Source organism: Bradyrhizobium sp. AS23.2 (genome assembly GCF_001908185.1).
Classification (GTDB): domain Bacteria; phylum Pseudomonadota; class Alphaproteobacteria; order Rhizobiales; family Xanthobacteraceae; genus Bradyrhizobium.
Map to the genome: position 1 here is coordinate 1 of NZ_LGHM01000089.1, position 43,666 is coordinate 43,666.

General features: G+C 64.3%; 41 protein-coding genes and 1 pseudogene. 5 read left to right on the top strand and 37 right to left on the bottom strand.

Going from position 1 to position 43,666, the window contains the following annotated elements:
• From AC630_RS19700 to AC630_RS19795, 20 genes are all read right to left on the bottom strand, one after another.
• On the bottom strand, positions 1–811 hold an 811-nt coding region (locus AC630_RS19700; protein ID WP_074120139.1), incomplete at its 3' end, for an ATP-binding cassette domain-containing protein.
• The gene (locus AC630_RS19705; RefSeq protein WP_074120171.1) at positions 808–1,818 is read right to left on the bottom strand and encodes an ABC transporter ATP-binding protein; all 1,011 of its coding nucleotides are present in this window, start codon (positions 1,816–1,818) and stop codon (positions 808–810) included. The genes AC630_RS19705 and AC630_RS19700, both read right to left, overlap by 4 nt.
• A gap of 2 nt (positions 1,819–1,820) precedes the next feature.
• Entirely contained in the window at positions 1,821–2,708 is an 888-nt protein-coding gene (locus AC630_RS19710) for an ABC transporter permease (RefSeq protein WP_074120140.1), read from the bottom strand.
• Positions 2,705–3,655 (bottom strand): ABC transporter permease, encoded by a 951-nt coding sequence (locus tag AC630_RS19715; protein WP_074120141.1) that lies wholly within the window; start codon positions 3,653–3,655, stop codon positions 2,705–2,707. The genes AC630_RS19710 and AC630_RS19715 overlap by 4 nt, the downstream gene beginning before the upstream one ends.
• A gap of 86 nt (positions 3,656–3,741) precedes the next feature.
• Positions 3,742–5,163, bottom strand: a complete 1,422-nt coding sequence (locus AC630_RS19720) for an amidase (protein ID WP_074120142.1) — start codon at positions 5,161–5,163, stop codon at positions 3,742–3,744.
• 123 nt (positions 5,164–5,286) lie between these two features.
• Complete coding sequence (locus AC630_RS19725; RefSeq protein ID WP_074120172.1) at positions 5,287–6,222, bottom strand: carbohydrate kinase family protein; 936 nt, start codon at positions 6,220–6,222, stop codon at positions 5,287–5,289.
• A 5-nt stretch (positions 6,223–6,227) separates the two neighbouring features.
• On the bottom strand, positions 6,228–7,868 hold the full coding sequence (locus tag AC630_RS19730; RefSeq protein ID WP_074120143.1) for an FGGY-family carbohydrate kinase: 1,641 nt from the start codon (positions 7,866–7,868) through the stop codon (positions 6,228–6,230).
• Positions 7,869–7,905: 37 nt separating this feature from the next.
• On the bottom strand, positions 7,906–8,679 hold the full coding sequence (locus AC630_RS19735; protein WP_074120144.1) for an SDR family NAD(P)-dependent oxidoreductase: 774 nt from the start codon (positions 8,677–8,679) through the stop codon (positions 7,906–7,908).
• 20 nt (positions 8,680–8,699) lie between these two features.
• Entirely contained in the window at positions 8,700–9,707 is a 1,008-nt protein-coding gene (locus AC630_RS19740) for an ABC transporter ATP-binding protein (RefSeq protein ID WP_074120145.1), read from the bottom strand.
• A 15-nt stretch (positions 9,708–9,722) separates the two neighbouring features.
• Complete coding sequence (locus AC630_RS19745) at positions 9,723–10,553, bottom strand: carbohydrate ABC transporter permease (RefSeq protein ID WP_074120146.1); 831 nt, start codon at positions 10,551–10,553, stop codon at positions 9,723–9,725.
• Between the two features lie 4 nt (positions 10,554–10,557).
• A complete protein-coding gene (locus tag AC630_RS19750) occupies positions 10,558–11,430 on the bottom strand; it encodes a carbohydrate ABC transporter permease (protein ID WP_074120173.1) in 873 nt (290 codons plus the stop codon).
• A 90-nt stretch (positions 11,431–11,520) separates the two neighbouring features.
• A complete protein-coding gene (locus AC630_RS19755; protein ID WP_074120147.1) occupies positions 11,521–12,831 on the bottom strand; it encodes an ABC transporter substrate-binding protein in 1,311 nt (436 codons plus the stop codon).
• Positions 12,832–13,120: 289 nt separating this feature from the next.
• On the bottom strand, positions 13,121–14,071 hold the full coding sequence (locus tag AC630_RS19760; RefSeq protein ID WP_074120148.1) for a sugar-binding transcriptional regulator: 951 nt from the start codon (positions 14,069–14,071) through the stop codon (positions 13,121–13,123).
• 8 nt (positions 14,072–14,079) lie between these two features.
• Positions 14,080–14,745, bottom strand: coding sequence for an HAD family hydrolase (locus tag AC630_RS19765; protein ID WP_074120149.1), 666 nt, complete (start codon positions 14,743–14,745; stop codon positions 14,080–14,082).
• Positions 14,746–14,819: 74 nt separating this feature from the next.
• Complete coding sequence (locus AC630_RS19770; RefSeq protein ID WP_074120150.1) at positions 14,820–16,739, bottom strand: nitric oxide reductase activation protein NorD; 1,920 nt, start codon at positions 16,737–16,739, stop codon at positions 14,820–14,822.
• Positions 16,740–16,748: 9 nt separating this feature from the next.
• Positions 16,749–17,561 carry a CbbQ/NirQ/NorQ/GpvN family protein gene (locus tag AC630_RS19775; protein WP_074120174.1) on the bottom strand — a complete coding sequence of 271 codons (813 nt, stop codon included), beginning with the start codon at positions 17,559–17,561 and terminating at the stop codon, positions 16,749–16,751.
• A 60-nt stretch (positions 17,562–17,621) separates the two neighbouring features.
• Positions 17,622–18,968 (bottom strand): cbb3-type cytochrome c oxidase subunit I, encoded by a 1,347-nt coding sequence (locus AC630_RS19780; protein WP_074120151.1) that lies wholly within the window; start codon positions 18,966–18,968, stop codon positions 17,622–17,624.
• Positions 18,969–19,002: 34 nt separating this feature from the next.
• On the bottom strand, positions 19,003–19,455 hold the full coding sequence (locus AC630_RS19785) for a c-type cytochrome (RefSeq protein ID WP_074120152.1): 453 nt from the start codon (positions 19,453–19,455) through the stop codon (positions 19,003–19,005).
• A gap of 96 nt (positions 19,456–19,551) precedes the next feature.
• Positions 19,552–19,812: a cytochrome C oxidase subunit IV family protein gene (locus tag AC630_RS19790; RefSeq protein ID WP_074120153.1), complete on the bottom strand. Its 261-nt coding sequence runs from the start codon at positions 19,810–19,812 to the stop codon at positions 19,552–19,554.
• Between the two features lie 2 nt (positions 19,813–19,814).
• Complete coding sequence (locus AC630_RS19795) at positions 19,815–20,390, bottom strand: cytochrome c oxidase subunit 3 family protein (RefSeq protein ID WP_074120154.1); 576 nt, start codon at positions 20,388–20,390, stop codon at positions 19,815–19,817.
• A 175-nt stretch (positions 20,391–20,565) separates the two neighbouring features.
• On the opposite strand from AC630_RS19795, the gene AC630_RS45525 reads away from it, so the two are divergent.
• Positions 20,566–20,721, top strand: coding sequence for a hypothetical protein (locus AC630_RS45525; RefSeq protein ID WP_167561242.1), 156 nt, complete (start codon positions 20,566–20,568; stop codon positions 20,719–20,721).
• 26 nt (positions 20,722–20,747) lie between these two features.
• Here AC630_RS45525 and AC630_RS19800 read toward each other — a convergent pair whose 3' ends face one another.
• The 16 genes and pseudogenes from AC630_RS19800 to AC630_RS19875 all read right to left on the bottom strand — a co-directional run bounded on the left by AC630_RS19800 (position 20,748) and on the right by AC630_RS19875 (position 38,042).
• Positions 20,748–22,004 (bottom strand): sensor histidine kinase, encoded by a 1,257-nt coding sequence (locus AC630_RS19800; RefSeq protein ID WP_245330461.1) that lies wholly within the window; start codon positions 22,002–22,004, stop codon positions 20,748–20,750.
• A 205-nt stretch (positions 22,005–22,209) separates the two neighbouring features.
• Positions 22,210–23,401, bottom strand: a pseudogene (mmsB, locus tag AC630_RS19805) (multiple monosaccharide ABC transporter permease).
• On the bottom strand, positions 23,398–24,975 hold the full coding sequence (gene mmsA, locus AC630_RS19810) for a multiple monosaccharide ABC transporter ATP-binding protein (RefSeq protein WP_074120175.1): 1,578 nt from the start codon (positions 24,973–24,975) through the stop codon (positions 23,398–23,400). The pseudogene mmsB and the gene mmsA overlap by 4 nt, the downstream one beginning before the upstream one ends.
• Before the next feature lie 173 nt (positions 24,976–25,148).
• A complete protein-coding gene (gene chvE / locus AC630_RS19815; protein ID WP_074120156.1) occupies positions 25,149–26,222 on the bottom strand; it encodes a multiple monosaccharide ABC transporter substrate-binding protein in 1,074 nt (357 codons plus the stop codon).
• Positions 26,223–26,308: 86 nt separating this feature from the next.
• The gene (locus AC630_RS19820; RefSeq protein WP_074120157.1) at positions 26,309–27,187 is read right to left on the bottom strand and encodes an SMP-30/gluconolactonase/LRE family protein; all 879 of its coding nucleotides are present in this window, start codon (positions 27,185–27,187) and stop codon (positions 26,309–26,311) included.
• Positions 27,187–28,263, bottom strand: coding sequence for an aldose epimerase family protein (locus AC630_RS19825; protein WP_074120158.1), 1,077 nt, complete (start codon positions 28,261–28,263; stop codon positions 27,187–27,189). Before AC630_RS19825 ends, AC630_RS19820 begins: the two co-directional genes overlap by 1 nt.
• A gap of 2 nt (positions 28,264–28,265) precedes the next feature.
• Positions 28,266–29,192 carry a Gfo/Idh/MocA family protein gene (locus AC630_RS19830; RefSeq protein ID WP_074120159.1) on the bottom strand — a complete coding sequence of 309 codons (927 nt, stop codon included), beginning with the start codon at positions 29,190–29,192 and terminating at the stop codon, positions 28,266–28,268.
• Entirely contained in the window at positions 29,189–29,965 is a 777-nt protein-coding gene (locus AC630_RS19835; RefSeq protein WP_074120160.1) for a FadR/GntR family transcriptional regulator, read from the bottom strand. The genes AC630_RS19830 and AC630_RS19835 overlap by 4 nt, the downstream gene beginning before the upstream one ends.
• A 459-nt stretch (positions 29,966–30,424) precedes the next feature.
• Positions 30,425–31,597 (bottom strand): fumarylacetoacetate hydrolase family protein, encoded by a 1,173-nt coding sequence (locus AC630_RS19840; RefSeq protein ID WP_074120161.1) that lies wholly within the window; start codon positions 31,595–31,597, stop codon positions 30,425–30,427.
• 154 nt (positions 31,598–31,751) lie between these two features.
• Positions 31,752–32,810, bottom strand: coding sequence for a YeiH family protein (locus AC630_RS19845; protein WP_074120162.1), 1,059 nt, complete (start codon positions 32,808–32,810; stop codon positions 31,752–31,754).
• 111 nt (positions 32,811–32,921) lie between these two features.
• Positions 32,922–33,140 (bottom strand): hypothetical protein, encoded by a 219-nt coding sequence (locus AC630_RS19850; protein ID WP_074120163.1) that lies wholly within the window; start codon positions 33,138–33,140, stop codon positions 32,922–32,924.
• Between the two features lie 165 nt (positions 33,141–33,305).
• The gene (locus tag AC630_RS19855; RefSeq protein ID WP_074120164.1) at positions 33,306–34,019 is read right to left on the bottom strand and encodes an ABC transporter ATP-binding protein; all 714 of its coding nucleotides are present in this window, start codon (positions 34,017–34,019) and stop codon (positions 33,306–33,308) included.
• On the bottom strand, positions 34,016–34,771 hold the full coding sequence (locus AC630_RS19860) for an ABC transporter ATP-binding protein (RefSeq protein ID WP_074120165.1): 756 nt from the start codon (positions 34,769–34,771) through the stop codon (positions 34,016–34,018). Before AC630_RS19860 ends, AC630_RS19855 begins: the two co-directional genes overlap by 4 nt.
• Positions 34,772–34,773: 2 nt before the next feature.
• Complete coding sequence (locus tag AC630_RS19865) at positions 34,774–35,793, bottom strand: branched-chain amino acid ABC transporter permease (RefSeq protein WP_074120166.1); 1,020 nt, start codon at positions 35,791–35,793, stop codon at positions 34,774–34,776.
• Entirely contained in the window at positions 35,790–36,692 is a 903-nt protein-coding gene (locus AC630_RS19870) for a branched-chain amino acid ABC transporter permease (RefSeq protein ID WP_074120176.1), read from the bottom strand. Before AC630_RS19870 ends, AC630_RS19865 begins: the two co-directional genes overlap by 4 nt.
• A 90-nt stretch (positions 36,693–36,782) precedes the next feature.
• Positions 36,783–38,042: an ABC transporter substrate-binding protein gene (locus AC630_RS19875; RefSeq protein ID WP_074120167.1), complete on the bottom strand. Its 1,260-nt coding sequence runs from the start codon at positions 38,040–38,042 to the stop codon at positions 36,783–36,785.
• Positions 38,043–38,148: 106 nt separating this feature from the next.
• Between AC630_RS19875 and AC630_RS19880 the strand changes: the two genes are divergently transcribed.
• From AC630_RS19880 to AC630_RS19895, 4 genes are all read left to right on the top strand, one after another.
• Positions 38,149–39,705: an AMP-binding protein gene (locus AC630_RS19880; RefSeq protein WP_245330463.1), complete on the top strand. Its 1,557-nt coding sequence runs from the start codon at positions 38,149–38,151 to the stop codon at positions 39,703–39,705.
• Positions 39,706–40,353, top strand: coding sequence for a TetR/AcrR family transcriptional regulator (locus tag AC630_RS19885; RefSeq protein WP_074120168.1), 648 nt, complete (start codon positions 39,706–39,708; stop codon positions 40,351–40,353).
• Positions 40,350–42,260, top strand: a complete 1,911-nt coding sequence (locus tag AC630_RS19890) for a flavin-containing monooxygenase (RefSeq protein WP_074120169.1) — start codon at positions 40,350–40,352, stop codon at positions 42,258–42,260. The genes AC630_RS19885 and AC630_RS19890 overlap by 4 nt, the downstream gene beginning before the upstream one ends.
• Positions 42,261–42,352: 92 nt before the next feature.
• Positions 42,353–42,988, top strand: coding sequence for a 2-hydroxychromene-2-carboxylate isomerase (locus tag AC630_RS19895; RefSeq protein ID WP_074120170.1), 636 nt, complete (start codon positions 42,353–42,355; stop codon positions 42,986–42,988).
• Between the two features lie 9 nt (positions 42,989–42,997).
• Here AC630_RS19895 and AC630_RS19900 read toward each other — a convergent pair.
• The coding region (locus AC630_RS19900; protein WP_167561243.1) for an alanine dehydrogenase at positions 42,998–43,666 on the bottom strand (669 nt) is incomplete at its 5' end.

A 43,666-nucleotide genomic window follows, 5' to 3' on the forward strand; every position in this document is an offset into this window, starting at 1 on the left:
GCCGCCGGCCACCGCCGGCGCGCGCCCGCGGCACGGCATCCAGCAGCGCCCGCGTATAGGGATGGGCGCAGCGCTCGAACAGATCCTCCGGCCTGCCCTGCTCGACGATCCGGCCGAGATACATCACCGCGACCTCGTCGCAGAGATAGTCGACGACGGCGAGGTCATGGCTGATCAGGATGTAGCTGAGGCCGAACTGCTCCTGGAGGTCCTGCATCAGGTTCAGAACCTGCGCCTGCACGGAGACGTCGAGCGCGGAGACCGGCTCGTCGGCGACAATCAGCTTCGGCTGGGTGATCAGCGCACGCGCGATCGCGATGCGTTGGCGCTGGCCGCCGGAAAACTCGTGCGGATATTTGTCCATGTCCGCATCGCGCAAGCCCACCTGACGCAGCACCGCGGCGACCCGTTCGCGGAATGTCGTGCGATCGGCGCCCTCCAGCACGGTCAAGGGCTCGGCGACGATGCGCGCGATGGTCTGCCGCGGATCGAGCGACCCGTACGGGTCCTGGAACACCATCTGGAAATCGCGGCGCGCGCGACGCAGCTCGTCGGCGGAGATCCGGTTGAGATCGCGGCCGAGCAGCGCGACCTGGCCCGACGTCGGGCGCTCCAGCGCCATCACCACCCGCGCAAAGGTCGACTTGCCCGAGCCGGACTCGCCGACGATGCCGAGGCTCTTGCCGGCATCGACCCGCACACTGACGCCATTGAGCGCGCGCACCTGACCGGGCGGACGGAACAGGCTTTCCCGCGGCAGCGTGTAACGCTGCTCGAGATCCTTCACGTCGAGAAGAGGCGCGGCGGTCATGCGGACAATGCTCCGACCTCGGCCATCGAGACATCGGTGCGTACGCAGCGAACGGCGTGACCCGGACCGACCTCGACCATCGACGGAAGCGCCGCGCGGCATTTGTCCTCGACCAGCGGGCAGCGATCGCCGAACGTGCAGCCGGCCGGCAGGTCTGCGAGCTCCGGCACCGTGCCCGATATCGTCTTCAATCGCGTCCCCTTGCGTGCGCCGAGACGCGGACGGGCGCGGAACAGGCCCTGCGTGTACGGATGTCCCATGCGGCGGAACACCTGGTCGGTCGGGCCGCTCTCGACGACCGTGCCGCCATACATCACCATCATGCGCTGCACGTTCTCGGCGATGACGCCGAGATCGTGCGAGATCAGGATCATCGACATGCCGCGTTCCTCGACGAGATCGGCGATGAGGTCGAGGATCTGGCCCTGGATGGTGACGTCGAGCGCGGTTGTGGGCTCGTCCGCGATCAACAGGTCGGGCTCGCAGGCGAGCGCCATGGCGATGGTGACGCGCTGGCGCTGGCCGCCGGAGAACTGGTGCGGATAGGCATCGATGCGCTTGGCCGGATCGGGCAGTCCGACGCGGTCGAGCAAGGCGATCGCCTCTTTACGCGCCTGCGCCGCCGAATATCTCTTGTGACGCCGCAGCGGCTCGGCGACTTGATGACCGATCGTGTGCATCGGGTTGAGCGCAGTCATCGGCTCCTGGAAGATCATGCTGATGCGGTTGCCGCGCAGCCGGCAATAATCCGGATCCGAAAGCCCGACGAGCTCGCTTCCGTCCAGCTTGATGCTGCCGGTGACGACGGCGCTGTCCGGCAACAGCCCCATCAGCGACAGGGCGGTGACCGACTTGCCGCAGCCGGACTCGCCGACGAGCCCGAGCGTCTCACCGCGCTTCAGGGCAAAGCTGACGCCGCGCACGGCCTGTGCCGGCCCGCGGCTGGTGTTGAGCCGGACACCGAGATTGTCGACCTCGATCAGGGGCTTGGTTGAGCGCTCGCCCATCGTCATCGCTCCCGGGCCAGTCTTGGATCGAGCAGATCGCGCAATCCATCGCCGAGGAGATTGAGGCCAAGCACAGCGACCGCAATCGCCGCGCCCGGATAGACCGCGAGCATCGGCGACTGGAACAGCAGTGTCTGCGCATCGTTCAGCATCCGCCCCCAGGACGGCTGCGGCGGCTGCGTGCCGAGGCCGAGATAGGACAAGGCGGCCTCGGCGAGGATTGCGAGCGCGAACTGGATGGTTGCCTGCACGATCAGGATCGACAGGATGTTCGGCAGCACATGCTCGATGGTGATGCGGAAAGCCCCCTTCCCCGACGCGCGCGCGGCCAGCACGAATTCCCGCGCCCAGATCGCGTTGGCCGAGCCGCGCGTCAGCCGGGTCAGCGTCGGGATCTGGAAAATGCCGATCGCGACGATCGAGGTCACCATGCCCGGCCCCACGACAGCGGCGAGCATGATCGCGGACAGCACGGCCGGAAACGCGAAGGTGAAGTCAGAGAAGCGCATGATGATCTCTTCGGTCCAGCCGCGCTTGGCGGACGCGATCAGGCCGAGACAGACGCCGAAGGTGAGACCGATGCTCACGGCGATGACGCCGACCAGGATGGTCGAGCGCGCGCCCGCGAGCAGCAACGAGACGATGTCGCGGCCGAAGGAATCGGTGCCGAGCCAGTGCGCCGCCGACGGTGGCCTGAGTTTCGAGGCGATGTCGATCTCGTACGGCGACCATGGCGTCCACACCAGCGACAAAAGCGCCGAGGCGAGCACCAGGAGGGTCAGCGCACCGCCGAGGACGAAGCTGCGATGGCGCAGCGCGCGGCCCCAGAACGTCCGGGCCGGCACACGACGCGTTGCGACCGGTGTGTCAATGGTCAAGGGCGCACTCACAGGTCGTGAACCTTGATGCGGGGATCGATGAAGGCATAGAGCACGTCGACCACGAAATTGACGATGACGACCATGGCGGCGAGCAGCATCACGCAATTGCGCACCACGATCAGGTCGCGGTTGGCAATCGACTGGAAGATCAACCGGCCAAGGCCCGGCAGATAGAACACGTTCTCGATCACGATGGTGCCGGCGAGCAGATTGGCGAATTGCAGCCCCATCACCGTCATCACCGGGATCATGGCGTTGCGCAGCACGTGGCTCCACAGCACCTCGCGCTTGCCGAGCCCCTTCGCGCGCGCGGTACGAACAAAGTCTTCGCGCAACACCTCGAGCACAGCCGAACGCGTGACGCGCGCAAGGATCGCGGCCTGCACCACCGCAAGCGAGATCGCAGGTAACAGCAGCGACTTGATGCCCGGCCAGATACCGTCCTCCCAGCCGGCAAAGCCGCCCGCGGAGAGCCATTGTAGCCTCACCGCAAACAGGAGGACCAGGAGGATCGCAAACCAGAAGTTCGGCAGCGCGATGCCGACCTGCGTCAGGGACATCACGCCGACATCGCCGAGCTTGTTGTGGTTGGCGGCGGTGTAGATGCCGGCCGAGAGCGCCAGCGTCACCGTGATCAGCATCGACATGATCGCGAGCGGAATGGTCAGCACCAGCCGCTCCGCGATCAGGCCCGCTACCGGCGTGCCGTAGACATAGCTGTTGCCGAGATCGCCGACGAGGAGGCCCTTGATCCATTGCAGGTAGCGAACCGCCAGCGGCTGGTCGAGCCCGAGCTTGACGGTGAGCGCGCGCACCGCATCGGCCGAGGCATCGGCACCCATCAGCATCTGCGCGGCATTGCCCGGGAGAGCGTCCAGCACCAGGAAAATGATCAGGGATGCGCCGACCAGCGTCGCCAGCAGGGTCAGGACACGTCGAAGGACAAATACGCTCATGCGCGCTCGGGTTCAGGGCTCACCGGCGGCACGATCTACATGTCCGGACGCCGGACGCAAGCCCTTTGCGGCACGTCATCAACGCCTCAGCCGGGCCGGCGGGACAGAAGGTCCTGCGAAGCCTCGAACAGTGCGCTGACGCGCAGCAATTCCGCATCGCTGCGGAAGCGACCGACGAGTTGAAGCCCGATCGGCAGACCGTCGCCGCCGAAGCCGCAAGGCAGGCTGATTGCGGGATGCCCGGTCATGTTGAACGGCATGGTCCAGGGGAACCAGTGCGGCCGGACGCTGTCGAAATGCTTGCCGTCGATTTCGATGGTGCCGAACAGGTCCTGGCCGATCGGCAACGCGGTGCGCGTGATGGTCGGCATCGCCAGGAAGTCCGCGCGCGCAAGCAGGGATTGCACGCGGCGGAACAGCGCGGTTCGCGCGAACATTGCCTCCTGGTAATCGACGCCGCTGACATTTGTCGCAAGAGCGACCTGCTTGACGAAAGCTTCGCTGAGAACGCCGCCATGCTCGGCAGCCAGCTTGGCGAAACGCGTACGCCAGACCGTGTGGTTGATGGCGCGCCAGATCGGCTCGACGTCAAAGCCCTCGCCGGAGAACTCCTCGAGCTCGGCACCCAGGCCCACCAACCGATCAAGGCTCGCCTTGAAGGCCGCGGCAACATCCGCGGACACGGGACGACCGGGCGGCGAGGCGCAGAACAGGATCCTCTGCCCGCGCAGATCGCCGCGCGGAACGGCGGTGCCGATGAAATCGGGCACGGGAACGCCGATCGACCAGGGATCACAAGGATCCTCGCCGGCCATCGCCTGCATCATCAGCGCGGTGTCAGCGACGGTACGCGTGGTCGGTGTGACATAGGTCTGGTTGCCGAAAGCGTCGAGCGCCTGACTGTGCGCGATCACGCCATTGCTCTGCTTCAAGCCGACCACGCCGTTGCAGGCGGCCGGTATCCGCGTCGAGCCGCCGCCATCGGTCGCGATCGCGAGCGGCGCGATGCCGCTCGCAACGGCCACCGCCGCCCCACCGCTGGAGCCGCCGGAAGAACGCTCCGCGCTCCAGGCGTTGCGAGTACGGCCGAACAGCGGCGAATCGGTCAGGCACTTGCTGCCGAACTCGGGCGTCGTGGTCTTGCCTATCAGGATCGCGCCTTCCGCACGGAGCTTCGCAACCGCGACGGCATCCTCAGTGGGTACATTGTCCTTGTAGGGAACGGCGCCGAAGGTAGTCTTCACGCCGCGCGTGTTGACGATGTCCTTGACCGTGACCGGAAGTCCATGCAGCAGGCCGAGCGGCTCGCCCGACATCACCTTGCGCTCTGCTATCCGCGCCTCTGCCATCGCCTCGGCGCCGCAGAGCGTGATGAAGCAATTCAATTCGGGCTGAAGCGCCTCGGCGCGTGCCAGCACCGCGCTGACGACATCGACCGGTGAAACCTCCTTGCGGGCGATACGCGCACGCAGTTCGGCGGCGGACAGGAAACAGAGATCGTTGCTCATAAGGGCAGGCTCGCGTCAGGACGCGCGGACCTTGCCAGCGGGCACCCATTCTGTCCATTTCGGATGCCGCATGGCCGCAGTCCGCCGGGACATCTCGGAAATCGCAAGCCCCTGACGCGTTGCCTACCAGTTCCAGGCGATCTCATGGCTCCAGGGCGGATCGGCGCCCGGGCGCGTGCAGGTCAGGCCGGCGCAGCTGGCAGCAAAGGACAGCGCAAGGCGGAGTTCATCTGCGCCAATGTCCTTCAGTTGTGGCCGGGCGAGACGTCCCTGCTTGTGCAGGGCGAACAGCAGCGCCGCCTGAAAGCTGTCACCGGCGCCGATCGTGTCGGCGATCTCGACCTTCGGCGCGGGCACTTCGATCTGCCCCGCCCTTGCGTGCCACGCGATGGCGCCATTGTTGCCGCGGGTGATGACGACGAGGCTGACACCTCGCGCGAGCAGCGTGCCTGCGCGCTGCTCGTAAGGCTCATCTCCAAAGAGATAGGCGAAGTCGACGTCCGACATCTTGATGAGGTCGGCGCCATCCGCGAACTCGGCCATGCGCGCAAGGTAAGCCGGCTTGTCCTTGACCAGATTGGGACGGCAATTCGGATCGAAGGAGATCGTCGACGACGCGCGCGCGTCTGCAAGCAGGGCTTTCGTCTCGGCGGCGCCCTGGTCGTTGACAAGGGTCGTCGAACCGACATGGACGGCTTCGACGTTCGCAAATGGAATTGTCCCGCGCCGGTACGTCCAGTTCCGTGTCGCGGTCCCGACATCGTAGAAGGCGTAATGCGACTCGCCCGCGACGATGCGGACGAAAGCGAGCGTGGTCTGGTGATCGCTGCGGGTGGCAAGCCCCAGTTCGACGTTCGATGCTGCGGCGTGGTCGGCGATCATCCGTCCGAACAGGTCGGTCGAGATGCCACCGACGAAGCCGGTCGCCACGCCCAGGCGCGCCATGCCGATCGCAACATTGAGGCAGGAGCCGCCGACCGCCGGCATCACCGCCTCGCGTCCCCCAGCGTTTCGCGTCGGCACGAAATCGATCAGCGCATCGCCGCAGGCAATCAGCATGTCTTTCAACCTCCGGCGCGCATCGCCGCACGGCTGCCGCGATCGACCTCACGCAGCAGCTTGTACACCTCGCGCTTGCGGGCATGAAAGGCGGCCATGTCGGGCGTGGTCGGCTCGCTCTTCCGTCCCAGCGCCGACATCTTGGCCATGGTCTCACCGATCGAAGCGTAGGCGCCGCCGGCCACCGCCCCGAGCATCGCGGCGCCCAGCAGCACCGGCTCCTTTGTTTGGGGCAGCGCCACCGCGAGGCCGGTTGTGTCGGCCATGATCTGCCGCACAAGCGGGCTGCGGCTCGCGCCGCCGCCCATGATCATGATGCTGGAGCGAACGCCATGCGCGGCAAAGGCCTCGATCACCTCCGCAAGGCCATAGGCGAGCCCGCAGAGACCGGCGACGAACAACTGCTCCATCGACCCCATGTCGGTGTCGAGGTCGAGGCCCGCGATCACCGCGCGCGTATCAGGATCGGCGTAAGGCGAGCGATTGCCGATGAATTCAGGGAGGACATGGACGGCGCGGGCCAGCAGCGCGGCGCGGCTGGCATCGCCCGCGCGTGCGATGATGCGACGCTCCAGGAAATCGATGAGGTCGAGACCCTCGCCGCGCGCCGCCGCGCTCGCCTCGGCATGGCCGGGATGTGACTTGAGGAGATGATCGATCGCGGCGCCGGCGGCCGACTGGCCACCCTCATTGAGCCAGAAGTCCGGCACCATGCCAGAGTAATAAGGACCCCATACGCCGGGTACGAAGCACGGCTCTTTCGTCGTCGCCATGATGCAGGCCGACGTTCCCATGATGTAGGCAAGGCGATCGCAGACATCCGTCGCACCGCCCGATCCGTCGCGGCCGCCGATCGCGCCGATGCCGCCGGCATGGGCGTCGATCAGCGACGCGCCGACCGGCGTTCCCGGCGACAGGCCCAGCTCGGCCGCGGCAGCGCGGGTAAGGCCATCGCCGAGGCGTGTGCCAGGCGCGACGATCTCGGTGCCGATGCGGGCGTATTTCTCGGCAACGAAATCGGAGAGGCCAATGCGCTGGAAGAACGGCGCGCTCCAGCCGCCGCTATCATGTGCGAGGTAGTTCCATTTGCAGGTGACTGTGCAGGTCGAGCGCCGGAGCGAACCCGTCGCGCGCCAGGTCAGGTAATCCGCCAGATCGAAGAAGTGACCGGCGGCATCGAAGCTCGCGCGCAGGTGACGCTTCAGCCACAGCAGTTTCGGCATCTCCATCTCGGGCGAGATCGAGCCGCCGACGTAGCGCAGCACGGCGTCCCCGGTCTCGTTGATCAACCGCGCCTCGGCCGTGGCGCGATGGTCCATCCAGACGATGACGTTGCGCTGCTTGTCGCCAGAGGCGCTGACGGTGACCGGCTCGCCCTGGGGATCGAGCACCACGAGAGAACAGGTGGCGTCGAAGCCAATGCCACCGACGCCATCGGGCGCAATGCCGGCTTCCGCCATCGCCGCCCGCACCGATGTCGTGCAGGCGTCCCAGATGTCCTGGGAGGACTGCTCGACGATGTCGCCGGCCTCGTGCCAGATCCTGATCGGATGCCGCGCAGTCGCAAGCAAGGTCCCGGCCCCGTCAAACACTCCTGCGCGCGTGCTCGTGGTCCCCACGTCGACGCCGATATAGGCTTGCGGCATTGTCACTCCCGGTCGCTTCGTCAGTTTTGACGCAAGCCTACCAGCAAGTGTAGCCGCCATCCACCAGCACGATGCTGCCGGTCATCAGGCTCGCGGCCTCCGAAGAGAGGAATAGCACGACCGACGCGATCTCCTCGACCTGTCCCATCCGCGCCATCGGGGTTCCACCGATCCAGGCGTCGTACATCCTGGGATTGCTCTTCACGAAGGCATTGAGCGGCGTCTCGATATAGGTCGGCGCCACCGCGTTGACGCGGATGCCGCGCGCGCCCCATTCGGCGGCCAGCGACTTGGTGAGATGGTGCACCCCGGCCTTGGAGGCGTTGTAGAAGCACTGCTCCTGCGGCTTGTTGACGATGAAGCCGGACATCGAGCCGACATTGACGATGGCGCCGCTCTTGGCCTTCAGCATGTGCTTGCCGAACTCGCGGCAGCACCAGAAGGTGCCGTTGAGATTGACGTCAATGACGTTGAGCCAATGCTCGTCGGTGACGGTCTCGGCCGGGGTCTCGCTGCGGGCAATGCCGGCGTTGTTAACGAGGATGTCGACCTTGCCATGACGTGCGACGAGATCATTGGCAACCTCCGCCACGCGCCTGGTGTCGGTGACATCCATAATCGCGGTCTCGATGTCGTATCCCTTCGCCTTCAGGCCGGCTTTGGCGCTGTCGGCGACCTTGCTATCGCGGTCGCCGACGATGACCCTGGCGCCGGATTCAGCCAGCGCCTCGGCGCAGGCGAGACCAATGCCCTGCCCGCCGCCGGTGATGAACGCGGTCTTGCCATTCAGTTTGAATTTTTCCAGGTACATGGCGGTCTTCCCGTTTCTTGTTAGCCCCTGATAGCGTTGCCGCTCTCGTCGAAGCGGTGAATGCGCGTGGGGTCCGGCACCAGCGACACGCGGTCGCCGGCATGCAGGCTCAATTCACCGATGTAGCGCGCGGTCAGCATCCCGAGCGGCCCGGCATCGACATAAAGAAACGTGTCGCTGCCGAGATGCTCAGCGACCGCGATTGTGCCCAGCCAGCCGCCGGCGCCATCACGCTCGATCTTGATGTGTTCCGGCCGCACGCCGATGGTCGTTGCGCCCTGTTGCTTGGCAGGCTCGCCGGTGACGAAGTTCATCTTGGGCGAGCCGATGAAGCCGGCGACGAAGAGATTGGCGGGCTTCTCGTAGAGTTCCAGCGGCGAGCCATATTGCTCGATCTTGCCGCCGTTGAGCACGACGATCCTGTCGGCCATGGTCATGGCCTCAACCTGGTCGTGGGTGACGTAGATCGCGGTGGTGCCGAGCTGTTTCTGGAGTCGCGTCACCTCGATGCGCATCTGCACGCGGAGCGCGGCGTCGAGGTTGGACAGTGGCTCGTCGAACAAGAACGCCTTGGGCTCGCGGACGATGGCGCGCCCGATCGCAACGCGCTGGCGCTGGCCTCCGGAGAGCTCGCGCGGCTTGCGGTCGAGATAGGGCGTGAGGTTCAGCGTCGCGGCAGCAGCCTCGACCTTGCGATTGATCTCGTCCCTGGGCAGGCCCGCCATCTTCAGGCCGAAGCCGATATTGCCGCGCACGCTCATGTGCGGATAGAGCGCGTAGGACTGGAACACCATCGACAGCCCGCGCTTGGCGGGCGGCGTGTCGACCACGTTCTTGCCGTCGATCAGGATCTTGCCGCCAGAGACGTCCTCGAGGCCTGCGATCAGCCGCAGCAGCGTGGTCTTGCCGCAGCCTGATGGTCCGACGAACACCACGAAGGAGCCGTCCGCGATGTCGAGGTCGGCGCCCTTGATGATGTGCACGGGACCGAAGGATTTCTGCACGCCCTGAAGTGTGATCTGACCCATGATCCGGCAGCCTCTCTACTTCACCGCGCCAAAGGTGAGCCCGCGCACGAGCTGCTTCTGGCTGAACCAACCGAGGACGAGAATCGGCGCGATCGCGAGCGTCGATGCCGCCGACAATTTTGCCCAGAACAACCCTTCCGGACTCGAATAGGATGCGATGAACACGGTAAGCGGCGCGGCTGCCGAGGTCGAGAGATTCAACGTCCAGAACGCCTCGTTCCAGGCGAGGATAAGGTTGAGCAGCAGGGTCGACGCAAGGCCCGGGATCGCCATCGGCGTCAGCACATAGACGAGCTCGCGGCCGACCGTGGCACCGTCCATGCGCGCGGCCTCAAGTATGTCGCGCGGAATCTCCTTGAAATAGGTGAACAGCATCCAGATGACGATCGGCAGGTTGCCGAGGCACAGGATGAACACGAGGCCGATGCGGGAGTCGAGCAGACCGAAGGTCTTGTAGATGAGGTAGATCGGCACGAGCACGCCGACCGGCGGCATCATCTTGGTGGAGAGCATCCAGAGCAGGATGTCCTTGGTGCGCTTGGTCGACGAGAACGCCATGGACCAGGCCGCTGGAATCGCGATCAGGAGGGCGATCAGCGTCGAGCCGCCGGCGATGATGATCGAATTCAGCGCGTGATGGATGTAGTCGCTGCGTTCCTGCACCGTCGCGTAGTTCTCGAGGGTCCAGTCGAAGAACAGGAACGACGGCGGAATGGCAAAGGCCTCGAGTTCGGTCTTGAAGCTTGCCAACACCATCCAGAGGATCGGGAAGAAGATCAGGAAGCCGCACAGCCACGCCGCGATCGTCGATACCGCCACCCGCCTTGTCGTCGCCATCCGCGCCATGATGTCAGGCCTCCAGATTGCGGCCGACGATGCGGACGAGGAAGAAAGCCACGATGTTGGCGATGACCACAGCAACCAGTCCGCCCGCCGACGCGCTGCCGACATCGAACTGGATCAGTGCCTGCGAATAGATCAGGAAGGCAATGTTGGTCGTCTGCAGGCCCGGACCGCCGCCGGTGGTGACGTAAATCTCCGCAAAGACCGTGAGCAGGAAGATTGTCTCGATCAGGATCACGACCGTGATCGGACGCGCCAGGTGCGGCAGCGTGATGTAGATGAAGGTCGAGAGCGGGCTGGCGCCGTCCATTTCGGCCGCCTCCTTCTGCTCCTCGTCGAGCGACTGCAACGCGGTGAGCAGGATCAGGGTTGCGAACGGCAGCCATTGCCAGGCCACGATCAGAATCACCGCGAACAGCGGCGCGTCGTTGAACCAGTCGATCGGCGTCAGTCCGAACAGCGAGGCGAGCCAGGCAAACAGGCCGGAGACCGGATGCATCAACAGGTTCTTCCAGACCAGCGCGCTCACCGTCGGCATCACGAAGAACGGCGCGATCACCATCAGCCGCACGAAGTTGCGGCCGACCACGGGCTGGTCGAGCAGCAACGCGAGGGGAACGCCCAGCAGGATCGTCAGCGCCAGCACGGAGCCGACCAGCACCAGTGTGTTCTGGAGCGAGGCGAGGAAGGCGGGATCGGTGAGGAAGTAGCGGAAGTTTTCCAGCCCGATGAACTCTTCCGAGCCGGGATCGAGCAAGCTGTAATGCAGGGTCGAAAAGTAGATCGTCAGCACAAGCGGAACGATCATCCAGATGAACAACAGCCCGACGGCCGGGGTCAGAAGCGACCGCGCTAGGAACTGCGTCTGCCGGGTTGCCATCCACGCTTCTCCGCTTGCGGGAAGAAGGCGGCCGTCCATCCAGGGACGATGGATGGCCGCAGGTTTGAGCTCAGGAAGGAGAGCTCGGGTTCACTTGATGTAGCCGGCGCGCTTCATCTCGCGCTCGGTCGAGGATTGCGCGGCGGCGAGCGCCGCATCGACGGAGGTCGATCCCGCAAGTGCTGCGGAGAACTGCTGACCGACCTGCGTGCCGATGCCCTGGAATTCGGGGATCGCCGCATATTGCACGCCGACATAGGGCACTGGCTTCACCGCCGGCTTGTTCGGATCGGCCGCGTCGATCGAGGCCAGCGTCAGCTTCGCGAACGGCGCGACCTTCAGGTAGTCGGGATTCTGGTAGAGCGAAGTCCGCGTGCCCGGCGGCACGTTGGCCCAACCCTCCTTCGACGCCACGAGCTTGGTGTAGTCCTTGCTCGTTGCCCACGCGATGAACTTCTCGGCCGCTTCCGTCTTCTTGGAGCCGGCGGGGATCGCAAGGTTCCAGGCCCACAGCCAGTTGGCGTTCTTGCCGAGCCCGGTATTGGGTGCCAGCGCGAAGCCAACCTTGTCAGCAACCCTGGAGTCTTTCGGATTGGTGACGAAGGACGCCGCGACCGTGGCGTCGATCCACATCGCACACTTGCCGGCGTTGAACAGCGCAAGATTCTCGTTGAAGCCGTTAGAGCTCGCGCCGGGAGGGCCGGCTTCCTTCATCAGATTGACGTAGGTCGTGAGTGTCGTCTTCCATTCCGGCGTGTTGAACTGCGGCTCCCACTTCTCGTCGAACCAACGCGCGCCGTAGGAATTGGCCATGGCCGAGAGGAACGCCATGTTCTCGCCCCAGCCGGCCTTGCCGCGGAGGCAGATGCCGTAGACGCCACCGCTCTTGTCGGTGAGCTTCTTGGCCGCGTCGATGACGAAATCCCAGGTCGGCTTTTCCGGCATCTTCAGGTCGGCCTTCTCGAACAGGTCGGTGCGATACATCATCATCGAGCTCTCGCCGTAGAACGGCGCGGCATAGAGCTTTCCGTCGACGGAAACCGCGTCCTTGATCTTCGGCAGGAGGTCGGCGACGTCGTAGTCCGCGCCGAGATTGGCGAGCGGTACCAGCCAGCCCTTCTTGGCCCAAATCGGCACCTCATAGGTGCCGATGGTCAAGACGTCGAACTGGCCGCCCTTGGTGGCGATGTCGGTGGTGACGCGCTGGCGCAGCACGTTCTCTTCCAGAGTCACCCATTTCACGGTGATATCAGGGTTTTTCTTGGTGAATTCGCTCGTCAGTCCCTGCATGCGGATCATGTCGCCATTGTTGACGGTGGCGATCGTCAGGGCGGTTTCGGCCATCGCAGGGACGGCCAGCAGGACAGACGCGCCGCAGACGGCGCCGAGGATCTTTTTCACGGTGACCTCCCTAAGCCCGCGTTTCTGAGCATATGCCCACGCGTTGGGCGTATGTTCAACCCAGGGCACTGGCCTTGTCAAGCAGGCGCGCGGGCTTTCCCGCAACTTCTGAGTGCTGCGGTGCGGGAGCGGATGGGGTCTCTGCCATGCCTACGCTGTCATGCCCCGCGAAAGCGGGGCATCCAGTACTCCGTGGCGTGAGTTGGTTTGCCCCAAGTGGGGCCGCAGCGTACTGGATCATCCGCTTTCGCGGATGATGACAGCGGCGCAAATGGCGAGACCGGCCGCCCTAGCGCTCCAGGACCGCCCGCGCGGTCGCCTCGTCCGTGATCAAGCCGTTGATCAGGCGCCCGTTCAGCGCAGCCGCGATCGCCGGCACCTTGGCTGCACCGACCGCGGCGCCGATCGTCGTGGTCTTGGCCGGCACTTCCGGCGGAATGCTGGTGAGGCGCCTGTTGGTGCCGACCTTGAGCAGGCGGCCCTTGGCGTCATAGGCCCAGCCGGTGATTTCGCCGATGGCACCCTGCCGCATCATCTCGAACAGTTCGTCGCGAGTGACGAAGCCGTCGACATGGACCTGCGCCTTCTGGTCCATCTGGCCGATGCCGACGAGGCGCAAATCGGCCTTGGCCGCAACCGCCTTCACCTTCGCAATCGGCTCGATGCGCACCATCTTGTTGCGCTCCTCCTCCGACGACATCAGGAACGGCAACGGCATCGGATAGTGCCGCGCACCGGTGCGGTCCGCGAGCCGGCCGACGGTATCATAGAAGCTCGCCGAACCGTCGGCCGAGATGTTGCCGACCAGCGAGACGATCTGATGGTTGGGCCGGTCGATCGTCGTGACGCGCTCGACCGCGGCGCGCACTGCCCGCCCGGTGCCGAGCGCGACAATCACGGGCGTCTCTGAACGGAGCGTCGAGTCGAGAAAATTGGCGCAGCGTTCGGCGATGCCCGCGGTGGCCTGCGGTGCCGCAGGATCGGCCGGCACCACCTCGCAATGGCGGAGATCAAACCGCTCCTTCAAGCGCGCGGCCAATTCCATGCAGGCGGCGATGGGATGTTCGAGCCGGAAGGTGATCAGCCGCTCGGCGAGGCACAGCGAGACCAGCCGCTGCGCCGAGGCCCGCGACACCTGGAGCATTTTTGCGATCTCGTCCTGGGTGTGGCCAGCAATGAAATAGAGCCAGCCGGCCCGCGCGGCATCATCGAGCCTCGATTTTTCGTTCTCGGCGGCCATGGCAGGCGTCACGCCTCCTTCCAGAAATCGTTCATATGCGCGAAGACCCGATCGGCTCCGGCGGCGGACAATATAGCGAGACCGTCGCGGGCGCGATAATGGCTGCCGCCGACAAATCCCCAGACGGTCATGCCGGCGGCCTTCGCGGCCAGCACGCCGCTGACGCTGTCCTCGATCACAAGTGTGCGCGCAGGTTGCGCGCCCATCTTGCTAGCCGCATAGAGAAAAAGATCAGGAGCCGGCTTGCCGTGCTTGACCATTTGCGCGGTGTAGATCTGGCCGTCGAAAAGCCCGCGGAGGCCGGTGACGTCGAGGGAGAGTGACACGCGATCGATGTCGCTGGACGAAGCCACGCAGAACGGCGCTCGCAATTCAGACATCACGGCGGCGATGCCGGGAATCGGCTGGAGTGAGCCCTCGAAGGTCTTAAGGACGTGCGACTTCAAGCGCGGCAGAAAGCCGTCCGGCACGGCCTGTCCGAGATCACGATAATGCTGCTCGATTGCCTTCGTGCTGCGTCCGAGAAACAGCTCGAGCGCCTGCTCCGCGCTGAGCACGATGCCGAATTCCGCCAGCACCTCGGACAGGCACCGGCAACTCAACAGCTCGCTGTCGACGAGCACGCCGTCGCAGTCAAAGATGATCAGATCGGGTTTTGACCGGCCCTGGTCCATCCAACCATTCGATCATATACCCACGCCATGAGCAATAGTTCACGTTGGAATATGGCACGGCGGGTCTGCCTGCATCAATGAGCCACCTGCCGATAGATCGCCGGCAGAGCCGCGGGCAACCGGCGGACATTGCCGACGATCGCGTAGCCGCTGCGCCCGAACAGCGTCGGAAAGTAGGATTGCGCCGTCGCATCGACCGTCACGCCGAAGACCGCGATGCCGAGCCGGCGCGCCTCCTGCACGGATTTGCGGGTGTCCTCGACCGCAAAGCGTCCTTCGTAATGATCGACATCGTTCGGCTTGCCGTCGGTGAGAACGAGCAGCAGCTTCTTGCGCTGCGGCTGGCGCGCGAGTCCGGCCGAGGCGTGGCGCACCGCCGTACCGATCCGCGTGTAGTAGCCCGGCTTGAGTGCGCCGATGCGGCGCTCCACCGCGCCGCTCATGGGCTCGCCGAACGCCTTGACGGTCTCGAGCCGCACCCAGGAGCGCCGGCGCGAGGTGAAGGTCAGGATGCTGTGGTGATCGCCGCAGGCCGAAAGCCCATGGGCGAGCACGAGCAGCGCCTCCTTCTCGACGTCGAGCACCCGATAGCCGTCGACCCAGGCATCGGTCGAGAGCGAGACGTCGACGAGCAGGGTTACGGCAAGATCATGGCCTTGCGGCCGCATGGCCAGGTGGACGCGATCGAGACCGCCCCCATTGCCGCCGGCACGGAGATCGCACCGCGCGCGCACGAGCGCGTCGAGGTCGAGGTCGTGCCCGTCGGCCTGGGCGCGCATCAATTCGTGACGCGGCCGCAAGGCCTCGAAACGGCGGCGCACCTGGCGGATGTGCCGGCGCATGGTTTCGTCGGGTGTCCAACTCTCGCCAGTCTCGGAAGCTGCAGCGGCGAGCACGCGGCAATGATCGGGCAGATAGGAGCTGCTGCGATAATCCCACTCGGGATAAGTCACGTCCGCATTCAATCGCGATGCATCGAGGGCTTCCGGCGGCAGGTCGAGATCGAATTTGAGCCGGCTCGCGGGTTTTCCGCTGCGGCGGCTGAGCGTGATCTCCTCGAGATCGTCGGCAGCCTTCTGCGCGTCCTCATCCTCGCTGTCGTCGGCCGGACGGTCGACATTGACCATCTCGGCCATTGCGAGGATCTTTTCGAAGCGGTTGAGCACGAAGGGATCGCGGCGATTGGTACCGTCTTCGCGCTTGCGGACGGCGAAACGCCTGCGATCGTCTGACGGTGCCGGCGCCGCGGCGGGCGCGCACTCGTCGTCCCCCTTGTGTGCGGGCGAGAGCTCGCGTGTCCAGCAATCGCCCCAGAGCGGGCACGGCAGGACCGAACGATAGCCGGGCGGCGCCTTGTCCGGCAGCGGCCCGGTCCCCATCATCGCCGGCCACAGCTCGCCCGCAGGCGGTGTATCGGCGCCGAGCAGAGTGAGCACGATCTGCTCCATGTCCTGCTCGATGCGCGGCAACGGGCGGTGCGGCCGCGCCATGGCCGTTGCCGCCGCCAGTCGGGCGTAGCCTTCGGCAAGGCCCGGACATTCCGTCAGCACGAGGACAGCGATCTCGCTGACCCGCCGCAGCATCAGGAGATCGCGCCGCAGCGGATCGATCTCCTCGATGGCATCGACCGGCGCAAATGCGAACCACGCGGCCAACCACCGATACAGCGCTACGTTGAGCTCGCGGTCGGCAAAGATCGCGATGCTGTCGGGCAGGAAGATGGTCGCGGCATCGCGGCCCGGCTGCTCGAGGCGCTCATCGCCGAGCCCGATCCGCTGCCGCCATCCAAGCCGGTGACCCGACCGGCGCGCGCCGACGCTCGCGATCTGAACGCCGGTCTCGCCGCCGAGCGCGCGAAACATGATCGCGATCCGGCTGCGAACCTCGGCAAGCGACACCGCGTGTTCGGCATGGACCGGATAGCTCGCAGTGCCGCCGACCAGACGATGCCAGGCACGGCCGACAGTTTCTTCAAGCTCGAGGAAGTCGAGCATCAAGCCTCCTCAGGAGATTACGGCCCGCGTGACGTCCAAAAGCGCGGCCTTGACGTCGGCGTCATCGGTTAACGGCTCGATCATACCGGCGAGCACCGCATCGGCAATCGACGCTCCGGCGGCAATCAGCGTCGCGCAATAGACGACGAGACGGGTCGAGACGCCCTCCTCCAGATCGTGGCCCTTCAGCGCCCGCAGACGACCGGCCAGCAGGACCAGCGGCCGCACATGGTCGGGCGGGAGCCCGCTTTCGGCCGCGACGACCGCAATCTCCTGCTCGGGCGGCAGGAAGCCGAACTCGATCGCGACGAAGCGCTGCCGCGTGGACGGCTTCAGAGCCTTGAGCAGCGTCTGGTAACCGGGATTATAGGAGACCACGAGCATGAAGCTCTTGGGCGCCACGAGCTCCTCGCCGGTGCGCTCTAGTGGCAGGATGCGGCGGTCGTCCGTCAGCGGATGCAGCACCACCGTGACGTCCTTGCGCGCCTCCACGACTTCATCGAGATAGCAAATGCCGCCTTCGCGAACGGCGCGCGTCAGCGGACCGTCGGTCCACATGGTGTCGCCGCCCTTGAGCAAATAACGGCCAGTGAGATCCGCTGCGGTGAGATCGTCATGGCAGGCCACGGTGTGGAGTGGCAATCCCAGCCGCGCTGCCATGTGCGCGACAAAGCGCGTCTTGCCGCAACCGGTCGGCCCCTTCAGCAGAACCGGGAGTTGATGCCGCCACGCGTGCTCGAACAGCGCGCATTCGTTGCCGCTCGCGACGTAGGCCGGCAGCTCTGGCGCGGGCGACGCCAAGGCGTGAAGTGCTGCTTTCATGGTCATTCTCCGGAAATCATTTTGAAAAGGCGGCCGCGACTTCCGCGGCCGCCTTCGCGTTCATTCAGCCGGTTGCAACGCGCCTGGGATCGTCGCCGGCTTCTCCTTGCCCGGAACCAGCACGGCCCAGACGAACATCAGTGCAGAGATCGCGACGAACACGCCCGAGCCGAGACGGACCCAGTAGAACATCGCGAGCTGGTCCTGCACGTCCATGTAGCTCTGGCCGAGCACGCGCTGCAGATGGACCTGGACCACGCCCGCGAAGGTCAGCGCGAAGGTCATCACCATCATGGCCGTGCACATGATCCAGAAGCTCGTCATGCTCAGCCACTGGTTATAGGGCGCACGTCCCTTGAGCTGCGGGATCGCGTAGGCCATCACCGACAGGTTCAGCATCACATAGGCGCCGAAGAAGGCGAGATGGCCGTGCGCGGCAGTGACCTGCGTGCCGTGGGTGTAATAGTTCACCGAGGACAGCGTGTGCAGGAAGCCCCAGACGCCAGCCCCCAGGAACGCCATCACCGAGCAGCCAACCGACCACAGCAGGGCGGCACGGTTCGGATGCTTGCGGCCGGCCTTCCAGGTCATCTGCACCGTGAAGATCACCATGGTGAAGAAGGGCGCGACTTCGAGCGTGGAGAACAGCGAGCCGATCCACTGCCAGTAGCCGGGCGCGCCGATCCAGTAGAAGTGATGGCCGGTGCCGAGGATGCCCGAGAACAGGGCGAGGCCGATGATGACGTAAAGCCACTTCTCCACGACCTCGCGGTCGATGCCGTTGAGCTTGATCATCAGGTAGGCGAGCACGGAGGCCATGATCAGCTCCCAGACGCCCTCGACCCAGAGGTGGACGACATACCACCAGTACATCTTGTCGACCGCCAGGTTGGCCGGATTATAGAAGGCGAACAGGAAGAAGATCGCGACGCCCCACAGGCCAAACAGCAGGATGTTGGTCACCGTTGTCTTGCGGCCCTTGAGCGCCGTCATCGTCACGTTGAACAGGAACATCAGGCAGACGACGACGATGCCGACCTTGATGATGAAGGGCTGTTCGAGGAACTCGCGGCCCTCGTGGTAGTGGAAGAGATAGCCGACCACGGCCACGCCTGCCGCACCGAAGAACATCCAGAACTGGATTTTGGCGAGAAGCGGGCTGTACAGCTCGGTCTCGGTCTCTTCCGGCAGCAGGAAGTAGGTCGCGCCCATGAAGCCGATCAGCGACCACACGATCAGCGCGTTGGTGTGGATCATCCTGACGATGTTGAACGGCAGCAGCACCGACAGCGTGTTGGGCAGGACATAGATGGTCCCGGCAATCAGGCCGAAGGCGACCTGGGCCAGGAACAGGGTCAGCGCGCCGTAGAAATACAGCATCGCGACTTTCTGAGTTTGGTACTTCATCTCGGGTTCTCTCTGTCTTGAAAGAGGAAAGCGCTCAGCCGGCCTTGTTCGGCGGCCACTCCTGGCGCTTGATCTTGCTGGTCCATTGCAGGAAGTCGGCGAGATCGTTGAGCTCCTGGTCGGTGAGGTTGAACTGCGGCATCTGCCGCCGGCCCTCCGCGCCCGAAGGTTGCGACTGCATCCAGGCCTTCAGCGTCTCACGCGCGCCGGCCGGATCCTCGTTGCCGCCCCAGCGATCCCAGACGTTGCCGACTTCAGGCGCGAAATAGGCGCCCTCGCCGAGCAAGGTGTGGCAGTTGATGCAGGAGTTCCTCTCCCAGACATGCTTGCCGCGCGCGACCGACGATGTCAGCGTCGTCGCATCGGTCGAGGTCGTGGCCATGTAGTAATGGCTGTGCGCCGTCAGCCCTATGAAGATGGCGAAGAAAAAGGCCGAGCCGCCGTAGAAGACGTTTCGAGCGGCCGACTTGGTCAGGCGTTCAGCCATTGCCAATCCTTTCGTTTGATTCCTGTCGAGAATTGCGATGCTGCGATTTATTGCCGATTGGTCCGGCCCGCTCTTTGTCAGGGCGCAATGAGCGCATCAGATCAGGGCGGTGACGGCGGAGGCGAGCCAGGCAAACAGCGCGACGATGACGATCCATGCGCTCACGAGGCCGCGCCAGAGCGAAGGCGCGGCCCGAAGGTCCATGAAGTCGAGCGCAATCCGGCGTCCCTTGATGGCGGCGATGGCCAGCAACAGGGCGTTGCCGAGCAGAGGTCGCGGCATGAGCGGCGGCAACAGGATGGTCGCGAGCGCGAGGCCGATCAATGCGAGCCAGGTGATGTCGAGACGGTCCGGCATCGTCACCGCACCAGATACAGAATCGGGAACATCAAGATCCAGACCAGATCGACCATGTGCCAGAACGCGGTTCCCGTCTCGACGCCGGGCGCCTCTGCGCGGCGACAGACGACGGCGAGAATCACGATGCCGAGGCAGACATGCAGGAGATGGAAGCCGGTCAGGAGGAAGTAGAGAGTGAAGAACGGACTGGTTTCGAGCCCGATGCCGCGTCCGATCTCCCCGCCATATTCGACCAGCTTGAGCGCCACGAACAGGCCGCCGAGCGCCATGGCTCCGAGAAGCCAATAACGTGTCCTCGGCCGTAGCCCTGCTCGCGCGGCCTTCGCAGCTCGCGCCGCCGCCCAGCCGCTGGTGACCAGCACAACGGTATTCAGCCCGGCGAGATGCGAGTCGAGCTCCACCTGCCCCGCCGCGAACACCGCGGGATGGATCGCGCGGGCAACCGTGAAGGCACCGAGAAACAAACCGAAGGCAGCGAGCTCGCTGAAGATCAGCACCCAGATCATGGGATCGCCGGGGAGCTCTTCCAAGATTCCCCAGCCGGTTCCCTGTTGTTCGCAATCGGCTGCCGACATCTGCTTTCCGGATCAGGACACCGGCCAGCCTTAGCTCACCCGCCTCGATCCGAGTTTGTTGAGGAACAAACAGAGCAACCGGCGGGGAGTTTGTTTGCGCCGACGCAACGTCCGGCCAGCCGCATCGCGGTACGAACCACCTCAACCCCGGATCCACGGAGCGGCGAGCAATGACATGAGCGAAGCGCAACTAGGCCTGATGACGGCGACACCCATCATCATCGTGTTCGCCATCGCGCTCCGGCGAATGGGCGTACTGTCGACGGTGGCAACCGTATCGGCGGTGAGCCTCTCCGTCGCGATCGCAACGGTACTGTTCACGACGCAGTAATCCGGACACCGCGGGTAAGGATGCGATCAGCTATCGCTGGATCGCCGATCGGGCGCCATTCTTGGCAGGATGAGCTGAAACCTCGTGCCTTCACCGGGCTTGCTCTCGAGCCGGAGCTGTCCGCCCAATCGATCGACGACGATGCTGTGGACGATATGCAGACCGAGGCCGCTCGCGCCGTCATGCCGGCGCGTGGTGAAGAATGGGTCGAAGGCCCGCCGCTCCACGTCGGGAGCCATGCCGCAGCCGTCGTCGGCAAACAACAGCTCGACCTGCGCATGGTCGACAGCACGGAGCGAGACATTGATATTCCCGGTCTCGCCGCTGGAGAACGCATGCGTCATCGAGTTGACGGCAAGATTGGTGAGCACCTGACCGAAAGGCCCGGGGTAACTGTCCATGGCAAGGCCAGGTTCGCTGTAGAGACTGAGCGCGATGTCGCGCGTTCGCAATTGCCGTTCGAACTGCGAGAGAACCTGGCCTGTCAGCTCGCCTGCGTCGAAGCTGCGCCGATGTGATTCGGTCTGGTCGGCCGCCACCTGCTTGAAGGACTGCACCCGTTCGGCGGCGCGGCCGAGATTCGTGACCAGCTGTGCCGAAGCATCGCTGACCAGCTCCAGAAATCCCGTCAATGTCGAACGCTTGAGATTGCCCCGCGCGACCTCCGCCGCGAACTGCTCGGCCTTGCGCTGCAGGGTCGAGGCGACCGTCAGGCTGCTGCCCAGCGGCGTGTTGATCTCGTGCGCGACACCGGCAACCATGCGCCCCAGCGCAGCCAGCTTTTCCGCCTCGACCAGGGTGGCCTGGATATCGCGCAAATGGCGAAGCGCGGTCTCGGCGGCATCCTTGGCGCTGCGGATTTCCCGCTCGGCACGCTTGCGCTCGGTGATCTCTTCCGCCGCCACGTTGACCGCGACAATCTCACCATTGGGCATTCGCAGCGGATGCCAATAGGTGACCCAGGAGCGCTCCTCGGTCTGATCGGCCCGTTGCCCCGCCACCTCGATGCCGATCACGGGTTCTCCCGTGGCGACGATCGAGCGCACAATTTGCTCGACGGAATCGGCCAGTGCGGGCACGCAGTCCCTGACGGTACGCCCGAGATGGCCCTCGACGGATATGCCACAGATTTCGGTCAGACGCTGGTTGATCAGCAGGTATCGGCAGTCCAGTGACAGACAGGCCAGCCCGATCGGGGCGGTATCGTAGATCAGTTGCAACGCCGGCAATGTCGAGACCAGCATCACCTCCGAAGCTGGCGATGACCTCACTGCACTCGTCACTCGAGTTCCCCGTGATCGGTTGCGTCACCTGTATGAAGTTAGCACGGAATTGGCTATCGGTTGATCTAGATCAACAATACACGTCGGCCTGGTGTTGTCTCAGGCTGAGACACATCCCGAGGCCTCAAGGGAACCAGTAGCCCGCATGGAGCCAACGGGGCGGCGCTTCGCGCCGACCCGTTGGCTCCATCCGGGCTAAGCAGCGTCACCGCCGCTGATTATACACGTCGATGCAGACGGCCCCGAGCAGCACCAGGCCCTTGATGACCTGCTGGTAGTCGATGCCGATGCCGAGGATGGACATGCCGTTGTTCATCACCCCCATGATCATGGCGCCGACCACGGCGCCGCCGACGCGCCCGACCCCGCCATAGGCCGAGGCACCGCCGATGAAGCAGGCGGCGATGACGTCGAGCTCGAAGCCGAGGCCCGCCTTGGGGGGTCGCGGTGTTGAGGCGCGCGGCGAAGACAAGGCCGGCGAGCGCGGCCAGAACGCCCATGTTGACGAAGGTGAGGAAGGTCAGCCGCTCGGTCTTGATCCCCGACAGTTTTGCTGCCTTCGCATTACCGCCGACCGCATAGATCTGGCGCCCGATCACGGTGCGGCGGGTAACGAAACCGTAGAGCGCGATCAGGGCGCTCATGATCACCAGCACGTTCGGCAGGCCGCGATAGGTCGCGATCAGATAGGTGAAGTAAAGCACCGCGCAGGCCAGCACGATACTCTTGCCGAGGAAGAACGCATAGGGCTCGACCTCGATGCCGTGCGACTGCTCGCGCGCGCGGCTTTTTGCGCTGGCATAGACGAGGCCGAGCGCCAGCACCGCCCCGATCAGCATCGATGTCGGATGTAGCGTACCGGCCTCAGGCAGCAGTTCCGGAATGAAGCCCGACGACAATTTCTGGAACGTCGGCGGGAACGGTCCGAGCGATTGGCCCTGCAACACCGCGAGCGCAAGGCCCTTGAACACCAGCATGCCGGCCAGCGTCACGATGAAGGATGGGATCTTGAAATAGGCGACCCAATAGCCTTGCGCCGCGCCAATGGCAGCGCCGACCGCGAGACAGGCTATGAATGCGAGCGTGTAGTCGACCTTGTAGGTCACCATGAGCAAGGCAGCCACTGCACCGACGAAGCCCGCGACCGAACCAACCGACAAGTCGATGTGTCCGGTCACAATCACGAGCAGCATGCCCAGCGCCATGATGACAATGTAGCTGTTCTGCAACACCAGATTGGTGAGGTTGAGCGGCTGGAGCAGCGTGCCGCCGGTCATGACCTGGAAGAACAACATGATCGCGATCAACGACAGCAGCATGCCGTAATTGCGCAGATTGTTCTTGATGAAGCTACCGTGCCGGCGCTCCTCGGGCAGCGAAACCGCCTTGTCGGTCATGGCTGCGATCCTCCCATCTCCGCGGCCTCAGACGCGCCGCTGCCAAAGCTTCTGTTGTTACGCATGATGGCGCGCATAATCTTTTCCTGTGTCGCTTCAGCGCCCGGGAACTCGCCGACGAAGCCGCCGTCGTTCATGACACAGATGCGGTCGCAGATGCCGAGCAACTCGGGCATCTCCGAGGAAATCACCACCACGCCGCGGCCGGCCTCCGCAAGCTCGTTGACGATACAGTAAATCTCGTATTTGGCACCGACATCGATGCCCCGCGTCGGCTCGTCCAGGATCAGCACCTTGGGATCGGTCATCAGCCATTTCGACAGAACCACCTTCTGCTGGTTGCCGCCGGAGAGCTGGCCGGTCTCCTGATAAACGTCGGAGCAACGGATGCGCATGCGGTTGCGGTAGTCGCTGGCGATCTTCAGCTCGGCGATATCGTCAATCACCCGCCCCGGTGCGACCTGGTCGAGGCTTGCGAGCGTGATGTTCTTGCGGACGTCGTCGGCGAGGATCAACCCGAGCTGCTTCCGGTCCTCGGTGACATAGGCAAGGCCGGCATCGATCGCGGCCGCGACGCTCGGCAGCGCGACCTCCCTGCCCTCGAGCCGGAGATGGCCGCTGATATTGGAGCCCCAGGAGCGGCCGAACAGACTCATGGCGAATTCGGTGCGGCCGGCGCCCATCAGCCCGGCAATGCCGACGACCTCACCGCGCTTCACGCTGAAATCGATGTTCTTGATCACCTGCCGCTCGGGATGAACAGGGTGATAGACCGACCAGTTCGCGACTTCGAGGACGGGCTCGCCGATCTTGGCGCTGCGCTCGGGAAAACGATGGGCGAGATCGCGGTTGACCATGCTGCGGATGATGCGGTCTTCCTGGATCGGCTCGGCATGGCAATCGATGCTGTCGACGGTGCGGCCGTCGCGCAGCACGGTGATGTGGTCGGCAACGCGCGCGACCTCGTTCAGCTTGTGCGAGATCAGGATCGAGCCGATGCCCTGCTCGCGGAAGGCCATGAGGCGCTCGAGCAACGCGGCGCTGTCGGCCTCGTTGAGGCTGGCGGTCGGCTCGTCCAGGATCAGCATCCGCACCCGCTTGGACAGCGCTTTCGCGATCTCGACCAGCTGCTGCTTGCCGACGCCAAGATCGGTGATCAGCGTATCCGGCGATTCCTTCAGGCCGACCTGCGCGAGGAGTTCGCGCGTCCGCCCGTACACCTCGTCGCGATCGATCACACCGAGCTTCGACGGCGGGTGCGACAGGAAGATGTTTTCCGCGATCGACATCAGCGGGATCAGCGCCAACTCCTGATGGATGATGATGATGCCGAGCGCCTCGGAACCGTTGATGTCGCGAAAACGCCGCTCCTCGCCCTCGAAGACGATCGCGCCCTCGTAGCTGCCATACGGATAGACGCCGCTGAGCACCTTCATCAGCGTGGACTTGCCCGCACCGTTCTCGCCGACGAGGGCGTGGATCTGCCCGGCCTCGACCGACAAGTTCACGTCACGCAGCGCCTGAACGCCTGCAAAGCTCTTGTTGACGTTGCGCATCTCCAGCATCGCGGTCATCGTCATGTGTCCCATCCAATCCTTCACCTCTCCCCGCTTGCGGGGAGAGGTCGATCGCGTAGCGATCGGGTGAGGGGGAGTCTCCGCGAGGGCAACTGCGACCGGCTACGCCGAAGGAGCCCCTCACCCCAACCCTCTCCCCGTAAGAACGGGGAGAGGGAGAAAGAAAGGTCTCACTGGAATTGCGACTTCTTGTAGTAGCCGCTGTCGACCAGGACCTTCTCCCAATTGTCCTTGTAGACCACGACCGGCTTGAGCAAATAGGACGGCACGGTCTTGACGCCGTTCTCGTAGGTCTTGGTGTCGTTGACCGTGACCTGCTTGCCGGCGAGCGCCGCGTCGACCATGTCGGCGGTCACCTTGGCGAGGTCGCGGGTGTCCTTGAAGATGGTCGAGTACTGATCGCCGCGCAGCATCGCCTTGATCGAGGGAACCTCGGCATCCTGGCCCGAGATAACAGGCATCGGCTGGTCGGCGCTGCCATAGCCGACGCCCTTCAGCGAGGAGACGATGCCGATCGAAAGGCCGTCATAGGGCGACAGCACGGCGTTGACCTTCTTGTTGCCGTAGTAGGCGCTAAGCAGATTGTCCATGCGGGCCTGCGCGGTGGCGCCGTCCCAGCGGAGCGTCGCGACCTTGTCCATGCCCATCTGGCCCGAGGCGACAACGAGCTTGCCGCTGTCGATGTAGGGCTTTAGCACGCTCATCGCGCCGTTGTAGAAGAAGTAGGCGTTGTTGTCGTCGGGCGAACCGCCGAACAGCTCGATGTTGAACGGACCCTTGCCCTCCTTCAGGCCGAGCCCCTTTTCGATCGACTGCGCCTGGAGCACGCCCACCTGGAAATTGTCGAACGTCGCGTAATAGTCGACGTTCGGCGTGCCGCGGATCAGACGGTCATAAGCGATCACGGTGATGCCCTTGGCCTTGGCCTGCTTGAGCACGTCGGAGAGCGTGGTGCCGTCGATCGCGGCGATCACCAGCGCCTTGGCGCCCTTGGTCACCATGTTCTCGACCTGCGAGAGCTGGTTCGGAATGTCGTCCTCGGCATATTGCAGGTCGGTGTTGTAGCCGCGCTCCTTCAGAACCTTGACCATGTTGTTGCCGTCATCGATCCAGCGCGCGGAGGATTTGGTCGGCATGGCAATGCCGACGGTCGGCTTGTCCTGGGCGGACACAGTTGCGCCTGCGGCCATCGTCGCAGCGCCGGCCAGTGCCAACGCGAGGAAGGTCGTCTTCAGTTTCAGCATGTTTCACTCCCTTGGGTGTCAGACTGTTTTTCGTGTCGTCGAGAACGTTGGTCCGAGAACGTTGGTCTTGGGCGGCTCCGAGTCTCCTATGCGAGCTTGACGTCGGGCTCCGCGCGACCGCGCGCGGATGCCTCCAATAGAAAAGTGCGGCCGGCTTGCGGATCGGCGGCGCGCGCCGCGGCGTCCATGTCCTGCCAAGCTGAGGTGACGAGGAGGCGCGACAAGTCGGGACCGACGAAGGCCGGGCAACTCGCCTGCTTTACCGGCACGCTCAATGAGCGCAGGCGCTCGCCCTGCGGAGAGTAGACATCAATACGGCTGGCGCCCCAGCACGCGTTCCAGATCTGCCCGTCGGCGTCGCACACCGAGCCGTCGAGGCCGCCGATGCCGGTGTGGCGCAGCAACACCTCCGGCTCGCCGCGCGGCAAACCGGTCGCGGGATTGAGCGGCACCGCGTAGAGCACCGCGCGCGCGGTGTCGGCGAAGTAGCCAATGGCTCCATCCGGCGAGAAGCAGATCGAATTGGGAATGCTGATGCCGGGAAATAGTGTCGAGATCTTGCCGCGATGGAACGCGTAGATGGCGCCTGCCCCCGGTTCGGCACTGCGGCCCATGGTGCCGATCCAGAACGTGCCGGACTGATGCACACGGGCATCGTTGGAGCGGGTCATGGGATTGTCGGCTTCGAGCGGATAGAGCAGCGTCATCGCACCGTCGACGAGCGTACGGATGTAGAGGCCGTCTTCGGCGACGATTAACTGGCGTTCGGCATCGATGCGCCCGAGCGCGCTCGCCATCCGGCCGAGAACGTGGATGCGGATCGCGCCGCTGCCGAGATGCGCCTCGAACAGCCGTCCCTTGCGGATATCGAACCACCAGGCGGTGTCGGTGGTCAGGTCATAGGTGGGGCCTTCACCGAGATGGCAAGGCGCCGGGGAGAGAACGGTGGTCGGCACCTGTTCCATCATGGCGATTTCACCGCAAAGCGATAGACCGTGTGATGGCGATAGACCTCACCGGGCGCAAGGCGTGGGCTCGGGAAATCCGGCCGGTTCGGCGAGTTCGGCCAGATGTGCGGCTCCAGGCACATGGCATCCGACTGGCGATACAGCTTGCCGCCCTTCCCTGAAATCGTGCCGTCGAGATAGTTGCCGGAATAGACCTGAAGGCCGGGCTGATCGGTGAGGAGTTCCATGACGCGGCCCGAGCGCGGTGCTTCCAGCCGCGCCGCGAGAGCAAGCCTGCCGTCGCGCGCGAGGCAGTAGGTGTGGTCGTAGCCCTTGCCGTTGCGCAATTGCTGATCGTTCTCGCGGATGCGCGCGCCAACGGCCTGGGCATTGCGGAAATCGAACGGCGTACCGGCCACCGCGCGAGGTGGCTCCGGCAGCGGGATCGCGGTCGGATCGATCGCGAGGAAATGCTCGGCGGCGACCATCAAGCGGTGGTCGAGAATGGGCGAGCCTGACGTCGCGCCTTCCAGATTGAAGAAGCTGTGATTGGTCAGGTTGACGATGGTCGGCCGGTCCGTTCGCGCTTCCATACTGAGCGACAGCTCGGCCGGTCCGGTGACGCGATAGGTCAGGCGCACATCGAGCCGGCCGGGATAATTCTCTTCGCCGTGCGGACTGACATAGGTCAGCGTCACCGCGGGCTCGGCGCCCTCGTCGATGCTGGCAATCTCCCAGAGCTTGCGGTCGAACCCATCGAGGCCGCCGTGCAGGGCGTTGGGGCCGTTGTTGACGGGAAGCTGCACCGTTTCGCCGTCGAGCGAAAACTGTCCCTTGGCGATGCGGTTGGCGTAGCGGCCGACTGTGGCGCCGAAGAACTTTCGCTCGGCGAGATAGCCTGAGAACGCGTCATGGCCGAGCACGACGTCGTCGTAGGCCCCCTTCGAGTCCGGCACGATCAGCGCCTGTAGCACCGCGCCATAGGTGATGACGCGCGCCTCGAAGCCGCCCTCCCCGTGCAGCACAATGCGCTCGACGTTGCGGCCGTCAGGCAGCGTTCCGAAGACGTCTTTTTTGATTTTTGAGCCAGCCATGTTCAGTCCACAAACGGTTCGACCAGAGTGCGCTTGCCGAGCAGGAAGGCATCGGCGACGAGACGAAGCGGCGCCAGGTCGACGTCACTCGCGCCTGTTACGGCTAGCTTGACGAAGCGCCGGTACAACTCGCGATATTCCTCGTCGGGGGCCTCGGCAACTGCCTTGCCGTCGATCGCCATGCGCCTGCCGCCTCCGGACAACGTCATCCGGCCTCGGTCGGTTTCCACCAGGATATCCCAGCTCTGCGGCCCGGTCTGACGGAAGTCGAACTCGGCAGTAACAGGCAGGCCGCCGATGTCGGTCAGCGTCAGGTTTGCGGCAATCGGGGCTTGGCAGTTGGACGGAAACGCAAGCTCGGCTGCGGTGACGAAGACCGGCTTCGGCAGGATGCGGGTCAGGATCGACAGCGCGTTGATTCCGGGATCGAACACGCCGAGCCCGCCCGGCTCCCAGATCCAGCCCTGTCCGGGATGCCAGACGCGGACGTCCTCTTTCCAGTTGATGTGAACGGACAGGATGCGGCACGAGGCGAGCCACTCGCGCGCCGGCTCGACCGCCGGCGCATAGCGCGAATGCCACGTCGCAAACAGCGTGCGCTTCGCATCCGCCGCCATCGCGATCAAGGGATCGAGTTCGGCAACGCCGGTGCCGGGCGGCTTCTCCAGCATGACGTGCTTGCCGGCGGCGAGCGCCGCGGCGGCCTGGGCGCGGCGCACCTGTGGCGGCGTGCAGAGCGACACCGCATCGATCGGTGGCCCCTTCTCCAGCAAGTCCTCGATGGTGGCAAAATGCGGCAGGCCCGGCAGCGAGGCGTTGCGGCTGGCGACGGCCGCGAGCGTTGCGCCCGGTGTCGCGGCGATCGCATCAACATGCTGGTCGCGCGCGATCTTGCCGAAGCCTACGATGGCGATGCGAAGCTCCGTCACGATCTCTCTCCAGATGCCGCAGACGGCAACGCCTCGGCCGGCGCGGTCTCGATCACCGTGCCCTCGTGGCGGCGGGTGCCGTTATGAATGACGTAGACCATCGCCTCCGATGCGCCCTCGACATCACCCGCCGCGATCGCATCGACGATCTTCTGATGCCAGAGCAGCACGGTCTCGCGATCCTCCGGCTCGACCGGTGCGCTGAGCAGGAACGAGGCGCGCAACGCGGCCTCGATGACATGCCCGATTGAGCGCATGAACAGATTTCCGGAGGCGCGTGCCACGGCAACATGGAGCGCGAGGTCGGCATCGGCAAAGCCCACCGAGTCGGACGCTTCAAGCCGCATACGCTCCATGCTGCGGCGAAGCTCGGCAACGTCCTCCTCCGACCGCTGCGCCGCTGCGAGCCCAGCCGCACGCGGCTCGACCGCGAGACGAATCTCGGCGAGGTCGTTGAGGAAGCGCTTGTCGATGCCGGCGTCCAGATGCCAGGCCAGCACGTCGGCGTCGAACATGTTCCAGGCGGCACGCTCGCGCACGACGGTGCCGACCCGTGCCTTGGTGGTGAGCAGGCCCTTGGCGACCAGGGTCTTAACGCTCTCCCGCAGCACCGGCCGCGACACGCCAAACATCGTGGTGAGCTCGGCATCACCGGGCAAGCGCGTCCCTTCCGCATAGCGGCCGGCGATAATGTCGACGCCGATCGAGCGGGCGACTTCTGCGTGGTTGGAATGAGCCCGCCGCGTCGGAATGACGACGATGCGCGAGGTCATGAGGCGCCTCTCCCAATATCGGCGAGCGCCCATTTTGGTAACATGGCACCCACGCGTCGCCTGACGGGCGATTTTGGGGTACTATTTCACGGAATTGGCGGGCCTACTAGTCATATTATTTGACTATTCGAGCTTAGGCCACGGGGTACGTTTGGGTAGCATGCTCAGAGCGACTTTGTTCCACGAATACAACGTATAGATGAAAGAAATGGTGGGTGTCGCGACATCGTCATGGCCGGGCTCGTTGTTTGGCCCGGACAGATCACTGACGGGTGTTCGGAGACATAGCTGACACATCAACATGGGCTGGATTGGTCCATTTGGGAGGCCGTCCGCGCCTTGCCTCACGGGGCAAAGGAACGTGGATGCCCGGCTCCAGCTTGGACAAGCCCGGGCATGACGGTCTCATAAAAATTCGCGAATGCCATCAACTGCCGCAAGCGGCAGAGTGGCGAAGCACTAGATCAGCTTCCGCTGCGCAAGATTGTTCATCAGCGCGCCGATTCCAAAAGTCCAAGGCTCGCACTCGTCGCTGGTCCGCATGCGGTTGACGAGCTTGCCGAGCTGGGGTGCAGCGATCGTGACGATGTCGTCGCGCTTGTGGGTGAACCCCTGCCCCGGCGCCCCGCGATCCTTGACCGGTGCGAACATCGTGCCGAGGAACAGAACGAAGCCGTCGGGATACTGATGCACCTTCCCGATCGTCTGCTCGACCAGGTCGGTCGGGTCGCGGCTGATCTTGCTGATCGAGGAATGGCCGTCGAGGACGAAACCGTCTGTGCCCTTCACGTTCAGGCTGATGTCGAGCTTGCGCGCGTCGTCGAGCGAGAAGCCGTCGTCGAACAAGCGCAGCAGCGGGCCGATCGAGCAGGAGGCGTTGTTGTCCTTGGCCTTCGACAAGAGCAATGCCGAACGTCCCTCGAAGTCGCGCAAGTTCACGTCGTTGCCGAGCGCGCCGCCGACGATCTTGCCACGGCTCGACACGAACAGCACGAGCTCGGGCTCCGGGTTGTTCCAGGTCGACTTCGGATGCAGGCCGGCATCCATGCCGGTGCCGACCGAGGACAATGTCGGCGCCTTGGTGAAGACCTCGGCGTCGGGGCCGATGCCGACTTCGAGATACTGGCTCCAGGCGTTCTGGTCGATCAGCACCTGCTTCAGCCGCATCGCCTGGTCCGAGCCCGGCTTGAGCTTTGACAGATCGTCGCCGATGAGCCGCGTCACTTCCTTGCGGATCGCTTCGGCCGAGGCCGGGTTGCCCTTCGCGCGCTCCTCGATCACGCGCTCCAGCATCGAGATGGCAAAGGTGACGCCGGCGGCCTTCAGGGTCTGGAGATCGACGGGCGCAAGCAGCCACGGTTTCTGGCGGTCGCGCTGGTCCGGCGGCGTGTTGGCGACGATGGCCTCGAGATCGCCGATGCGCTCGCCCTTGGTCGCGGCAAGCACCTTGGCCGGATTGTCCTCTTCGCAGAGCGCGCTGATGGTCGGAAACTTTGCGGTGACATCGAAGACACCGTCGCCGCGCACGGCGACCACGGCCGGACCGTTCGCCTGCGGCAGCCAGACGCGGCCGGCCAGCGTTCCCCGCGTACCGTCCTCGGGAAGAAGCTCTTTTGCAGTCAGTGTCGTCATGGCCGCGTCCTCGCTCTTTCTCGGATCAGCCGCGTCAAACAGCGACCAACGCCGTTAGCGAAGACCAATAAACGTCTGGCAGGGGAAGTCCAGAGCGGCAGATTGGGCCGCGCGTTTGGCATGCATCTTCGTGCGTCACACGCCGGTGCGTTCCTCATTTGAACCAGTGCACGAGTGCGATGCTGATCCCGAGCAGAAGCATCAGCGACAGCGTCACGGCAGCCGTCACCCTGCCGCCAACATTAGCGAGCACGCGCACGTCGACGCCGAGACCCAGCGCGGCCATCGAGACCACCGTGAGGAAGCCAGTGATCTTCGTTACCGGCCCGACCACCGTGCCCGGCACGATCTCCAGGGAGCGAAGAGTGGCCAGCGCAAGGAAGCCGAGGATGAACCAGGGGACGAGACGGAAAAATCCGACATTGGTCTTCTTTGCGCTGCTCTGCCAGCGCGAGGCGACCAGAGAGAGGCCGACGACCACAGGCCCGAGCATCAGGACGCGCATCAATTTCACGAGCGTTCCGATCTGCGTGCTGATGAGCCCGGCCGGAACCGTCGCCGCAAGTACCTGCGGCACCGCATAGACGGTGAGGCCCGCGAGGATGCCGTATTGCGTGGCCGACAATTGCAGGAGCGGAATCAGGAGCGGCAGGCCCAGCACCATCATCACGCCGAGGATCGCGGTGAAGGAGATCGAGGACGCGATCTCGTCGCTGTTGGCGCCGATGATCGGAGCCACGGCGGCGATCGCGGAGTTGCCGCAGATGGAGTTGCCGCAGGCAATCAGGATCGACAGGCGCGTCGACAGGCCGAGCATCCGGCTGAGGCCGAAGGAGACGCAGAGCGCGATCACTACAATCGCGGCGATCGATGCCAGCAGCGCGATGCCCGAGGCAGCGATCGCGGCAAAACTGATGGAGGCCCCTAGCAGCATGACTGCGACTTCGAGGAGCTGCTTGGCGCTGAAGGCGATGCCGGCCTGCCAGCGCGGCGCGGGTTTCCAGAAGCTGCGCAGGGCCATCCCGAGCAGGATCGCCATCACCAGCGCCTCTACATAGGGGTGCTCGAACACGCCCAGCTCCGCCCGCTCCAGCAGGGCCGATATGCCAGCGACGACAATACAAAGGAGGATGCCCGGAATGAGCGCCGCGATGCGACTCACAGCGGTGGTCGGCTTGGCGTCGGCCGGGCTGGATGCTTGATTCTGCGACAAAAATCTCTCCTCGAGGAGAAGGATTTATACGCAGCGATGCCCGATTGGGAAATAAGTTTTCGACATATCTGGGCCGAGGGAAGCTCTATCCTCAGCCCGGAATAATCCGCGTCAGAAGATCAGGCTCTTGGCGAGCGAAGCCACGCGGCTGAAGCCGTCATAGACGCCCGGCTCGAAGAAGGCGGCGCGAGCAAGCACAATCGCCGCCACCAGGGACCAGAACAAGCCGGTGCCGGCCCGCAGCAGCATCTTTGACGCACGCGACCGCGGCTGCGTGTCCGTTGCGGACACCAACTGCTCGCCGAAGGGCTCAAATCCGGTGCGTTCCATAACTGCCGATCCATCAATTTCTGGCAGGAATGTCGTCGTTTCGGCCCCAAACAGCAATGGAAGCGATTAGCTTTTTTGCCGCGCGGAGGGGAATCTCCTTCCGCCTAATGGTCCCGGGACAATAGTTTTCTTCTGCCGCCCTATTTGGAACCCCGGAGCCCTTGATTACAGCGCCAGGTAGCGGCGTCGGATGGCGTCGTTGGCCTTGAGTTCATCGATGCCGGCGGCATAGACGATCTGCCCCTTGTCGATGACAGTGGCGTGGCTCGCAAGACCAAGACAGAAATGCATGTTCTGCTCGGCGATCAGCACGGTCGAACCAAGCTGGCGGAGCTGGCGCAGCAGCTCGCCGATCCGCTGCACGATGATCGGGGCGAGCCCCTCGCTCGGTTCATCAAGCAGCAGGAGCGCCGGATTGCCCATCAGCGTGCGCGCGATCGCGAGCATCTGTTGCTCGCCGCCCGAGAGGCGTCCTGCGATGCGACGGCGCAGCGGCTCCAGGAGCGGGAAGACTTCGTAGATGCGCTTGATCGGCCATTCGTCCTGGCCTTCCGGCCCGCGCTTCTTCCCGATGACGAGATTGTCCTCGACCGTGTGCTCCGGAAAGATCTGGCGATCCTCCGGCACGAAGCCGAGACCGGCGCGCGCGATATGATGCGGCTTCTGGCCCGAGATCACCGCACCGCGCAGGCTCACTTTGCCCCGTCGCGGCGGCGCCAGCCCCATGATCGCCTTCATGGTCGTCGATTTGCCGGCGCCGTTACGTCCCAGCAGCGCCATGGTCTCACCCTGCCGCACCGAGAGGCCGACGCCGAACAGGATCTGGCTGGTGCCGTAATAGACATCGAGATCGGCGACTTCAATGACAACAGCGCTCATGCGGCGGCTCCCGCATGTTCGGTACCGAGATAGGCGTCGATCACGGCACTGTTGTTGCGGATCTCGTCGGGAGTGCCCGTTGCCAGGATGCGGCCGTAGCAGAGCACGACGATCTTCGGGGCGATCTTGAACACGATGTCCATATCGTGCTCGATGAAGACGACGGTGATCTTCTGCGTCTCCCAGAGCTCGCGCACCTTGTCGATCATGCGCCAGCGCTCTTCCGGGCCCATGCCCGCGGTCGGCTCGTCCAGCAGCAGCACTTTTGGTTCGAGCACCAAGGCCAGCGCGATGTCGAGCAGCTTCTGGTCGCCATGCGACAGCGTCGCCGCGGTGCGATTGCGCTTTCCCGCGAGCCCCAGCAACTCCATCACGTGCTCGGCGCGATCGCGCGTCTCGGGCAAGGGAAAGCGCTTATGCAGCACCGCAGATGAGCGCTGGTCGGCACTGACGGCGGCGAGCATGGTCTCCTGCACCGTCAACGATTTGAAGATGCTTGCAACCTGGAAAGCGCGGCCGACGCCGTGGCGCACGATCTCCGGCGGCGAACGGCCGGCAAGATCGACGCCGTCGAGCAGCACCTGGCCGGAATCCGGCTTGAGCGCGCCGGTGATCAGGTTGAAGAAGGTGCTCTTGCCAGCGCCGTTCGGGCCGATCACCGCGGTAAGCGAGCCGTCGGGGAAGTCGAGCGTGACGTCGTTGGTCGCCTTCACGCCGCCGAAAGATTTTGCGAGGTTGCGGATCTCGAGCATGGCTAACGCCCCTCGACCGCGTCGCGCCGGTGCGCGAACCATTCGGCAACGAAATCCAGCAGGCCTTTGCGCAGGCCCAGCGCGAAAAACAGGATGACGACACCGAGCACGATGCCGTGATACTCCGTGAAGCGCGTAACGGTGTCGTTGAGCAGCAACAGCAGCACGGTGCCGACCATCGGCCCCAGGAAAGTCGAGACGCCGCCGAGCATGTTGATGAAGATGCCCTCGCCCGAGATGGTCCAATAGGCGAATTCCGGATACGCGCCGGAAACGAACAGCGCCATCACCATGCCGCCCATCGAGGCGAACAGCGCCGCCAGCACGAACACGGTGAGCTTGGCGCGCCAGACGTCGATGCCGAGGAAGCTCGCGCGCGCGGCATTGTCGCGGATCATGCGCAGCGTGTAGCCGAACGGCGATTGCGCGATCTGGCGCATCGCGAGCAGACCGAGGATCAGCAGCGCGCAGCTCGCAACATAGAGATGGACGTGGTTGGCAAGATCGATCCCGAGGAATACCGGGCGCGGGATGCCGCCGCGCAGGCCCTGGTCACCACCGGTGAAGGAGGCCCAGGACAGGATCATCGAGTGGATGAGCATCTGGAAAGCCAGCGTGACGAAGGCGAAATAGATCTCTTTCAGCCGCACGCAGATCGCACCGATAGCGGCAGCGATCACCGCCGTGATCGCCAGCGTCGCGACGAAGGCGACCGGGATCGGCACGCCGAGCCGCTGCATGATCAGGCCGAAACTATAGGCACCAAGGCCGAAGAACATGCCATGGCCGAACGAGGTCAGGCCGGTATAGCCCACCAGCAGGTTGAGCGAGGTCGCGAACAGGCCGTAGGCCGAGCAGCGGATGACGAAATCGAGCAGCGCCTTGCTGCCTGACAACAGCGGCAGGCACGCCAGAACGGCGAAGGCGATCAGAGCGATCAGCACGTCTCGATAGCGCTGAAATGCAGCACTGCCGCTCGCCGGCGCCAACCTCTCGGCACGTCCGGCCTCAAGCTCGGTCATGCCGCCTCCTTGCCGAACAGGCCAGTGGGCTTGGAAACCAGCACGATCACCATGAACAGATACATCAGGCCTTCGGTAAACAAGGGAAAGCCGAGCGACCCGAAGGACCGGATCAGCCCAAGCAGCAGCGCGCCGATCAGCGCACCGAGGATCGAGCCCATGCCGCCGATCACGGTGACGATGAAGGATTCGATCAGCACTGAAAATCCCATGCCGGGGGTCAGCGAGCGCACGGGCGCCGCAAGTGCGCCGGCAAGTCCCGCCAGCATGCCACCAAGCGCGAACACGCCGCCATAGATCAGTCCGGTGTTGATGCCGAGCGCGGAGACCATGCCGGGATTATGCGCGGCGGCGCGGACCACCTTGCCGATGCGGCTGCGCGAGAGTCCGATGCCGAGCACGATCGCCACGACAAGCGCGACGCCGATCAGCAGCAGATAATATGGCGGCACCACGCCGCCGGCGATGAACAGCGGCATCACCTGGAAGGCGGACGGCATGCCCATCGACTTGAATTCGGGTCCCCAGATGATGCGCACGACGTCGTCGAAGATCAGCACGAACGCGTAGCAGACGAGGAGTTGCATCAGCACGTCGGCGCCATAGACGCGGCTCATGAAGACGCGCTCGAAAATCAGGCCGAGGATGGCGGTGCCGGCCGCGCCCGCCAGCATCGCGAGCGCAAAGCTTTCGGTGAGGTGATAGGCCGTCATCGCGAAATAGGCGCCGAACATGTAGAAGGCGCCGTGGCTGAAATTGACGACCTTGAGCACGCCGAAGATCAGCGTCAGCCCGACCGCGACCAGGAACAGAAGCATGCCGATGATGAGGCCGCTGGTGGTTTGCGTCACCAGGCAGGCGGAGCTGGAGAGGCAGCCGGCAAGCGCGTCGAGATCCACGGAAGCACTTTCATTGTCGTGCGCCTGATACGGCGCGGAAAACGAAACGAAGACGGCGGAGACGGTCACCCGTCTCCGCCGCGTCTCGGATCAGGTGTAGCCCTTGCTCTTCTTCCACTCGGCTTCGAGCTCGAAGATGGCCTTCCAGTCGCCGGCCTTGACTTCCGGCACATAGGGCTCCTGCGGGATCGTGGTGCCCCAGCCGATGGCGTAACCGACGAGTGTATGATCGTCGGCACGCATCGTCACGGTGCCGTCGGCGCCGAACGGGCACTTGATGGTGAGGCCCTTCAGCACCTCCGCGATCTTCTTGCCGTCGGTCGAATTTGCCTTCTTCGCCGCTTCGCTAAGGAACATCACGGCGGTCGCGTTCTGCCACGACCAGTTGGTCGGATACTCGTTGTACTTGGCCTTGTAGGCATCGCCCCAGGCAGCGTTCTCCGGCGTGGCCGGAAAGGTCTTGATGTAGCGGTTGCCGGAGTGAATGCCCTTCGGCAGGTTCTTCACCACCGTGAGCGCGGTGTAGTCGGCCATGTTGACCGCGAACACCTCCATCTGGCTGAACATCGCGTAGATGTTGGCCTGGTCGATATACGAGGTGAGATCGCCGCCCCACAGGCAGGAATACAGCGCCTGCGGCTTCGCCTGCAGGATCTTCGTCACCACTTCGGTGTAGTCGGGCTGGAACAGCTTTGGCCAGGACTCGCTGATGACCTCGACGTCGGGGGCAAAGCGCTTCAGGTAGAGCGTGAACTCACCGGTGGTGTCGCGGCCATAGGCGTAGTCCGGCGAGCAGGTCGCCCACTTCTTCAGGCCCTTGGCTTTCGCGATCGAGGCGGCGTAGCTGCCGCCGACGATGGAGTCGTGAATGCCCTGGCGCACGCAGCGGAACGCGTTCGGAATGTGCTGCTTCGGATCGGCCGTGAGCGAAGACGCTTCCGAGCAGGTGTGGACGCAGAGCACGCCGAGATCGCGCGCGACCTCGTGAACCGCGAACGATCCGGACGATGCCTCGCCGTCGATCAGCCATTCGCAGCCATCGGTGTTGACGAGCTCGCGCGCGACGCGGGCGGCTTCCTGCGGCTGGCCCTTGGAGTCGCGGATCACCATCTCAATCTGCCGGCCGGCAAGACCACCGGCGGCGTTGACCTTATCAACCTCGAGCATCACCGCGTTGCGCGATGACGTGCCGAGCTGCGCGACCCGACCGGACAAAATCGTCGGCATGCCGATCTTGATGGTCTTGGCTTGCGCACGCGCCACCCACGGCGCGGCAACATTCATCGCACCGGCGCCCATCAGCGCCAGTGTTGAACGGCGGCTGATGCCCGGCTTGCGGGTTCTCGTCATTTTTCCCCTCCCTCTGTCGGGTCGGCGTTTCCTGTCCCTGTCGGAGATCGTCTCGTCTCCGTGTTCCCAAGGATTTCAGAGGTAGGGGGGTGACGTCAAGCCGAAGATGAATTACGAGTCAGAATTCATCAAGAAAGGAAACGAGGCCGGCAATCGGTCCGAAATCCGCGCAATGATCAACCTGACGAGCTTCATCGCCTTTCATGCCCGGCGCACGCCGGAGCGGCCTGCGCTGAAATATCGCGGCGAGGAGATCTCCTACGCGGTCTTCGACACACGCATCCGGCAAGCGGCCGGCTGGCTCGCCACGCAAGGCATCGGCGCCGGCGATGTCGTGGCCGTTTTGATGAAGAACAGCGCGGCGTTCCTTGAGCTCGTGTTCGCCGCCAGCCATCTCGGCGCAGTGTTTTTGCCGATCAATTTCCGCCTCTCGCGCGACGAGGTCGGCTACATCGCCGGCAATGCCGGCGCGCGGCTGTTGATCGTCGATGAAGAGCTCGCCGCGAATGCAGCGGGCGCTAAGATCGTGGTGCTGAACGAAGCCGCGCAGCAAAGCGTCACCCGCCTCGCAGACGACGCGCAGCCCGCGCCAATGCACATCCGTCACGCGTCCGATCTGATGCGACTGATGTACACCTCGGGAACGACTGACCGCCCCAAAGGCGTGATGCTCACTTACGATAATTTCTACTGGAAGTCGGCTGACCAGACGATCGCACTAGGCATCAACCCCGACACGCGGCTTCTCGTCGTCGGCCCGCTCTATCACGTCGGCGCGCTCGACCTGCCCGGAATCGCGGTGCTCTGGCACGGCGGCTTTATCCACCTCGAACGCAACTTCGAGCCCGAGAGCGCGCTTGCGGCGATCGCCGAGGACAAGTTGAACGCCGCCTGGTTTGCGCCCGTCATGACCACGGCGATGCTCACCTGCCCGACGCGCGACCGCTACGACGTATCCAGCCTGAAATGGGCGATCGGCGGCGGCGAGAAGACGCCGGAGGTGCGCATCCGCTCCTTCTCCGAATTCTTCCGCAATGCGCGATACATCGACGCCTATGGCCTTACCGAAACGGTCGGAGGCGACACCTTCATGGAGGCCGGGCGCGAGATCCAGAAGATCGGCTCGACGGGGCGCGCCATCGCGCATGTCGAGATCGAAATCCGCGATGAAGACGGCAGGACGCTACCGCCAAACGTCAATGGCGAGATCTGCCTGCGCGGGCCGAAGATTACGCGCGGCTATTGGAAGGACCCGGAGAAGACGGCGGCAGCCTTTTTCGGCGACTGGTTCCGCAGCGGCGACGTCGGCTATCTCGACGACGAAGGCTTCCTGTACCTGACCGACCGCAAGAAGGACATGATCATCTCCGGCGGAGAGAACATTGCCTCCTCAGAAGTCGAGCGCGTCATCTACGATCTTCCCGGGGTCCGCGAGGTCGCGGTGATTGGCCTCCGCGATGCGCGCTGGGGCGAGCGGCCGGTTGCCATCGTCGTACTGGCCGAAGGCGCGAGCCTCGAACTCCCCGCCCTCACCGAGCACTGCCGCGCGCGACTGGCCAGCTTCAAGGTGCCGAAAGAGCTCGTCATCCGCGACAGCCTCCCCCCGCAATCCCAGCGGGAAAATTCTCAAGCGCGTGCTGCGCGCCGAGCTGGAGACTTCTGAATGACGCAAGCGAACGCGAGCGCCAAGGTGACCAAGCTCAACCGCGTCGAGCGCAACGCCTGGACCAAGCAGAAGATATTCGAGGCGGCCACGAAGATCGTCGGCAAGCACGGTTATGCCGAAGCCTCGGTCGCCCGCATCACCGAAGAAGCCGGGGTCGCGCAAGGCACTTTCTACAATCACTTCGAGAACCGCCAGGAACTGCTCGAACAGCTCTTGCCGAAGATCGGCATCGACATGGTCGAGTTCATCCGCGCCCGCACCGGCACCGCCGATGCGGCACGGCAGGAGCTCGAGCGCTTCGCCGCCTTCTTCGACTTCATCCGTGAGGTCCCGGAATTCCTGCGCATCCTCAACGAAGCCGAATTCTTCGCGCCGATCGGCTACCAGAAGCATCTGGACAACATCTCGACTGCTTACGTCCGCATCCTGCGCCGTGCACGGCTTGCCGGCGCGACCGAGAATTACAGCGACGAGGAACTCGAGGCGATCGTGCACATGCTGATGGGCTCGCGCGGCTATCTCAGCCGCCGCTATTCCTATTCGGCCGACGGCGTCACTGCCGTGCCCGACCACGTCATATCTGCCTATCGCAAGCTGATGACGCGCGGCCTCTTCAATGTCTCCGAAGATCAGGAAACGCAATGAACATCGAATCTCCACGCAAGCCGCTCGACCTTGCCTCGGCAATCGCGGAAGCCGACATCCGCTGCCTCCTGATGGTGCTGGTCCACATGACAGGCGACGAGCGCTGGCTCGAGCCGCCCTACCTGCCCAAGCGCGACATCCGCCTCATTCCCGATCCCGAGGCCGGAGTTCCGAAGGCGATCCAGGACGAAGTTCGCGCCGCGGTGGTCAAGCTCTTCGCCGACGGTACGCCAAAGCCTGTCGTCACCGATCCCGGCGAAGAGCTGTTGCTGAAGATGATGCGCGCCTGCCTCGGCGAGAACGTCGCGCCGGAATATGCGCCCCTGATGCGCGAGGAGATGGGCTTTGCGCCGCGTGAGGCGCGCTGGACGACGCGTCCCTCGGATGGCAAGCTCGCCGCGCAGCACGTGCTGATCGTCGGCGCGGGCGTCTGCGCTATCGCGCTCGGCGTCGCGCTCGGCCATCTCGGCATCCCCTACACCATCGTCGAGAAGAACGACGAACTCGGCGGCACCTGGTGGATCAACCGATATCCCGGCTGCGGCGTCGATACGCCGAACCATTCCTATTCGTATTCGTTCGGCTCACGTAACGCATGGACGCGCTACTTCTGCCAGCGCGAGGAACTGCTCGGCTATCTGCTGAAGGTCGCGGACGAATACGGCATCCGCAAGCATCTGCGCGTCAACACCGAGCTGACATCGTCGCGATGGGATGAAGGCAGGCGGCGTTGGATCTCCACGCTCAAGACTGAGAACGGCGAGGAAACCATCGAATCCAACGCGCTGGTCTCTGCCATCGGCCAGCTCAACGATCCCTCCCGCGCGCACTTCAAGGGCGAAGAAGACTTCAAGGGGACGATCCTGCATTCGGCGCTATGGTCTGGAGGTATCGATCTAGACGGCAAGCATGTCGCCGTGATCGGCACCGGCGCGACAGCGATGCAGCTCGTGCCGTCGATCGCCGGCCGCGTCGCCTCGGTCACGGTCTATCAGCGCAGCGCGCAGTGGGCGCGGCCCGTGAAAGGCTACTCCGACCCGATCACGGAGGGGGCGCGCTGGCTGCTTGCACATCTGCCGTTCTATGTGCAGTGGTACCGCTTCAACATGTTCTGGCGCTACGGCGACGGCCTGCTTCCCTTCCTGCGCAAGGATCCGGCCTGGCCGCATCCGGAGCGCGCCGTCAACAAGGGCAACGACCGGCACCGCCAGGAATTGACCGACTTCATCCTGTCCGAATTGCAGGACCGGCCAGACCTGATCGAGAAATGCGTGCCGACCTACCCGCCCTATGGCAAGCGCATCCTGCTCGACAACAACTGGTTCAAGACGCTGACGCGGCCGAATGTCGAGCTCGTCACCGACAAGATCGACCATTTTAACCGCGAAGGCATCGTCACCGTGGACGGCAAGCACCGCCCCGCCGACGTCATCATCGTCGCGACCGGCTTCAAGGTGACGGAGATGGCGGCGCGCCTCAACATCACCGGCCGCGACGGCAATGATTTGCGTGAAGCCTGGAGCAACGACAACCCGACCGCATTTCTCGGCCTCACGGTGCCCGGCTTCCCGAACTTCTTCTGCATGCTCGGACCCAACTCGGGTCCCGCCCATGGCGGCAGCGTCATCTTCCAGTCGGAATGCCAGAGCCGCTACATCTCTGCCTGTCTCGTCGACATGATCGAGCAAGGCGTCGCCGCCATCGACGTTCGTCAGGACATACTCGATGACTACGTCCAGAAGGTCGATGCCGAGCATGAGGCCATGATCTGGACCCATCCCGGCATGAGCACCTACTACCGCAATTCGAGCGGCCGCGTATTTTCGGCGATGCCCTGGCGCTTCGTGGACTATTGGCGCATGACACACGATCCGGATCTGCGACAATACAAGCTGACGAAGGCGTGACTCCCTTATCGACGCGGACTTGACGTAGGGTTAGCGGGCACTCTCACCACGCTTGCGGCAGGCAGCGCCGCACATCCGAAAGGAAGCTTGCCATGTCTAAACCGGTTGTTCGCGTCTACACCGACTACAAGAGCCCCTACGCGTTCGTGGCGAACAAGCGGCTGTTCGAGCTCGAAGAGAAGCATGGTGTCGAGCTCGAATGGCTCCCCTACACGCTACGCGTTGCCGAATTCATGGGCACGGTGGAGGAACGTACACCGCATTTCTGGCGCAAGGTGCGCTATGCCTATATGGACGCCCGTCGCTATGCCAATGCGCAAGGGCTGGTCATGAAGGGACCGCGGCGGATCTACGACGCCTTCCATTCCAGCGTCGGCATGCTGTTTGCCCAACGGCACGGCTTCTTCCGCCCCTACCACGACGCGGTGTTCCGCCGTTTCTGGAGCCATGACCTGGAGATCGACGATCTCGCCGAGATCACCGGTGTCATCACATCGTGCGGCGGCTCCGCAACCGAATTCGAACGCTACGTCCACGGCCCTGCCCGCGCCGAGCACGACCGCATCATCGACGAGGCCGAGGCGCTCGGCGTGTTCGGCGTCCCGACCATGGTGTTCAACGGCGAGCTGTTCTGGGGCGGCGACCGCATCGACATGCTGATCGAGCGTATCGAGAAGCCCGAGACGATCGAAGCCGCGCTCGGCAGCCGCCACCGCAAGCCGGCGTAGGCGGCGCCTCTACGCCGCGAGCCCGCTCTCGACCGGCGCAAATTCCAGCCCGAGGCTTTCCGCCACCGCCTGGTTGGTAATGCGGCCGCGATGGACGTTCAGTCCGTCGCGCAAATGCGGGTTTTCCAGGACCGCAGCAAAGCCCTTTTCGGCGAGCATCAGGCCAAACGGCAGCGTCGCATTGTTCAGGGCCTGGCTCGATGTCACTGGCACTGCGCCCGGCATGTTGGCGACGCAATAATGTACGACGCCGTCGACTTCGTAGGTCGGATCCGTATGTGTGGTCGAATGCGAGGTCTCGAAGCAACCGCCCTGGTCGATCGCGACGTCGACCAGCACGGCGCCCGGCCGCATCGATTTCAGCATCGCCCGCGTGACGAGCTTGGGCGCGCTGGCGCCGGGCACCAGCACCGCGCCGATCACGACGTCCGCATTGAACACCTCTTCCTCGACCGACTCGATCGTCGAGAAGCGGGTACGCACCCGCCCGATAAAGAGATCATCCAGTTCGCGCAGCCGGGGTATAGAGCGGTCGATCACGGTGACCTCCGCGCCAAGGCCGGCGGCCATGCGCGCGGCCTGCGTTCCCACCACCCCGCCGCCGAGCACGACGACGCGTGCCGGCTGCACGCCGGGTACACCGCCCAACAGCAGCCCGCGACCGCCGGCCGACCGCTT

What these genes read in the sequence shown, in the direction of transcription:
- AC630_RS19820 (WP_074120157.1), bottom strand. Translation starts at nt 27,187, where the DNA reads ATGGAACAGGTGCCGACCACCGTTCTCTCCCCGGCGCCTTGCCATCTC.
- AC630_RS19720 (WP_074120142.1), bottom strand. Translation starts at nt 5,163, where the DNA reads ATGAGCAACGATCTCTGTTTCCTGTCCGCCGCCGAACTGCGTGCGCGT.
- AC630_RS19780 (WP_074120151.1), bottom strand. Translation starts at nt 18,968, where the DNA reads ATGAAGTACCAAACTCAGAAAGTCGCGATGCTGTATTTCTACGGCGCG.
- AC630_RS19740 (WP_074120145.1), bottom strand. Translation starts at nt 9,707, where the DNA reads ATGGGTCAGATCACACTTCAGGGCGTGCAGAAATCCTTCGGTCCCGTG.
- AC630_RS19725 (WP_074120172.1), bottom strand. Translation starts at nt 6,222, where the DNA reads ATGCTGATTGCCTGCGGCGATGCGCTGATCGATTTCGTGCCGACGCGA.
- chvE (WP_074120156.1), bottom strand. Translation starts at nt 26,222, where the DNA reads ATGCTGAAACTGAAGACGACCTTCCTCGCGTTGGCACTGGCCGGCGCT.
- AC630_RS19750 (WP_074120173.1), bottom strand. Translation starts at nt 11,430, where the DNA reads ATGGCAACCCGGCAGACGCAGTTCCTAGCGCGGTCGCTTCTGACCCCG.
- mmsA (WP_074120175.1), bottom strand. Translation starts at nt 24,975, where the DNA reads ATGACCGCGATGCTGGAGATGCGCAACGTCAACAAGAGCTTTGCAGGC.
- AC630_RS19735 (WP_074120144.1), bottom strand. Translation starts at nt 8,679, where the DNA reads ATGTACCTGGAAAAATTCAAACTGAATGGCAAGACCGCGTTCATCACC.
- AC630_RS19825 (WP_074120158.1), bottom strand. Translation starts at nt 28,263, where the DNA reads ATGGCTGGCTCAAAAATCAAAAAAGACGTCTTCGGAACGCTGCCTGAC.
- AC630_RS19890 (WP_074120169.1), top strand. Translation starts at nt 40,350, where the DNA reads ATGAACATCGAATCTCCACGCAAGCCGCTCGACCTTGCCTCGGCAATC.
- AC630_RS19895 (WP_074120170.1), top strand. Translation starts at nt 42,353, where the DNA reads ATGTCTAAACCGGTTGTTCGCGTCTACACCGACTACAAGAGCCCCTAC.
- AC630_RS19865 (WP_074120166.1), bottom strand. Translation starts at nt 35,793, where the DNA reads ATGACCGAGCTTGAGGCCGGACGTGCCGAGAGGTTGGCGCCGGCGAGC.
- AC630_RS19760 (WP_074120148.1), bottom strand. Translation starts at nt 14,071, where the DNA reads ATGGCCGCCGAGAACGAAAAATCGAGGCTCGATGATGCCGCGCGGGCC.
- AC630_RS19850 (WP_074120163.1), bottom strand. Translation starts at nt 33,140, where the DNA reads ATGGAACGCACCGGATTTGAGCCCTTCGGCGAGCAGTTGGTGTCCGCA.
- AC630_RS45525 (WP_167561242.1), top strand. Translation starts at nt 20,566, where the DNA reads ATGAGCGAAGCGCAACTAGGCCTGATGACGGCGACACCCATCATCATC.
- AC630_RS19860 (WP_074120165.1), bottom strand. Translation starts at nt 34,771, where the DNA reads ATGCTCGAGATCCGCAACCTCGCAAAATCTTTCGGCGGCGTGAAGGCG.
- AC630_RS19785 (WP_074120152.1), bottom strand. Translation starts at nt 19,455, where the DNA reads ATGGCTGAACGCCTGACCAAGTCGGCCGCTCGAAACGTCTTCTACGGC.
- AC630_RS19840 (WP_074120161.1), bottom strand. Translation starts at nt 31,597, where the DNA reads ATGACGACACTGACTGCAAAAGAGCTTCTTCCCGAGGACGGTACGCGG.
- AC630_RS19705 (WP_074120171.1), bottom strand. Translation starts at nt 1,818, where the DNA reads ATGGGCGAGCGCTCAACCAAGCCCCTGATCGAGGTCGACAATCTCGGT.
- AC630_RS19835 (WP_074120160.1), bottom strand. Translation starts at nt 29,965, where the DNA reads ATGACCTCGCGCATCGTCGTCATTCCGACGCGGCGGGCTCATTCCAAC.
- AC630_RS19880 (WP_245330463.1), top strand. Translation starts at nt 38,149, where the DNA reads ATGAATTACGAGTCAGAATTCATCAAGAAAGGAAACGAGGCCGGCAAT.
- AC630_RS19730 (WP_074120143.1), bottom strand. Translation starts at nt 7,868, where the DNA reads ATGCCGCAAGCCTATATCGGCGTCGACGTGGGGACCACGAGCACGCGC.
- AC630_RS19770 (WP_074120150.1), bottom strand. Translation starts at nt 16,739, where the DNA reads ATGCTCGACTTCCTCGAGCTTGAAGAAACTGTCGGCCGTGCCTGGCAT.
- AC630_RS19855 (WP_074120164.1), bottom strand. Translation starts at nt 34,019, where the DNA reads ATGAGCGCTGTTGTCATTGAAGTCGCCGATCTCGATGTCTATTACGGC.
- AC630_RS19795 (WP_074120154.1), bottom strand. Translation starts at nt 20,390, where the DNA reads ATGTCGGCAGCCGATTGCGAACAACAGGGAACCGGCTGGGGAATCTTG.
- AC630_RS19885 (WP_074120168.1), top strand. Translation starts at nt 39,706, where the DNA reads ATGACGCAAGCGAACGCGAGCGCCAAGGTGACCAAGCTCAACCGCGTC.
- AC630_RS19745 (WP_074120146.1), bottom strand. Translation starts at nt 10,553, where the DNA reads ATGGCGCGGATGGCGACGACAAGGCGGGTGGCGGTATCGACGATCGCG.
- AC630_RS19790 (WP_074120153.1), bottom strand. Translation starts at nt 19,812, where the DNA reads ATGCCGGACCGTCTCGACATCACCTGGCTCGCATTGATCGGCCTCGCG.
- AC630_RS19875 (WP_074120167.1), bottom strand. Translation starts at nt 38,042, where the DNA reads ATGACGAGAACCCGCAAGCCGGGCATCAGCCGCCGTTCAACACTGGCG.
- AC630_RS19715 (WP_074120141.1), bottom strand. Translation starts at nt 3,655, where the DNA reads ATGAGCGTATTTGTCCTTCGACGTGTCCTGACCCTGCTGGCGACGCTG.
- AC630_RS19775 (WP_074120174.1), bottom strand. Translation starts at nt 17,561, where the DNA reads ATGAAAGCAGCACTTCACGCCTTGGCGTCGCCCGCGCCAGAGCTGCCG.
- AC630_RS19765 (WP_074120149.1), bottom strand. Translation starts at nt 14,745, where the DNA reads ATGGACCAGGGCCGGTCAAAACCCGATCTGATCATCTTTGACTGCGAC.